We start from the raw sequence: 57,124 nt of genomic DNA, 5'->3' as shown, positions 1-57,124 counted from the left end.
TGAAGGAGAACCGCTCGCCGTCCGCCGGCGCGAGGGCCATCGCCCGCTGGAGGTCGGTCGTGTCGCGGCCGGTCCACCAGCGCCAGCCGGCGACCGCGCCGAGCGTCAGGACCGCCACGATGAGGAGCGCCACGACGGGGCCCAGGACCTTCCTCCGCGCCGGCACGGTGTGAGACTAACCGGCATGGACGTCGAATCGGCGGGAGCGGTCGTGCTGGGGCGCGACGCCGAGGGGACGCGCGCGGTGCTGCTCGTGCACCGGCCGAAGTACGACGACTGGTCCTTCCCCAAGGGCAAGCTCGACCCGGGGGAGCACCGGACCACCGCCGCCGTGCGCGAGGTGGCCGAGGAGACCGGGCTCGCGGTGCGGCTCGGCCCGCCGCTGGCCCCGCAGCGCTACCCGGTCGCGGGCGGGCGGATGAAGACCGTGCACTACTGGGTGGGGCGGGTGCTGGACTCCTCTTCCGCTTCCTTGGTCGAGGGTTACACCTACGGCACCGAGATCGACCGGGTCGCCTGGGTGCCGCTCGCCGAGGCCCCCGCCCGGTTGTCCTACCCCCACGACGCCGAGACCCTCGCCGAGGCGCGGGCCCTCCCGCGCGGGACGGCGCCCCTCGTCGTGCTCCGCCACGGCCAGGCCCACCCGCGCAAGCAGTGGCGCGAGGACGACCGCCTCCGCCCGCTCGCCCCCGCCGGCCGCGCCGAGGCGCTCGCCCTCGTGCCGGTCCTCGCGGCGTACGGCGTCTCCGCGGTCGTCACCTCCCCCTCCACCCGCTGCGTCGAGACCGTCCTGCCCTTCGCCGGCGCCGCAGGGCTGACGCTGCGCGAGGAGCCGGCCCTCTCCGAGGAGGACGCCACCCCGCGCGCCGTCCGCCGCGTCGTCGCCGACCTGCTCGACCGCCGCGCCCCGACGCTCCTGTGCACCCACCGGCCGGTCCTGCCCCACGTGCTCGCCGCCCTCGGCCTCCCCGACCCCTCGCTCGACCCCGCCGCCTTCCTCGTCGCCCACCACCGTCGTGGGGTCCTCGTCGCCTCCGAGGTGCTCGCTCCGCCGTCCTGAGGGTCGCGGGGCTGGCGGGGCGCGGGGTAGTCCGCCACGTACGCGCCCTTTCCGGCCGCTTTGGCGATAGTCCGGCACACCTGCGCCCTTTCGGCGACCCGAAAGGGCGCAGGTGTGCCGGACTATCCCCCCGGTCGGCAGGGCAGCCCGGCCAGCGCCCACACCGGGCTCTTCGGCACGTGCGTCCACAGGGCCCGCCCAGGCGGATCCGATCGCGGGAGGACTGCTCAGAAGGTGGGGAGGTGCCCCGATCCCGCCCCCAGCCGCTGCGCCTGCACCCGGCACACCCGGCAGCCGTGACGCCGGTCCGCGTCGACCCGGCCGGCCGCACCGGGCCGACGCCGAAGCAGGCACGGGGACCGGCGTGGCGCTCCACTGCGGCGGGCCTCTACGTGCCGACGTCGGTCGATCCGGACCTCCCCGTGCAGCGGATCGCCGAGGCGGCGGCGGTCCTCCCGGCGTACGGCGGAGTCACCGGCTGGGCGGCCCTGCACTGGCTCGGCGCACGATGGTTCGACGGCCTGTCGTCCGACGGGAGGATCCGGCGCAGGGTGGCGCTGGCCATCGGCCCCGGCAACCTGCGGCCTGACCGGTTGCGGAAGCCGACCAAGGAACGCCTGGCACCCGGCGACCTCACCGTCAGCGACGGACTTCCGATGACGACCGTCCTCCGCTCGGTGTGCTTCGAGGCCCGCCACGCCGGTGACGAACGACGGGCGGTCGTCGCCTTGGACATGGCGTGCCACGCCGACCTGGTCTCGCTCGCCGAGATGCGGGCCTACGCGGAGGAGTGGCTCGCGAGCTGGACCGGCGTACCGCAGCTCCGGGCGGCGCTGGACCTGGCCGACGAGAACGCGTGGTCGCCGCAGGAGGTGCTCACGCGACTGCAGTGGACCCTGGACGCCGGCCTGGCCCGTCCGCTGACGAACAGGCCGGTGTTCGATCTGGAGGGCAACCACCTCGCCACCCCTGACCTGATCGATCCCGGACGAGGAATCGTGGGCGAGTACGACGGCGCGGACCACCTGGACGCGCGCAGACGCCATCGAGACCTCGGACGCGAGGAACGACTGCGCGCCGCGGGGCTCGAGCTCGTGGTCCAGGTCGCGGGTGATCGGCGCGACCCGGCCGCCTACTTCTGGCGACTGCGCTCGGCGTGCATGCGGGCCGCCCGGCGCCCGGCGAGCGAGCGCCGGTACACCCTCGAGCTGCCGGCGGACTGGGTCCCCACCCACACCGTCGAGCAGCGCAGGTCGCTTCGGCGTGTGCGCGCGGCCTGATCCGGCCCTTCGGCGGGGTAGTCCGCCACGTACGCGCCCTTTCACCGGCTGGAAAGGGCGCGTGTGTGGCGGACTATCCCCCCAGGCCCCCGCCGCCGACGCGGAACGCACTCCCCGCCCGACGACGAACGAGAGGAACGAGACGAACGAGACGAACGAGGGGGTGGCCACGGACCGGCGGGTCCGCGGCCACCCCCTCGGGCAGCCCGCGCGAGCGGGAGAAGACGACCTACGGCAGCTGGAAGACGTACCGGCAGACGAGGTAGACGAACGCGGCGACGGCGCCGGCGGCGGGGAAGGTGGAGACCCAGGCGACGACGATCGAGCGGGCGACGCCCCAGCGGACGGCGGAGAAGCGCTTGGTGGCGCCGACGCCCATGACCGCGGAGGTGATGGTGTGGGTGGTGGAGATGGGGGCCTCGAAGGCGTAGGCGGTGGTGTAGAGCACCGACGCGGCGACCGACTCGGCGGCGAAGCCGCGGGCCGGGTCGAGGTGGATGATCCGGCGGCCGAGGGTGCGCATGATGCGCCAGCCGCCGGCCCAGGTGCCGGCCGAGATCGCGGCGGCGGCGGCGAAGATGACCCACAGCGGCAGGTCGTCACCGGCGCCGACGTACCCACCGGCGAGCAGCGCCAGGAAGATGACGCCCATCGTCTTCTGCGCGTCCTGGAGGCCGTGGCCGAGCGCCATGGCGGCGGCCGAGGCGGTCTGGGCGAGCTTGAAGCCGCGGTTGGCCTTGTGCGGGTTGACCCGGCGGAAGATCCACATGATCGCGAGCATCACCGCGAAGCCGACGCCGAAGGCGAAGACGGGCGAGACCAGCATGGGGAGGATGACCTTCTCCATGACCGTGTCCCACTCGACGGTGACCCCGGCGGCGAGCGCCGCGCCGACCAGGCCGCCGATGAGGGCGTGCGAGGAGGAGGACGGCAGGCCGTAGTACCAGGTGATCATGTTCCAGGTGATCGCGCCGATCAGACCGGCCATCACGACCACCAGCGCATGGCTGGCGTTCGTGGTGAGCATGTCGTCGGGGAACGAGATCACCTCGGAGACGGTCTTGGCGACCTTCTGCCCGAGGAACGCGCCGATGAAGTTCATGACCGCCGCGAGCCCCAGGGCGACCCGCGGCGTGAGCGCGCGGGTCGAGACCGAGGTCGCGATGGCGTTGGCGGCGTCGTGGAACCCGTTCGTGTAGTCGAACACGAGGGCGACCACGACCACCGAGATGATGATCGCGAGCTCCACGGGTCAGGACTCCTTGACGGCGATCTGCTCCACCGTGTTCGCGACCCGCTCGAACGCGTCGATGGCGTCCTCGAGAGCCTCGACGATGTCCTTGAGCTTGAGGACCTCGATGGTCTTGAAGTCGCCGCTGAAGATGTTGGCGAGGATCCGGCGGTGGTTCTTGTCGCCGGCGTTCTCGAGGCGGTTGATCTCGATCCAGTACTCCTCGAGCGACTGCATCGACCGCAGGTTCGGCATCGCGGCCGAGGTCAGGTCGGCGCAGCGCTGGAGCAGCTCGACCTGGCCGGAGATCTCCGCGGGCATGTGCCGCACCTCGTAGAGCAGGATCATGTCGACGACCTCGTCCATCATGTCCATGACGTCGTCGAGGCCGGAGGCCAGCGAGTAGATGTCCTCGCGGTCGAACGGCGTGATGAACGTGGAGTTCACCCTCCGGATGATCGCGTGGGTGGTCTCGTCAGCGGCGTGCTCGGCGTCGCGCATGCGCTGGGCCACGGCTTCGTGGTCGGCGCCGTCGGCGAGCATCTCGGCGAGGATCCGGGCTCCGGTGGCGAGGTGGTTCGCCAGCTCGGTGAACTGGTCGTAGAACGATGCCTCGACCGGACGGAAACGCATACCCACGAAAGTGGCTCCTGAACGACGGGTGAAACGGCGTGAAAACGACGTGAAACAGAGTAGGGGCACGCTTGCGAGATCACGCAAGTGAGGCGGCGTGGTCCGCCCCGCCCGTGAGCCACTGCGCAGAGGCGGGTACGCCGCCGGGCCGGCCTCAGCCCGTCGTACGCCGCCGGCGCTGCCGCTCGATGAGCCACTCCTGCAGGTGGACCGGGCCGCGCGAGCGCTCCCACGCCCCGTCGGGGCCGAGCAGCCACGCGTCGGTGTCGGGGTCGAAGGCGCGGGTCAGCAGCTCGTCGACCACGGCGCGGCTGGCCTCGCCGGGCAGCCGCACCAGCACCTCGACGCGGCGGTCGAGGTTGCGGTGCATCATGTCGGCCGAGCCGATCCACGCCTCGGGCTCGCCGCCGCCCTCGAACCAGAAGATCCGGCTGTGCTCGAGGAACCGGCCGAGCACCGAGCGCACCTCGATGGTCTCGGAGAGCCCCGGCACGCCGGGCCGCAGCGCGCAGATGCCGCGGACGAGCAGCTGCACCGGCACGCCGGCCTGCGAGGCCAGGTAGAGCGCGTCGACGACGGCCTCGTCGACGATGGAGTTGGCCTTCATCCGGATCCGCGCGGGCCGGCCCTCGCGGTGGTGGGCGATCTCACGGTGGATCCGCTCGATGAGCCCGGAGCGCACCGAGTCCGGCGCCACGAGCAGCTGCTCGTACGACGCGTTGCGCGACCACCCCGACAGGTTGTTGAACAGGTGCGCGACGTCCTCGCCGATCGCGACGTCGGTCGTGATCAGCCCGAGGTCCTCGTAGGTGCGCGAGGTCTTCGGGTTGTAGTTGCCGGTGCCGATGTGGGTGTAGCGGCGGATCCCGCCGCCGGTGCCGGTCTCCTCGCGGACGACCATCGAGAGCTTGCAGTGGGTCTTGAGCCCGACCAGGCCGTAGACGACGTGGCAGCCGGCCTGCTCGAGCTTGCGGGCCCAGCGGATGTTGGCCTCCTCGTCGAAGCGGGCCTTGATCTCGACGATGACGAGCACCTGCTTGCCGGCCTCGGCGGCGTCGACGAGCGCGTCGATGATCGGGGAGTCGCCGGAGGTCCGGTAGAGCGTCTGCTTGATCGCCAGCACGTGCGGGTCCGCGGCGGCCTGCTCGAGGAAGCGCTGCACGGAGGTGGCGAAGGAGTCGTAGGGGTGGTGCAGCAGCACGTCCTGGCGGCGCGCGGCCTTGAACACGTCGACCGGCGCGGCGGACTCCACCTCGGCCAGGCGCGGGTGGGTGGTCGGGACGAACGCGGGGTACTTCAGCTCCTCGCGGTCGAGGTCGGCGATGCCGTGCAGCCCGCGCAGGTCCAGCGGGCCGGGCAGCCGGACGACCTCCTCCTCGGCCACGTCGAGCTCGGAGACCAGCAGGTCCAGCACGGCCGGGGTGATCGACTCCTCGACCTCCAGGCGCACCGGCGGGCCGAACCGGCGCCGCAGCAGCTCCTTCTCCAGCGCCGCGAGGATGTTCTCGGCGTCGTCCTCCTCGACCTCGAGGTCCTCGTTGCGGGTGACCCGGAAGGAGTGCGCCTCGAGAACCTCCATGCCGGGGAAGAGCTTCTTGAGCCGCTCGCGCATGACGTCCTCGAGCGGCACGAACCGCTGGTTCCCCAGCGGCACGAACCGGGTGAAGATCGGCGGCACCTTGACCCGCGCGAAGTGCTCCTTGCCCGTCTCGGGGTCGCGGAGCACCACGGCGAGGTTGAGCGAGAGCCCGGAGATGTAGGGGAATGGGTGGGCGGGGTCGACCGCCAGCGGGGTGAGGACGGGGAAGACCCGCTCCTTGAACAGCTTCCTGCAGTGCTTCTGCTCGGCCTCGTCGAGCTCGTGCCACCGGACGATCTCGATGCCGGCCTCGCGCAGCGCGGGGTGGATCTCGTCGCGGAACAGGCGGACCTGCCGCTCGCTGAGCTCGCGGCTGGTGCGCCAGATCTGCTCGAGCACCTCGCGGGGCATCAGGCCGGAGGCGGCCCGGACGGCCAGTCCGGCGGCGATCCGGCGCTTGAGGCCGGCCACCCGCACCATGAAGAACTCATCGAGGTTGCTGGTGAAGATCGCCAGGAACCGCACCCGCTCGAGCAGCGGCAGCGTGGGGTCCTCGGCGAGCTCGAGCACCCGCTGGTTGAACCGCAGCCAGGACAGCTCGCGGTCGAGGAACCGGTCGGCGTACTCCTCGACGGCGGCGACCGCCTCGTGGTCCGGGGCGTAGGGCGGCTCCACGTCGAAGGAGTCGTGGGGCGCCCGCTCGCGGGGCAGGAGGTCCTCGGCCGGTCCGGTCTCCAGGGTCACCTGGTCAGTGTGGCACCGGTCGGTGAACAGTGGGTGTCGTTGCGGGGCGGGCCCGCTACTGTCCCGGCCGTGAGCGCGAAGACCGTCGTCGAGGTGGCTGCCCTGCGGGCCCTGATGGGCCTGCCGGCCCCGGTCCAGCGGGTGCTCGCCGGGCCCCCGCTGCGCCGCGACGGGCAGACCCTCGCCGCCGACCTGCAGCTGATGCTGCGCATCCAGCGGCTGGTCCGCGAGCCGGCCATCGAGGCCCTGGAGATCGAGCTGGGACGCGAGGCGGCCCTGCGGCAGACCGGGCTCACCGCCGGTCGCCAGCCGGTCGGGTCGGTGCGCGACCTGGACGCCGGCGGGCTGCTCGCCCGCCTCTACACCCCCTCCGCGGCGCGCGGCGCGGTGCAGACGCCGGGCCCGCTGCTGGTGTTCTTCCACGGCGGCGGGTTCTTCTTCGGCGATCTGGAGACCCACGACGCGACCTGCCGGGTCCTCGCCGAGCGTGGCCGCGTGCGGGTGCTCGCCGTCGACTACCGGCTCGGCCCCGAGCACCCCTTCCCGGCCGCGCACGACGACGCGGTCGCGGCGTACCGCTGGGTCCTCGACCACGCCGCCGAGCTCGGCGCCGACCGCGACCGGATCGCCGTCGGCGGGGACTCCGCGGGCGGGAACCTCAGCGCGTGGGTGGCCCTCGAGGCGGCGCGGGCCGGGCTGCCGCTGGCCTGGCAGCTGCTGGTCTACCCGGCCACCGACGTGACAGGGGAGGCCGCGAGCAAGCAGATGTTCGGCTCCGGGCTGTTCCTCACCCAGGAGTTCATGGACCTCGCGGTCGCCTCCTACACCCCCGAGGAGAGCACGCGCACCGACCCGCGGGTCGCCCCGCTGCGCGCCGACCTGCCGGCCGGGCTCGCGCCGGCGTACGTCGTCACCGCCGGCTTCGACCCGCTGCGCGACGAGGGCGAGGCGTACGCCGCGAAGCTCGCGGCCGCGGGCGTCGAGGTGGAGCTGCGCCGGTTCCCCGACCAGATCCACGGCTTCCTCAACATCGTCGGCGCCGGCCGCACCTCGCGCGCGGCCGTCGACGAGATCGCCGACCAGGTGCGCGCCCGGCTCGGTTGAGGACCGCCCTGCGGGTCAGACCTCCGGGTCAGACCTCGGGGTCAGACCTCGGGGCGCCAGCGGCGCAGCGCCTCGGTGAACGCGACCGGGTCGACCATCGAGGCGTCGACCTCGAACGGCGGCAGGCTGCGGCGGTGGAAGAGCACCGCCCACCCGCGTCGGCCCGGTTCGCCGCGGACCTCGACCTCGGTGCGGGGGTTGGTCAGGTCGAAGGTGTGGTGGGCGTCGGCGACGCGGACGTCGACCACGCCGTCGGTGATCGAGACCTCGGTCTGCGGGGAGGCGGTGGCCCACCGGACGAGGAACGCCACGGTCACCACCGCGCCGACCGCCAGCAGCACCGGGTCGTCGTACCCCTCGAACCACGCGAGCGCCGTCAGCCCCGCCGCCACGGCCGCCGCGACCAGCCACAGCAGGCGCGGCAGGCCGCCGCCTCGGGGCTCGAGCGCCACGGGGGGCGTGTGGGCGGCCGCGGGCGTCGGCACGGGCAGGGGGGTGTGGACCTCCTCGGTCGGCTGGGAGAGCGGCCGGTCGGCCGGCTCGCCGCCCCGCGCCTCGACCAGCTGCTCGGCGAGCTCGGCGGCCCGGCGCTCGGCGACCAGGCGGTCCTCGAGCGCGGCCTCGACCAGCTCGGCCTGGTGGCGCACCGACGCCTCGACCGCGCTGCGTTCCATGGCCCGCTGCTCGGCCTTCTCCTCGGCGACGAGCCGCAGCGCCGACTGCTCCTCGGCCGCGCGCTCCGCGGCCAGGCGGGCCTCCTGGGCGGTGGCGAGCTCGGCGGCCAGCGCGGCCACCCGCTGCTCGGCTTCGGCTCGGGCGGCGGAAGCCTCGGCGGCGACCCGCGCGTGCTCGGCGGCGTCGCGCTCGGCGGTCTCGCGGGCCTCGACCGCGGCCCGGGCGGACTCCTCCGCCGCGAGCCGTGCCTCCTGCGCCTCGATCGCGAGCCGGGTCTGCTCGGCCGCGGCTGACTCCGCGACCTCCCGGGCGGCCGCGGCGATCCGCGCGGCGCCGGCCTGCTCCTCCGCGGCGACGAGCGCCGCGTGCTCGGCCTGGGCGGCCGCCGCCGCGAGCATGGAGGCGTCGTACGCCGACTCCGACGCGGCCGCCGCCTCGGCGGCCCGCTCGCGGGCGGACTGCTCGGCGGCTGCGCGGGCCTGGTGGGCCTCGGTGGCGAGGCGGGCGTGCTCGGCGGCTGCTTCGTCGGCGGTACGGCGCCCGTCGAGGGCCTCGCTGGCTTCGCGGGCGCGGGTGGTGGCGATCTCGTCGGCTTCTTCGCGGCCCCGGAGGGCGGCGGCCGCCGCGGCTGCCTGCTCCTCGGCGGCGACCAGCGCGGTGTGCTCGGCGGCGGCTGCTGCGGCGGCGAGGGCTGCCTGGTCGCGGGCCTCGGTGGAGGCGTTTGCTGCTTGCTCGGCGAGGTCGCGGGCGGACTGCTCGGCGATCTCCCGGGCGGCGTGTGCCTCGGCGGCGAGGCGGGCGTGCTCGGCGGCTGCCTCGTCGGCGGTACGGCGCCCGTCGAGCGCTTCGCTGGCTTCGCGGGCGCGGGCGGTGGCGATCTCGTCGGCTTCTTCGCGGCCCCGGTGGGCGGCGGCGGCCGCGGCTGCCTGGTCCTCGGCGGCGACGAGCGCGGTGTGCTCGGCGGCGGCTGCTGCGGCGGCGAGGGCTGCCTGGTCGCGGGCCTCGGTGGAGGCGTTTGCTGCTTGCTCGGCGAGGTCGCGGGCGGACTGCTCGGCGATCTCCCGGGCCTGGTGGGCCTCGGTGGCGAGGCGGGCGTGCTCGGCGGCTGCCTCGTCGGCGGTACGGCGCCCGTCGAGCGCTTCGCTGGCTTCGCGGGCGCGGGCGGTGGCGATCTCGTCGGCTTCTTCGCGGCCCCGGTGGGCGGCGGCGGCCGCGGTCGCCTGTTCCTCGGCGGCGACGAGGGCGGTGTGCTCGGCGGCGGCTGCGGCGGCGGCGAGGGCGGCTTGGTCGCGGGCCTCGGTGGAGGCTGCGGCGGCCTGCTCGGCGAGGTCCCGAGCGGACTGCTCGGCGGCCTCGCGGGCCTGGTGGGCCTCGGTGGCGAGGCGGGCGTGCTCGGCCGCGGCCTGGTCGGCGGTGCGGCGGCCGTCGAGCGCTTCGCTGGCCTCCCGGGCGCGGGCGGTGGCGATCTCGTCCGCCTCTTGGCGGCCCCGGTGGGCGGCGGCGGCCGCGGTCGCCTGTTCCTCGGCTGCGACGAGCGCGGTGTGCTCGGCGGCCGCTGCGGCGGCGGCGAGAGCTGCCTGGTCGCGGGCCTCGGCCGACGCGGAGGCGGCCTGCTCGGCGAACTCGCGGGCGGACTGCTCGGCGATCTCCCGGGCGGCGTGGGCCTCGGTGGCGAGGCGGGCGTGCTCGGCGGCCACCTCGTCGGCGGCGGCCCGCGCGGTGGCCAGCTCGGTCGCCCGGGCCTCGGCCGCCTCGAGCGCGGTCGCGGCCTCGGCGGCCGCCTCCTCGGCGGCGCGACGGGCGTCGGTGGCCTCGCGGTTGGCCTCCGCCAGCTCGGCGGCGCGTGCCTCCGCGAGCGCGAGCTCCCGTGCGGCATCGGCCGCGGACTCCTCCGCCGCGAGCCGGGCCTCGTGGGCCTCGGCCGCGAGCCGGGCCTGCTCGGCGGCCGAGGCGTCCGCAGCGGTCCGCGCCGCGGCGGCCTCCGCGGCGTACGACGCCTGCTCGGCGGCGTACGTCGCCGCCTCCTCGTGCCTGCGGGACGCCTCGGCAGCGGCCTCCTCGGCGGCGGCCCGCGCGCTGACGGCCTCGTCGAGGCTGGCCTCGGCGGCCTCGCGCCCCTCGGCCGCGGCGAGCGCGGCCGCGGCCTGCTCGGACAGGGCGGCCGCGGCCGCCTGCGCCTCGGCTGCGGCGGAGGCGAGCTCGCCCGCGCGGCGGTGGGCGTCCTCGGCCTCGGTGGCGGCGGCGCGGGCGGCCTCCTCGGCGACGAGCCGCTCGGCGGCCTGCTCGGCGGCGGCCAGCTCGGCGGCACGACGCAGCGACGTGGCCTGGTCGGCGGCCGCGGTCTGCTCGGCGAGACGCGCGAGCGCCTCCTCGTGGGTCAGCGGCGGGACGGGGGCAGTCGCCTGACGCTGGCGGCGGCGCCATCCGCGTGCGGTCGGGCCTTCCTCGGGGGGTGGCGCGGCCGGGCTCATGGGGCGGAATCGTATCGGTCCGCGCTGGGTGCCCCGTCCCCGCGGGAGGGGCTGGCGAGGCCGGGTGGGTCCGGTCGTCCGGCCGGGCGACCGGCGCGGGTCAGTAGACCAGCGCCTGGACCTCCGGCTGCAGGACCTCCTCGGCGAACGACGCCGCCCCGCGGATCGCCACGCCCTCGACGAGCTGCTCGGGGGTGATCTCCCGCCGGGCGGCGCACTGGCTGCACACGGTGACGGTGCCGGCCGCGACCACCGCGGCCAGCAGGTCGGGCAGGGGGGTGGCCAGCGGCAGCGTGAACGCCTCCGCCCGCCCGGGCACGCCGAACCACGCGGCCTCGCCGGTCAGCCACAGCGACACCTCGGCGCCGGACGCGACGGCGGCGGCAGCCACGGTGAACGCCTGGTTGCAGCGCTCGGGGTCCTCCGGTCCGCAGGTGACCTTGACGACGAGGGGGCGTGTCATGCCCCGACCCTAGGCCGCGCGCCCGCGCGCCCGCGCGCCCGCCGCCCGCCGCCCGCCAGCCGCCGGAGCGGCCTTCTGCGGCCAGGCCCGCGATGCGACGTACGGCGCACTTCTCAGGGGAGTCCTGCACATATCAGGGGAGATCTGCCCCGATATGTGCAGGAGTCACCGGTTAACCGGTGACTCCGACACCGGGGCACCGGGGAACCCGACAGCCGCCACACATCCCCCGACCCACCCCCACCGCCTAGACTCGACAGGTGCCTTTCCAGATCCCGGAGAACCTTCACCCCGACTGCGGCCCGGTCGCCTGGATGCTCGGCACCTGGCAGGGCAACGGGCGCGGCGACTACCCGACGATCGAGCCGTTCCAGTACGGCCAGGAGCTGGTCTTCCAGCAGGACGGCCGACCCTTCCTCCACTACTTCTCCCGCTCGTGGATCATCGACGAGGAGGGGCAGACGGTGCGCCAGGCGGCGCAGGAGACCGGCTTCCTCCGCTGCCGCCCCGAGGGGCAGGTCGAGCTGGTGCTGACGCACAACACCGGCTTCGTCGAGATCTGGTACGGCGCCGCCGAGAACGGCAAGCTCGAGCTGACCACCGACGCGGTCGCGCGGACCGAGTCGGCCAAGGAGGTCACCGCGGGCCACCGGCTCTACGGCAACGTCGAGGGCGACCTGCTCTACGCCTACGACATGGCGGCCGTCGGCCAGCCCCTGCAGCCGCACCTGTGGGCCAGGCTGCAGCGGGCCTGATGAGCACTCCCGAGGCTCCCGGCGCCGTCGACTGGCGCGACCGGCTCCGCGCCCGCGGCTACCGGCTGACCCCGCAGCGCGAGATGGTGCTGCGCGCGGTCGACGAGCTCGACCACGCCACGCCCGACGAGGTGCTGGCCAAGGTCCGCGAGCAGTCCTCGGCGATCAACATCTCCACGATCTACCGCACGCTCGAGGTGCTCGAGGAGCTCGGCCTGGTCCGGCACGCCCACCTCAGCGACCGCGCGCCGACGTACCACTCGGTCACCGACCACGAGCACTTCCACCTGGTCTGCCGGAATTGCCAGAAGGTCGTCTCGGTTGATCCCGACGTGCTCCGGCCGCTGACCGAGCGGCTCGAGGCCGACGGCTTCGTGGCCGACGTGGGCCACCTGACGGTCTTCGGCCACTGCACCGACTGCGAGGAGACCCCCCGATGACCCGCCCCAGCCCCCTGCTCGACCTCCCCGGCGCGGTCGCCGGCAACGGCATCGACGCACCGGTCGCGGCGCACTACGGCTCCTTCAACGGCGAGCAGCGCACGCTGGAGTCCGGCGCGGGGTTCGTCGACCTCTCCCACCGCGACGTGCTCCGCGTCGAGGGCCCCGAGCGGCTCACCTGGCTGCACAACCTGACCACGCAGCACTTCCTCGATCTCGCCCCCGGCGCCTGGACCCAGGCGCTCGTCCTCAGCCCGCAGGGCCACGTCGAGCACGCCTTCGAGGGGTACGACGACGGCTCGGCGTTCACCGCCCACACCGAGCCGGGCGCCGGCCCGGCGCTCGCGGAGTGGCTGGAGCGGATGAAGTTCATGACCCGCGTCGAGGTCTCGCTGGTGCCCGACCTCGCCACGATGTGGCGCCCGGCCGGCGGCGACCCCCGCGGCAAGTTCGACCTCGTCCCGCGCGACCAGCTCACCGCCTACGCCGCGGCCGCCGGGCCGGCGTGCGGGTTGTGGGCCTTCGAGGCGCTGCGCATCGCCCGCGGCGAGCCGCGGCTCGGGCTGGACACCGACCACCGCACCATCCCCAACGAGGTCGGCTGGATCGGCCCGGCGGTGCACCTGGACAAGGGCTGCTACCGCGGGCAGGAGACCGTCGCGCGGGTGCACACGCTGGGGCGGCCGCCGCGCCGGCTGACGCTGCTGCACCTCGACGGCAGCGAGAACCGGCTGCCCGTCCGCGGCTCCGACGTGATGCTCGGCGAGAAGTCGATCGGCTTCGTCGGCACCTCCGCGCGCCACCACGAGCTCGGCCCGATCGCACTGGCGCTGCTCAAGCGCAACGTCGCCACCGACGCCGAGCTGCTCGTCGACGGCATCGCGGCCGCCCAGGAGGTCGTGGTCGACCCCGAGGTCGGCCTGCACGTCCGCCCGCTGCGCTGACCCGGGCGGCCGCTGCCCCGACCTGATCGAGCCCCGGGCGGACCTGCCGGGTTTGCGGCGACCACCTGCGGCAACCGGGCGCACATGGCGCGCCACGAGACGAGCACCGACCCCAAGGAACACCCGGCCAAGCCGGACTCACCGGACGACCTGACCAAGCGGTCGTGGCTGTACGTCGCCCGCAAGACGGCCCGGGAGTTCTCCAAGGACCAGTGCACCGACGTCGCGGCGGCGCTGACGTACTACTCCGTCCTCGCGCTCTTCCCCGCCCTCATCGCGCTGACCTCGATCGTGGGTCTGGTCTCGGACCCGCAGAAGACGATCGACCAGATCCTCCAGGTCATGCGCGACATCGGCGCCGGCTCTCAGGCCGACACCCTCGAGCCGACGATCACCGAGCTGGCGCAGTCCCAGGGCGCGGGGCTCGCGCTGATCATCGGTCTGCTGACGGCGCTGTGGTCGGCGAGCGGGTACGTCGGCGCGTTCGGCCGGGCGATGAACCGGATCTATGAGATCCGCGAGGGCCGGCCGTTCTGGAAGCTCCGCCCGGTCATGCTGCTGCTCACCCTCGTCCTGGTGGCGCTGGTCGCCCTCGTCCTGGTCGGCCTGGTCGTCTCGGGCCCGGTCGCGGACGCCGTCGGCAGCCAGATCGGCCTCGGCAGCACGTTCGTGACCGTCTTCAACATCGCCAAGTGGCCGGTGCTGCTGCTGATGGTCGTCATCATCGTGGCGCTGCTCTACTACGTCACCCCGAACATCAAGCAGCCCAAGTTCCGCTGGATCTCGGTCGGCGCCCTGCTCGCGATCGTCGTGTGGGTCCTCGCCTCGGCCCTGTTCGGCTTCTACGTCGCGAACTTCTCCTCCTACTCCAAGACCTACGGCTCCCTCGCCGGTGTGATCGTCTTCCTGCTGTGGCTGTGGATCACCAACCTCGCGCTGCTCTTCGGTGCCGAGCTGGACTCCGAGCTCGAGCGCGGCCGCGAGCTCCAGGCGGGCATGCCGGCCGAGGAGAAGGTGCAGCTCCCGCCGCGCGACACCCGCAACATCGAGAAGCAGGACGAGAAGCACGCCGAGGACGTCGCGAAGGCCCGGGAGATCCGCGAGACCCACGGCAAGCCCGACAGCGACACGAGCGGTCGCTAACGTACGCCGCGTGCCGCTCCGCCTCCTCGCCGTCGTCCTGGCGGAGGTGGTCTCGATCCTGTGCGTGATCCTCATCGCCGGTCACGGCCCGCTGGCGGGTCCGGTGCTGATCGAGCTGAGCGCGGACCACGGGCTCAACCTCGGCGACATCCCGGTGCTCGGCCTGTGGTTGCTCGGCCTCGCGGCCTGCGGGGAGCTCTGGAGGAGAGGAGCGCCTTGAGACGGGGCAATCCCACCGAGCGCTCGCGGAAACCGCCCGGCAACACGACGCCTGTTGGCTGACGCGGCCCGCCCCGCCCGGGGCGGGCCACGTCGCATGAAGTCGCAGGAAAGAAGTCCCCCCTTGCCCACACGTTCGCGTCTCGCCGCCCTCGGGGTGGCGACCCTGGCCACGGCCTCGCTGGCCGCGACCACCGCGGTGCTCCCCCTGGGCGCCGCTCACGCCTTCACCTACGTCACCGACGCCCGGGGCACCTCCTGGGGCATCCAGGACTCCGCCTCGCCCGGCGCCGACACCGGCTCGATCCGGGCCACCCAGGAGGGCACGGGCGTCCAGGCGCCGTACTCCACGATGCTCAACGGGTACGGCGGCCTCCGGGTCACCGTCGACGGCCCGGCGCGGCACCGCTTCGACGGCGCGCTGCTGCGCGGCTTCGGCCTCGTCGAGGACGGCCCCGGCCGCTTCGAGTCGACCCGCTCGGTGGCGCTCGGCGGCGTCCACGTGACGCGCACGGTCGACGTGGTCGAGGAGGAGGGCCACGGCCGCTGGCTCGACACCCTCACCAACACCACCGATGAGCCGCTGAGCGTGGAGGTCGCCTTCGGCGGGCAGACCGGGTTCGGCACGACCGGCACCAACGCCAGCCGCGTGGTCGCGACATCCTCCGGCGACGACGTCCTCGACCCGGCCGACACGTGGACCGCCTCGGCGTCCGGGGCGGGCGCGGCCGGCGCCACCTGGCAGGGCCCGACCGCCACGGTGGTCGGCGACTTCCACCGCACGGGCGACTGGCTGCGCGACACCTTCACCGCGCCGTACTCCGCCGAGGGCCACGCGGCCAACTACCCGGCGTACGTCAACACCCTCACCCTCGAGCCCGGCGCCAGCGCCTCCCTGGTCCGCTTCGTCGCCGTCGGGGAGCGGGTCACCGCCGCCACCGCCGACGCCGAGCTGGCCGCGGTCACCGAGCGGGCCGCCGAGCTCGCCGCCGAGCCGGACCTCGACGGCCTCAGCGCGGACGAGGTCGCCTCGATCGTCAACCTCGACGGCGTCGGCGATGACGCCCCGGTGACGGTCGCCCAGCCGCCGGCGGCGGTCGAGCCGGCGCCGACCACCTCGGTCGGGTACGACGTCGTCGACAAGACCATCGCCGAGCTCCAGGCCGACATGGAGGCCGGCGTGACCACGTCGGTCGAGATCACCCAGGCCTACCTCGACCGGATCGCGGCGTACGACGTGGGCCCGTTCGCCTTCAATGCCTTCACCACCGTCGCCGCCGACGCCCTGGAGAAGGCCGCAGCCGCCGACGCCGCCCGCGCCCAGGGCCGCACCGGCGCGCTGCTCGGCATCCCGATCGCGGTCAAGGACCTCTACGACACCGCCGACATGCCGACCACCAACGGCTCGCTCACGTTCGAGGACTTCGTCCCGGCGCAGGACGCCTACCAGGTCGCGAAGCTCCGCGAGGCCGGGGCGATCATCATCGGCAAGGCGAGCATGGAGGAGTACGCCACCTCCGGGTCGTACTCCGACAACGCGTTCGGCACCGTCTGGAACGCCTTCGACCCGTCCCGCTCGGCGCTCGCGTCCTCCGGCGGCTCGGCCGTCGCGACCGCGACCAGCATGACGGCGGCCGCGCTCGGCTCGCAGACCGGCGACTCGCTCTACGCGCCGGCCGCCGCGGCCAGCCTGGTCACCCTGCGCGGCACCGACGGCATGCAGTCCGACCGCGGGGTCATGCCGCTGTCGTGGCTCCAGGACTACGCCGGCGCGATGACCCGCAGCGTCTCCGACCTCGCCGACATCCTCAACGTCGTCTCCGGCACCGACCCGCAGAACCCGGAGACCGCCGAGGCCGACGCCCACCGCCCCGAGGACTGGCGCGCCGTGCTCGACGCCGACGCGCTCGAGGGCAAGCGGATCGGCTACGTCCCCTCCACGTGGGTCGACCCGTACGGCACCTCGACCGTCATCGACGCCTCCGTGGCCGCCCGCGAGCAGCTGGCCGTCGCCGGCGCCGAGCTGGTCTCCGTCGCCGACGGACCGGTCGCCCCGGCTCGGCCGAACGTGGACGTCAACTGGGAGGGCTGGGCCCGCTACCTGGAGTCCCACCCCGAGCTCGACATGGACTCCCCGGCCGACGTGGTCTGCTCGCAGCTGAAGATGCCCTACACGACCTACGACCCGTCCTTCTGCGAGGGCAAGCGCCGGATGACCGACGCCGAGATCGAGGCGTGGCGCGGCTACCGCGTGCAGTACCAGGAGAACATCAACGCCTGGATGGACGCGAACGACCTCGACGCCGTCGTCTACCCGGGCCTGCTCTCGGAGATCTCGCTGAACGACGGCGGCGGCAACCGCTCGAGCTTCGGTCGCCGCGACACCCCCTCGGGCGGCTCCGGCGTCCCGACGCTGATGTTCCCGGCCGGCACCGACGCCCACGGCGCCCCCGTCGGCATCCAGCTCATGGGCCGCGCCTGGTCCGACGCCGAGCTGGTCGGCTACGCCTACGCCTTCGAGCAGACCGCCGCGAAGGCCGGCATCGGCCACGTCACCCCCGACACCGCCCCGGCCCTGACCGAGCGGTCCGCGCCCACCCTGGCCGTCCCGGGCGCCACCAAGGTCGCCTTCGGCCGCGCCACCACCGTCGCGGTCCGGCTCGGCTCCGCCGACGCCACCGGCACGGTCGCGCTCCGCAAGGGCGGCCGGCTCCTCGCCGAGGCGCCGGTGAAGGCCGGTGTCGCGAAGGTCCGGCTGCCCGCGAAGGCGCTCCGCCCCGGCAAGCACGCCCTGACCGCAGCGTACTCCGGCGACAGCCGGTACGCCGCCGCCTCGGCCGCCGCCACGGTCCGGGTCGCCAAGGCGGCCAGCCGCACCACCGCGACCCTCGCCCCGAAGGTCGTCCAGCGAGGCGACCGCCCGAAGGTCACGGTCACGGTCGTCGGCGCGAACGGCATCACCGCCACCGGCACGGTCCGCGTCAAGGCCGCCGGCAAGGTCCGCACCGCGACCCTCCGCAACGGGAAGGCCACCCTCCGCCTCGCCCCGCTCGCCAAGGCCGGTCGGATCCCCGTCAAGGTCGTGTACGTCGGCAGCGGCACCGTCGTCCGCAGCACCACCCAGGTGGTCGTCCGCGTCACGCGCTGACGTCCGCCTGACCAGCGGCCCCCGGCGTTTGCCGGGGGCCGCGCGCCGGTGGGTGACAGGCCCGATGCCGGATGAGGCGGAGTGCCCTCGGCTCCGGCCCAACTAGTAGGCGACGCCTGTCGCCGCATGCTCGATCTGATTGGGTGGACCCCGTGCCAGCACACGAAGTCGCGATTGCCCACGACTATCTGACTCAGCGCGGCGGTGCTGAGCGGGTGGTCCTGACGCTTGCACGCGCGTTCCCCGAGGCGCCCATCTACACCACCCTCTTCGATCCCGAAGGTACGTATCCGGAGTTCAAGAACCTGGATGTGAGGCCGTCACGCCTGAACGCCGTCGGCATCCTGCGTCGACAGCACCGCGCCGCGTTGCCCCTGCTACCGGCTGCGAGCAGGTCGATCAAGGTGGACGCTGAGGTGGTCATCGCCAGTAGTAGCGGCTGGGCACATGGGTTCGAGTCGAGCGGGAAGAAGCTTGTCTACTGCTACGCCCCGGCGAGGTGGGTCTACGAGCCCGATCGGTATCTAGGTGCCGACCCGTCGAAGGTCGTGGCGGCCGCGTTGAAGGTCCTGACTCCGTCCCTCCGGCGATGGGATCAGCGAGCAGCCTCTACAGCAGACCGCTATCTGGCGATCTCAACGGTCACCCAGGAGCGGATCCGGCGTGTCTATGGGCTCGAAGCACCTATCGTGCCCGCCCCGCACAGCGTGAACACTGGCGACGTCCCCCCTCGCGCGCCGGGGACTCGGCTCCCCGATCCCGGTTATTTCCTGGTGGTCTCCCGTCTGCTGCCTTACAAGAACGTGATGCCGATCGTCCAGGCGTTCGCATCATTGCCCGAGCACACCCTGCTGGTCGTCGGGGCGGGTCCGCAGAAGGCAGAGCTCCGGGACGCAGCTACGGACAACGTCACGTTCCTCGAAGGTCTCTCCGACGGAGAGATGGCGCAGGCCTACCATGGCTGTACTGCGCTCGTTGCAGCCAGTCACGAGGACTTCGGGCTCACGCCGCTCGAGGCGGCGGCCTACAGCAAACCGTCTGCCGTTCTCCGGTGGGGTGGGTTCCTCGATACGGTCGTCGAGGACGAGACGGGCGTCTTCTTCGACGTTCCCGAGTCGGCCTCGATCGTGGAAGCCTTGCAGAGATTGATGAGCCTCGAATGGCGAACGGAGATACTCCGTGCCCGCGCCGAGGAGTTCAGTGAGACCCGGTTCATCGATCGGGTGAAGTCGCACGTCGCAGATCTGCGAAGTGGAGAGAGGGAGAAGTGCCAGTGACCGAGACGCGTAGGGCCCTGATTACGGGAATCACCGGGCAGGATGGTGGGCACCTGACTGAACTGCTCCACAGCAAGGGCTACGAGATCTTCGGTCTCATCCGCGGCCAGCGCAACGCGAGGCGCGAGGCGCTTGTGCGTGAGTATCCCTATGTACGCATTATCGAGGCAGATCTGACCGATCAAACCTCGCTCATCAATGCGGTCCTGACATCGCAACCTCACGAGGTGTACAACCTCGGGGCCATCAGTCATGTCGGATACTCCTTCCGTAACCCGCAACTGACGAGCGACATCACGGCGAAGGGCGTGCTCAACCTGCTCGAGGCCATCCGGATCACCGGACAGCAAGAAACTGCGCGTTTTTATCAGGCATCCACCTCTGAGATGTTCGGGGGCTTGGATTACAACCGACCGGGCACGGGCTACAGCGAGGACTCGCTGTTCCATCCTCGCAGCCCGTACGGTGTAGCGAAGCTCTACGCCCACTGGATTGCGAGGAACTACCGGGAGAGCTACGGCATGTTCGTATCGACCGGTATCCTTTTCAATCACGAGGGTGAGCGGCGTGGTCTGGAATTTGTGACGCGGAAGATCACGAACGCCGTCGCCGGAATTCATCTGGGCCTGCAGAAGGAGATCGTCCTCGGCGACCTCTGGCCGAAGCGCGACTGGGGCTACGCCGGCGACTACGTCCGCGGGATGTGGCAGATGCTGCAGCACTCCGAGCCGGACGACTTCGTGCTCGCCACCGGGGAGACTCACTCGATCGAAGAGTTCCTCACGCTTGCTTTCGCTGAGATCGGCATTGACGACTGGCGGCCGTACGTCCGGCAGGATCCGGAGTTCATGAGGCCGGCTGAAGTCGACATTCTGCTCGGCGACCCGAGCAAGGCCGAACGTGTGCTCGGCTGGAAGAGAGAAGTGGACTTTCCCGGGCTGGTGCGGTTGATGGTCGAGCACGACATCGCGCTCCGGTCGGGCGAGCTCACGCCGAGCACCGCGGAGCGGTGACTACATGGGACAGCCCATGAGGATCCTCGTCACAGGAGCAAGCGGATTCGTCGGGTCTCACCTCATCCGCGAGCTTCGCGCGGCCGGTCACCTCGTGGTCGGGCTTGGCAGCACTGTGCCGGAACCAGCGACCTCGGCCCTGCTGGAGGACTTCGTCTCCGTGGACCTCGCAGATCACTGGCCGACCCTCCCGGACGCCGACGGCATCGTCCACTTGGCTGCACTGTCCGCGGTCGGTCCGTCGTTCGACGACCCTCAGCGCTATCTGTCGACGAACACCGCGATGGTTACGCATCTCGGCGAGTACCTTCTGGCGGCTTCCAGCCCCGCCCGGGTGTTGCTGGTGAGCAGTGGGGCCGTCTACGACCCACGTCAACCCCTCCCCATCGGTGAGTCTGGAAAACTGGCATTCACCTCGCCCTATGCGCTGAGCAAGGTCGCAACGGAGCATCAGGCCGCTTACTACACGTCCAGGGGATTGCCGTTCGTCGTTGTACGGCCGTTCAACCACATCGGACCGGGCCAGCGGCCAGGGTTTCTCGTTCCGGACCTCTACGGACAGGTGCGAGCCTCCCAGGCGTCGGGGGAGCCAATGACGGTGGGCGATCTGGAAACCGAGCGCGACTACACCGATGTACGCGACGTCGTCCACGCCTATCGCCTGCTCCTGGAAAGTGACGATGCCACGGGCGGGACGTTCAATATCTGCTCCGGCCAGGCGTTGTCGGGACGGGTCCTGCTCCGAGAACTGACAAAGGCCATGGGCGTCGGCGACGTCGCGGTGGAGGTGGATCCGCGACGGCTGCGGCCCGGTGACCCGCGACGCATCGTGGGTGACGCATCCGCGGTGGAACGGGCAGTTGGCTGGCGTCCGAAGTTCAGCGTTGGGCAGACCGTGAGGGACTTCGTCGCGACAGAGGCGGCGCATACGTCATCGGGGTGACGAACGCCGGTACTGCACGTGCGTGTCCGAGGCAGCGTGCTCGAACCCCAGCCCGCCGTAGACGGCGATGGCGGGCGCGTTGCCGGACTCGACATAGAGCAGCACCTCGTCGACGCCCTTGCCGACGAGGTGGTGCAGGCCGGCGAGCGTGAGCAGCTTGCCGAGGCCACGACCCTGGGCAGCCGGGGAGATGCCGACGACGTACACCTCGCCGAGGGTGGGGGAGTGCTGCTTGGTCCAGTGGAAGCCGAGCAGCTCGCCGGAGGTCGAGTCGACGGCGACCAGCAGGCCGGCGGGGTCGAACCAGGGCTCGGCCATCCGCTCGTGCAGGTTCGCCAGGTCCATCGCCCCCTGCTCGGGGTGCGCGGCGAAGGCGGCCGCGTTGACAGCGACGACGGCCTCCGCGTCGGACGGCTCGTAGCCGCGCACGGTCACGCCCTCCCGGACGGGAAGGTCCGGCAGCGGCACCGAGGACGGCCGCCGCATCACCCACAGCTCGCGCGCCCGGGCCAGCCCGTGGCGCTCCGCGAGCCGCGCTGCGGCCGGGTGGTCGCCGTGCGACCACGCCTCGACCGGGCCGGTCGGGGGCACGGCGGCGGCCGCGAGCTCGGTCCCGAGGCCGCGTCCCCGGGCGGAGGGGTGGACGACGAGTGTCAGGTCCTCGCCGACGAGCAGCGCGACGCCCTCGTCGCGGACCCAGGACCGCACCGAGTCCGGCCGGTTGCGGAGCGCCAACCAGGTCGCCTCGTCGAGCGGCGCGGCGCCGTCGGCCTCCTCGGCCGCGTCGGCGATGCGTCGTACGAGCTCGAGATCGACAGCCACGGCCCGAGTCTGTCAGGCGCCGGGCAACCGAGGTTCAGGCGTCCTGCTCGGCGCGATCGTCCGCGACTGCACGCGCGTCGTCGGAGGCCGCCTTCTCCTTGGCAGGCACCACGAAGCGGTAGCCGACGTTGCGGACGGTGCCGATCAGCGTCTCGTTCTCGGGGCCGAGCTTGGCGCGCAGCCGCCGCACGTGGACGTCGACGGTGCGGGTGCCGCCGAAGTAGTCGTAGCCCCACACCTCCTGCAGCAGCTGCTGGCGGCTGAAGACCCGACCCGGGTGCTGGGCGAGGAACTTGAGGAGCTCGAACTCCTTGAACGTCAGGTCGAGCGTCCGCCCGCCGATCTTCGCGGTGTACGTCGCGTCGTCGACGACCACCTCGCCCGACCGGATCACGTGCGCGTCGGGGTCGGCGGCGTCGCGCTGCGCGGTGAGCCGGCCGATCGCCAGCTTGATCCGCGCCTCGAGCTCGGCCGGGCCGCACGTGTGCAGCACGACGTCGTCCATGCCCCAGTCGTGGTTCACGACCGCGAGGCCACCCTCGGTGGCGATCAGCAGGACGGGCACGTCCGCGCCGGTCGTGCGGATTAGCCGGCACAGATCGCGGGCCTGGGCGAGCTCCTGGCGCCCGTCGACCAGCAGCAGGTCGGCGTCGGGCGCCTCGAGCAGGGCGCTGCCCTCGGCGGGCAGGATGCGAACCTGGTGTCCCAGCAGCGCGAGACCCGGCAGGACTTCGGCCGAGGGCTGCAGGGCGCTGGTCAGCAGCAACAAGGTGCTCACAATGGTCTCCTCCCGTAGGCGGGCAGGGGACCGGGACGCAACATTGGGCCTCGGTCGTGAAGTTCCGGGAAGGATAGCGAAACATGGCGGACACAGTGGATCGATCCAAGACAAATGAGACCGACACCATCCGGGTCCGCTACTGGGCGGCTGCGAAGGCTGCCGCCGGCACGTCGGAGGACCACCTCGAGGTCGACGGCCCGCTCACCCTCGCCGAGGTCCGTGACCGGGCGATCGCCCTGCACCCCGACGCCGACCGTCTCCCGGACATCCTGCGCACCTGCTCGACCCTCGTCGGCGACCGGCCGACCGCCTCCGAGGACCCCGACACCGTCGTGGTCGCGCCGGGGTCGCACGTCGAGTTCCTCCCGCCGTTCGCCGGAGGCTAGGCGGAGGATTCATTTGTTGCCGGTCACCCAATCTGGGGATGCCTCGGAGAGACTTGCCTTCCATCCTGAGGGAATGCAGTTGATCTCGCGCGCCGTGCCTCGGAGGCAGTGTCCCGAGTGTGGGCATCGCTGCGCGTTACTCACCCGGTTCTCGCCCGCTCCGGGGTCCTGCCGCGCGTGGGTCCGTGACGGTTTCATCGACGAGGACCGATGCGGATGCGCCTCGCGCGCGCACCGTGCCTGCTCAATCGCGCGTTGGCGCGAGGGTCGCGCGTCTCGAAAGATGGACATCCTGCCCATAGCGTGAGACCGCGATCCGAGTCTTCGGCAGAAAGTCCCCTACATTGGCTCCGTGCCCACGACCTTGCTGACCCGCCGACGCGCAGTCGACCACTGCCGCGTCCGCTCGTCGCTCTGTCGTACCTCCTGACGTTCCCGCCTGCACGGCTCCGCCGACCCCGGGAACGCTCCGACCGTCCCCCTCGGCTCGCAGGAGAAGCATGTTCGTCAGCACCGCCCCCAGCGTGGCTACGCCGTCCGGCGTCGACCCACGCGGCCCGCAGCTCACTGCGGCGGTCACGGCCGTCGTCCTGGCCACCGTGCTCCTCGTCCCGGCGTCGGCCGCGACGCTGCTCGTCGGCGTCCAGGCCGTCCTGTTCGCCATCGGCGCCCTCGGGGGCGTCCAGCGCACGCCGCACGCCTGGGTCTTCCGCCGGCTCGTCCGCCCGCGGCTGAGCCCGTCGGCCGAGCTCGAGGACCCGCGTCCGCCGCAGTTCGCCCAGGCCGTCGGCCTCGCTTTCACCGTCGTCGCCTTCGTCGGCTTCCTGGCCGGCGCCACGGTCGTCGGCCAAATCGCGACCGGCTTCGCGCTCGCCGCCGCACTGCTGAACGCGGTCTTCCGCTTCTGCCTCGGCTGCGAGTTGTACCTGCTGGTCCAGCGACCCCGCCCAGCCGCCTCCGCTGGTTGAGCAGCGAGGCGCCCCAGCGCCGCACCGCTGGTTGAGCAGCGAGGCGCCCCAGCGCCGAGCGGGTCGAAACCCCCGCAAGCCAAGCACCAACCCAACCACCGCCCTGACCCGAGAAGAACCAAGCAAGGAGCAGCCATGAGCCGCGAGAACTCCCTCGTCTCGACCCAGTGGGTCGAGGACCACCTCGACGACCCGAAGGTCGTCATCATCGAGGTCGACGAGGACACCACGTCCTACGACAAGGGCCACATCCGTGGCGCCATCAAGCTCGACTGGACGACCGATCTGCAGGACCAGGTCCGTCGCGACTTCGTCAACCGCGACCGCTTCTCCGAGCTGCTCTCCGAGCGCGGTGTCGCCAACGACGACACCGTCGTGCTCTACGGCGGCAACAACAACTGGTTCGCGGCCTACGCCTACTGGTACTTCAAGCTCTACGGTCACCAGGACGTCAAGCTCATGGACGGCGGCCGCAAGAAGTGGGAGCTCGACTCCCGCGAGCTCGTCGACGAGGTCCCCACCCGGGAGGCGACCACCTACACCGCGCAGGACCCCGACCTCTCGATCCGCGCCTTCCGCGACGAGACCGTCGAGGCGATCGGGGTCAAGAACCTCATCGACGTCCGCAGCCCCGACGAGTACGCCGGCCGCCTCCTCGCCCCGGCCCACCTCCCGCAGGAGCAGGCCCAGCGCGCCGGCCACATCCCCACCTCGCTGAACGTGCCGTGGAGCAAGAACTGCAACGACGACGGCACCTTCAAGTCCGATGAGGACCTCAAGGCGCTCTACGCCGAGGTCGGCATCGACGACTCCAAGGACACCATCGCCCTGTGCCGGATCGGCGAGCGCTCCTCGCTGACCTGGTTCGTCCTCAAGGAGCTCCTGGGCCACCAGAACGTCAAGAACTACGACGGCTCCTGGACCGAGTACGGCTCCCTCGTCGGCGTCCCCGTCGCCCTCGGCGACGAGCCCGGCGAGGCCTGACCAACCGCACCACCCCGTCCCGCCAGCGAGCGTGTCGAAACCCCGCAACCGAAGGCAGGGCCCGGTTCCGCTGACCGGGCCCTGCCACCCCGCTGGTTGAGCAGCGAGCGCCAGCGATTCCCGCTGGTTGAGCAGTGAGCGTGTCGAAGCCCCTTAACCGAAGGCAGGGCCCGGTCCCACCGACGGGGCCCTGCCTGCAGGAACAACAAAGCAAAGGAAGTAAGAACATGTGCGGTGCCACCGAAGGCGGTCTCCCGCTCGACGGCGTGAACGTCGCCAAGGAAGCCATCGTCCAGGGGCAGGTCCTGCGGGCCGGCGAGCCGGTCGGCAACGCCTACGTCCGCCTCCTCGACCGGACCGGCGAGTTCACCGCCGAGGTCCCCACCTCGGCCAGCGGCCACTTCCGCTTCTTCGCCGGCGACGGCGAGTGGACGCTGCGCACGCTCGCCCCGAAGGCTGACCCGGTGGACAAGCAGGTCGTGGCATCCGTGGGCACGGTCGCCGAGGTCGTCGTCGCCATCTAACAGGTAAAGCCCACCAGCGATTGGTTGGCGACGCCCCAAGGTGCCCTCACGTGCCCGCTCCAGCGATCCTCCCGACAGCAGCAGAGGGGGACGTCCGGTCCTTCGCCAGAAGCGGGGCGGGGGAACCAGTGGCGCCAAGGCCCTCGAAGTCACTTCGCCGACAGGACGGTCGGCTTCCGCTCACCAGCGCGACCTCGCCATCGACCGAGGCGAGACCCAGGACTCCTGGTTCCCCGACGGACTCCTCTCAAAGTGGCCTGCGTGGAAGTCCCGGATACCTGTCTGAGTAAGAAGTGCTGTCAATCTGAGCAGCCTCCTAGCGGCAGGGAGTCTGCCAGTCAACGATGTGTCTTAGGTCAAGGCGTGGTCCGAGGGTTGCGCCTGGCAGCACCGGTCGGAGGGCTCCGCCATGGTGTTGCACCTCGCCAGGTCTGCGTCAGGCGCCGCTACCCTTCTCGGGTGAACCGCAGTTCGATGCACCTTCCCTCAGTCCTGTTCGCCTGGGGACCCGGCGAGTGAAGTGCGCCTGTGTTCGGAGCCAGCGCAGGGAGGGGCGGGAGCGTTCCAAGCAAGCCGGTCCGTCGGGCGCACGTGACGGTTGCATCTGAGCCCGCTGCTCCGAAGTTATGAGCGTATCGCGCTTTGCCCGCGGAAAAGTGCGCGACTGTCACTGCGCGATTCGTTTCTTCTGGTGGGCTCAGCTAACTCGGCGAGAGAGGTGAGAGATGATTGGGCGCGAACTGCTGAGAAGCTCGGCCGCGCAGGTTGGCGGTGAGGTTCGGGAGCAAAGGCAGTCCTGGAAACTAATTCTGCTCTGCCTCGTCCTGCCCATCTCCTTTGTGCCGCTTGAAATTACTTCGGGCCGCGTAGTCAGTGTCGGGCCGTTCATTCTTGGGGCCTTCGTTCTATGTGCGGTGGTAAATGGCCTCTTCTTCTCGCGCCGTAGGCTACTTGGTCTCGAGGTTGCCCTAATTGCCTTAATCTGTTGGACCGTGGGTCGGTTACTGGTGATCGCGCCGCTTTCCGGTGAGTCGGTCGACCCGGCCCTGCTCCTGCGCGAGGTGGGCCTATTGCTCGGGTGTTTGGCTGCCCTGCGGATTGGTCAGTCGTTTGAGTTGAGGGAGTCAATCATGCGAGGCGTGACGCTCGCACTGATTGCAAGCGTCGCATTGGAAGCCTACCAATTATGGGCGGGTCTCCCGAGGCTCGAGGCGGCGGGTTATGTTCCCGGTGAGGACTACTACTACGCAACCGAGGAGGGTGGCTATCGGCCGTTCGGGGCATTTAGTGGGCCAACTACCTTTGCTACGCACTTAGCCATGTTGGGCGGCTTTGTGACGATGAGTGCGTCAACCAAGCTTGGTAAGTGGTCCGCTGGGTTTGTGACGCTATCCGGCGTGGCTGTCGCTGAAACGCGGGCCGCCGTAATTGGGCTCATGATTGCTGCATTGGTCCTCGCTTTGAGGTCGCCAGAGGTCCGGCGCTCCTTGAGCCTGATAGTGGTCCCAGTTGGATTGATCACGGCGGCGGTCGGCCTAGCGGTTCCTGGAGTGTTCTCGCCCCTGACCGACCGCATGCTGTCTGCAGTTGAGCAGACCGACACGTCACGCCTCTCTCGGGTTGCGCTGTGGCGGGGTGTCTTCGACGCGACGGCGGAGCGTGGCCATCTACTCGATGGTCTTGGCGCCACGCCTTGGAACGAAGTCATGCCATCGCAGGTTGGGCTCGCTGTCGCTGCATACGGGCACCCACACAGCAATTTCTTCCAGGAGTGGTATCGATATGGAATGGTCGGTGCGCTCCTCTTTGTGGCGGTCGTTCTGGCGCTGACCGCCCGACCGCTTCGGAATATTCGCGAGAGTGGTCGATACGCGGCTGGCGGCGTAGTGGTGGCGGTCGTATTCCTGGTCGATTCCGTCTTCAACAACAGTTTGTCGAGTGCGAACTTTGTTCTGACTGTGTTCCTACTGATTGGCATGGCTGGCCCCGAGGTTCGGCTGGCGCAGTCCCGGGACCACAAACCGCGTTGGTTGCGTCGCCGACTGTGTCCTCAACGCCGACCCAGACCGCACCCGGTTGACCGTCCCCTTTCGATATAAGCACGCGTGTTAGGTGGTCGCGGCGTCGGGTCACAACGCTCAGGCCGCCAGAGGCCAATCGAATTGGACAAAGGTTCTGGGCTGCCAGTCGATGCCCAGTCAAGACAAACGGGTGATATGTCCTTAGTTGAACGGTCCTCAAGCAATCGGAGACCCGCCATGGAATATCCGGTCTGATTCCGAGCATGGAACGTCCGCGCGTGCTTGGCCAGTGCGTGGTCTCCGACATAGCCGTGGAACTCGCTGGGGTGCTGCACGAACTGGCTAGAGGGTGAATCGCACTCGGTTTCATTCCGCTTGATCAGTCAGGATGGAACGATGGCTAGGTATACGAACGAGATGCGTGAGCGGGCGGTCTGGATGGTGGCCGAGGTCCGCTCCGAGCATCCGCACGAGACGGGCGCTCTGCGGCACGTCGCGGGGTTGTTGGGGATGAACGTCGAGACCCTGCGGCTTGTGGGTTCACCGCGCTCAGGTGGACGCCGGAGTTCGTCCGGGGACGACCTCGGAGGACGCCGAGGAGATCAAGCGCCTTAAGCGTGAGGTTGCCGAGCTCCGCAGGGCGAATGAGATCTTGAGGTCCGCTTCAGTGTTTTTCGCCAAGGAGTTCGACCGTCCCACGACGAAGTGATCCGCTACGTCGACGAGCACAAGGATCAGTTCGGGGTCGAGGCCATCTGCCGGGTGTTTGCGCCCGGCAGTTCGTGGGTTCATCACCTCCCGCGGCTACCGCGCGGCGAAGGCCAGGCCACCTTCGGCCCGGGCGTTGAAGGACGAGCTGCTCGTGCGGGAGATCGTCCGGCTGCACGCGGAGAACTACGGCGTCTACGGGGTGCGGAAGATGCACGCCCTGATGCGTCGGCAGGGCTGGGAGATCGGCCGCGACCAGACCTCGAGGCTGATGAAGGTAGTGGGCGTGCGGGGCGTGAAGCGCTCGAAGAAGGTGTTCACCACCAAGCCGGATCCGGCGGCGGTGAAGCCGGCAGACCTGGTCCAGCGCCGCTTCCACGCGCCCGCGCCGCGGCGCCTGTGGGTCGCTGACATCGCCTACGGCGCGAGCTGATCGGGGTTCGCCTACGTGGCGTTCGTGACCGACGTCTACTCACGTCGGATCGTCGGGTGGAACGTCGCTGCGACGTTGAAGGCCGACATCCTCCCGTTGCAGGCACTCGACATGGCTGCCTGGGGCGCCAAGCGCGAGCGAGGCGCCGATCTGACCGGGCTGGTCCATCACGCCGACCATGGGTCGAATCACCTCTCGATCGTCTACACCGACCGCATCGGCGAGCTTGGTGCGAAGCCGTCGACCGGGACCGTCGGTGACACCTTCGATAACGCGCTCGCCGAGGTCGTCAACGGGCTCTACAAGACCGAGCTGATCCGGCGTCGCGGGCCGTGGCGGACGATCGAGCAGGTCGAGCTCGCGACCTTGGAGTACGTGTGGTGGTGGAACAACCAGCGCCTGCACGGGGAGCTCGACATGCGCACCCCGCTCGAGGTCGAGGCGGCGTACTACGCTGCCCAAGAATCACCCCGGCCGGCACTCGCTGGCCAAGGGAACGCATAGGAACGAAACCCAGTGCGATTCAGGGTTTGGCGGCTCTTCCCAGATGAGGGTGTAGCGGGCGCTGGCGTGGCGGTCCCGGGATAGACGTCGAGGTCTCCCGAGGATGGAAGTTCTCACGCTGACCATCTGGAAGACGAAGACGTGCCCGCCCGCTACCCTCGGCGAGCGCCCTGACGCGTTCGCCCACCCCGATTGTGTCCACCTTCTGCCGCCTCGACGAGCTCGGGCTCGTCGTCACCGCCAGCGCCTCGATCCCGGGCCGGGCGTTCCTCGCCTGCCGCGTTGTCGAGCTCGGCCAGTGGTGCCGCCGCTGCGGCTGCGAAGGCACTGCCCGCGACACCGTCACCCGGCAGTTAGCGGCGCTTCTTACTTGAGGTGGGCTGGCGAGTCCGCCCCCGATCAGGGGCGATCTTCTTGGCCTCGGCCGGGTTGGGGTGGCGGTAAGCGGTGCGGAGCTGTTGGCGCAGGTCCAGGCGAGCCAGACCTGCAGGTGCGCCTCGTTGGCGGCGATGGCGGTCTCGAACCGGGTCCACTGGCGGTCGGTGAGCTTCTCGACGCCGGCGCGGAGCATGGTGCGGAAGCCGTAGAGCGGGTCGCCCTTGCAGCCCCGGTGACCCAGGGTGTCTTGCTGGACCTGGCGGCGGCACTCATCGACGCGGCGATGCCGAGCTTGACGACAGACATGGAAGGAATCGAGGACCGGGACGCCGTCCTCGAGCTGGGCGTCGATGGCGTTCTTGTAGCCGTGGAACGGGTCGAGCGTGGCGACCTCGACACCGTCAGGAAGTCTTGGCTGCGGGTCTTGACCTAGTCGCCGTAGGCCGCACCCGATCGGCCGGGCACGAGGTCGAGGAGCCGGGCGCGGACGCGTCCTTGCTGGTCGCGGGTGAGGTCGACCATCCCGGTCAGTTCCTTCGGGCCACGTCCACCGTCTTCGATGGGCCTGGTCGTGACGCGGTGCCAGATGTGCTGATCAACCACCAGGGCTCGCACGCGTGCGAACCTCGTCGGCGGCCATCGCCGCGACCAGCGGCTCGATCGAGCGCCACACCGTGCGCCACGTGGTGCCGAGCTGCCGCGCGATGCCGGCGATCGAGGCGTGCTCGCGGCGCAACTGACCGGTGGCCCACCAACACGGGCGGGTGGTCAACAACGCCCGCGGCCGGGCCAGGTCGTCGTGCTGTTCGGTGAACGCCTTGGTCGCGCACTTGGCCTCTTCACAGCGCCAGGTCCGCTTGCGTTGCACCAGCTGGACCGGTCGCCCGAAGCACGGCGCGTCGACCAGGATCACGCCGCGACGGCCGCGGCTGAAGGCGATGACCCCGCAGGCCGGGCAGCCCATCGGCCCCGGCGTCGACTCCCCGACCACCCGCAACCGGCCGCGGTGTTCGGCGACCTCGGTGATGTGAAACCTCCGAGGCCCACGAGGAGGTCGCAGGGCTCGCAGTAGGAGGGATCTGTGCAAGAGCGCGCGCGAGCACACGCCGTAGGCTCGGACACTATCGAGTCCTTCCGGTCGGTCAGCTTGGTCGCTAGCGATCTTCGGGAGGCCTCGGCGCGTTCCCCAGTCAGCTCACCGCCGCGAGTCGTTCACACCCACCGCAGGTAGGAAGAGCCGGTTAGAGCCGTCCTTCCTGCAAGCCCATCCCTGTGTTGGCCTCGAGCGGCACGCCGAAGCTGGCCCAACTCGGCGATAACAGATCAGTGCGGATCGGTTAACGCAAATTCCGATAAGAGAATAAAAGGAGCGAGAAACTGCGCAGGATCGACGCAACGGTCAGGCCCGCGGCCGCAATCACTGCCCCGCCCAGAACGCTTCCCCCGAACACAAACGCCAGCGTCAAGGCAGTATAGAATGCACTATTTAGGCTTACGAACCGTGCAAAATTCTGGCCTTGCAGGAGGGCGCCGAGAGGTGCTGTGAGCGAGATGAACGGAACTGCGAGAAAAAGGCACCGAAGGGCATCTGACGATGATTCGTAATCGCTTCCTAGCGTAAGCTGGACTAGTGTCGGCGCGGCTAGCGCTAGGGGGATAGACGCGACCAGTATGACCGCCCCGGCTAGGGCCAATCGGAGAGCATCACTGCGCGCTGCTGATGCCGATGACCGGGTCGAGCGGGGCAGGAGGAGCGTGGTCAGGGTTTGCGGGATCAGTAGCAACGGCCTGATCGTCTTGTCGGCGGCAGAATACATCCCAGCTTGGACCGCGCCTGCTGCGAAACCTACTAGGGCGCTATCCAGGTACCTCAACTGGCCGGATAGAGTGTTGACGAAGTACGCTGTCGATTCCTTGGCGACGGTCGTAATCGGTGTTGTCGACGCGCACCGGCTCGGACGGACGATCGCAATACTGGTATATGCGACAGCTGAAGCCTGGCCGATCATCAGGGAGGAAGCGAAAGCCAGGGTCGGGTCTGAAAAGGGCGCGAGCAGGTACACGAACAGCGCGACTCCGCGTCGGAGGGCCAACGAGATGGTTACGGGACCAATTCGTCCGTAAGCCACTGGGATGCTGAGCGGCACCTCGTTGTACTTGTCGAGAATGAAGGCTATAGCTAGAAGTCCGAGTGCTGGTATTTGCTTGTCTAGCGATCCCGACACGAAGCATCCGATGCCGATGCACGTAGTAGCGGCAAGAGTTGTTCGCCGATTGAGTCGAAGGATAGCCCATGCCCGACTGCGATCGCCCGTGCCCGAGACTTTTGATAGGTAAGTTGCAGTTCCCAGTTCGGTAATGGACCCCGCGACGATGGCAATGGCCATGACCACGCTGGCTAGCCCGAAAGATTCAGGTCCTGCATCGCGAGCAAACAAGAAGAGCCCGACGGCCTGGAGTACACTCGCCCCGCCGCGCGTGGTGAAAAGTGCTATGAATCGCCTCACTTCTTCTGGGCAAGGACCTGTGAATAGACTTCCTGGGTACTTTCGGCGACTTCTGCCCAAGTGAAATTGTGGAGACAGGCAGGGTCGGGGTACTCCAACGCGTGCGTCATTACGCGGTTCCAAGAGGCTATGTCACCAGGGGTGGCTGCGTATTGGCCGGTGACTTCCAAAATCTCAGCGAGGCCGCCGGTTTGAGACCCGATCGCCGACGTCCCGCAGGCGAGCGCCTCGAGCACGACTAGGCCAAGCAGTTCCGGCCTCGTGAATTTCTGCTCTCCGTAGGATTCGACTGATGGCAGGACGCAGAAGCGTGCTGAAGCGTAAAGGTTCGGGAGTTCGGTATCCTCTGGAGAGCCCACAAAGTCGACCTTTTTGCCGGAGGCCAATGTGCGCAGTTCGTGATAGTACTCCGGATCTCGGACTTCTCCAGCGATAGTCATAGTTGCGCCATCGGGTAGCGCTTGAATGGCTACGTGTGCGCCCTTGTGAGGAAGTAGCCGTCCGACAAAAACGAAGTCGACTTCGTTTTTGTCGGCGAGTGTTCCCAAACTTCCGTTTCGCAGGACATGGTCCCCAGCGCCGTAGATCACCCTCGACACTGGTATGACGTTGTCGGGATCAACGTCATATACGCTCCAGTTACTGATCGCTGCGAGTCCGTTAATGAGACGGTTGCGCCTCCGGCCGAGGGCCCGGCCTGGCGTAACTCGGCCGCCCCCGTAGTCCGACAGAACGATGGGCGTGCGACCCCGCAGGCGCTGGATTAGCGCATGATCAAACCCTGGTGTGTTCAGCTGGTGGATATGGACGATGTCGGCTGCGCGCATGGCCTCGTGGAGGCTCCGGATCGTACTAGGACGCGCGTCGAAACTGCCGGGGTCCACTTCGAAAGCCTGATGGAGCTTCGGAACGGAGAACAGCCGCTGATCCGAATTAATCGCATGAAGTGCCCGAGCGAACTCATTGAAGTAGCGCTCGCCTCCGCCGCGTTGGCCGACCCTGAATACGGCCGGAGTGATGTGCAAGATTTTCATGGGCTACCTGCCTCTGAGTCGGGGAGGTCCGGAACCAAAGTTTCGAAGAAGTGCTTGTACTGATTGAGTACCTGTTGGTCGGTCGGCACTAGTCGCTCGGATGCGAGAGTGCGGCTGATGCCTTGGCGAACGCCCTGGTCGGTCGCGAGGCGAATCAAGTTCTCGGCGAGTGAGAGTTCGTCACCGGGTTCAAAAAGTAAGCCGTTCACCCCATCGGTAATCCATTCGAGAGGCCCGCCAGCAGCGGCGGCGATTGTCGGCTTGCAGGCCGCGAGATACTGTAAGACAGTCTGACCCAAGGGCTCGGGGCGCACAGAAGCGTGGATGCAGATGTCCCACTGATCAATTAGGCCCCAGATGTCATCGACTTGGCCCAGGAAGCGAACTCGATCTTCAATGCGGAGTTCGCGACAAAGGGATCGAAGTTCCTGTGCGTAGATTGATTCGGAGAATGCGGCAGAACCGGCAATTTCGAGGACCACCTGGCTGTCGGAAAAGGCCGCCGCAAAGGCGCGGATTGCGATGTCCTGCCCTTTCCAAGGGGTCAGTCGTCCCAGGATTCCGACGCGCTCGACCGTGGGAGGCACAAGTGTTTCGTTGTGCGGACTCTTGAGTCCGATCGGCGAAGAAACTACAACTCGCTTGGCGCTGCCCTTCAGAATTGGGGATGCGCTGTCGAGCGTGAACCTTGAGTTTGCAATGACGCCATCTGCGCGACTGAGCGCTAGTCGAAGTGCGCGATAACCCCACGGCCCAAGGGCCTCCGCGTCGACATTATCTCGGAGGTGGATTACAAGAAGGCGGTCTGATCCTACGACCGAGGCCCAGGCAATCAGTGCGGCGCGACTAGTATTTGCATGGACGATGTCTACGGCCCGAAAACGCTTGGCCAGCCGCAACTGACTGGCATGAAATAAAATCCGTGTCAGCGCCCCAACTGTTCCCAGCGCACCAGCTCTGGAGGTGCCAGCGGGATGCGTTACCCAGGCGCGATGCTTGCAGCGGTCGTCAATAGATGAGAAGACGTCCTCGGGGCTCCCTGGAGCGCGATGCGGCAGGCACAACAGGTACTTCCAAGGAACCCCTTCTTGCAGCATGCGAACCAGCGCGAGCTCGGCGCCGCCGACCTCGAGCGAGTGATCTAGGTGAGCGACTGCAGTGGTGGGATTGCGGCCTTGAGGCTGGTCGCGCTGGGCATGAGAGGGACGGAAGGCTTTGGTCCCGCCGATTGCTCGTGAGAACGCGGGTAAATGCCAGCGTTGATTGCTAATGGGGCGCCGCCTTAGCAAGGGTTTCGCATGAGCGGAACCAGCCAACTTTCTCGAGTATCACCACGCACCAAACCTACGCTTAGCTGGCGCTGTTGATCATTCCTGCGCCCACCGTCACCCCGGTCGCTTCATCAATGAGGATGAAAGAACCGGTGGTGCGGTTCTGTGAGTAGGGGTCGCAGAGCAGCGGCACGGTCGTCCGCAGCTGGACGCGGCCGATCTCGTTGACGCCGAGCTCCTTGGTCTCCTGATCGCGGTGCAGCGTGTTGACGTCCAGGCGGTACTGGATGTCCTTCACCAGGGCCCGCGCGGTGCGGGTGGTGTGCTTGATGGCCAGTTTCTGTCGCGGCTTGAGCGGGGTGGTGGTCATCCAGCAGACCATCGCGTCGATGTCCTGGGAGGGCTGCGGGGCGTTCTTGACGCGGGCGATCATGTCGCCGCGTGAGACGTCGACATCGTCCTCGAGGTGGATGGTCACCGACATCGGCGGGAACGCCTCGGTGATCTCCTTGTCGAAGAGGTCGATCTTCGAGATCTTCGAGGTCATGCCGCTGGGCAGCACGACGACCTCGTCGCCGGGCTTGAACACACCGCCGGCGACCATGCCGCCGTACCCGCGGTAGTCGTGGAACTCGTCGGACTTCGGCCGGATGACGTACTGCACCGGGAAGCGCGCGTCGATCAGGTCGCGGTCGGAGGCGACGTGGACGTTCTCGAGGTGGTGCATGAGCGTGGGACCGGAGTACCACGGCATGTTCTCGGAGCGGTTAACGACGTTGTCCCCGGCGAGCGCCGAGATCGGGATGACCTCGAGGTCCGGGATGTTGAGCTTCGTGGCGAACTGGGTGAACTCGTTGTGGATCTTGTCGTAGACCTCCTGGGAGAAGTCCACGAGGTCCATCTTGTTCACGGCGAGCACCAGGTGCGGGACCCGGAGCAGCGACAGGATCACCGCGTGCCGGCGGGACTGCTCGGTGAGGCCCTGGCGGGCGTCGACGAGCACCAGTCCGAGATCGGCGGTGGAGGCGCCGGTGACCATGTTCCGGGTGTACTGCACGTGGCCCGGGGTGTCGGCGATGATGAACTTGCGGTTCGGCGTCGCGAAGTAGCGGTACGCCACGTCGATCGTGATGCCCTGCTCGCGCTCGGAGCGCAGCCCGTCGGTCAGGAGGGCGAGGTCGGTGTAGTCGTACCCCTTGGACCTCGAGGTCGACTCGACGGCCTCGAGCTGGTCGGCGAAGATCGACTTCGAGTCGAGCAGGAGCCGTCCGATGAGGGTGGACTTGCCGTCGTCGACGGAGCCCGCGGTGGCGAACCGGAGCAGGTCCATCTGGTTGCTCTTGACGGTGCTCATCAGAAGTAGCCTTCCTTCTTCCGGTCCTCCATGGCTGCCTCGGAGAACCGGTCGTCGCCACGGGTGGCGCCTCGTTCGGTGAGCGTCGCGATCGAGATCTCGTCGATGATCTCGTCGACGGTCGACGCGGTGGACTCCACGCACCCGGTCAGGGTGATGTCGCCGCAGGTGCGGAACCGCACGGTGCGCTCCTCGACGACCTCGCCGGGGCGCAGGGGGTTGAGCGGGGTCTCGCTCATCAGCATGCCGTCGCGCTCGAAGACGCGGCGCTGGTGGGAGAAGTAGATCTGCGGGATCTCGATGCCCTCGCGGCCGATGTAGTCCCAGATGTCCAGCTCGGTCCAGTTGGAGATCGGGAAGATCCGCATGTGCTCGCCGGCGTGCAGGCGGCCGTTGTAGAGGCTCCAGAGCTCGGGGCGCTGGTTCTTCGGGTCCCACTGGCCGAACTCGTCGCGGTGGGAGTAGACGCGCTCCTTGGCGCGGGCCTTCTCCTCGTCGCGGCGGCCGCCACCGAAGGCGGCGGTGAAGCCGTTCTCCTCGATGGCGTTGAGCAGGGTGCCGATCTGGAGCCGGTTCCGGCTGGTCTTGCCGTCGTCGACGACGACGCCGTTGGCGATCGCGTCGTCGATGCTCGCGACGACGAGGTTCACGCCGAGGCGGTTGACCCAGTTGTCGCGGGTGGCGAGCACCTCGGGGAAGTCCAGGCCCGTGTCCACCTGGAGCACGGGGAAGGGGATCTTCGCCGGGTAGAACGCCTTCTCGGCCAGGCGGAGCATGACGATGGAGTCCTTGCCGCCCGAGAACATCAGGACGGGCTTCTCGAACTCCGCAGCGACCTCGCGGAAGATGTGGATCGACTCGGCCTCCAGCTGGTCGAGCTGGCTCAGCCGGTAGTCGGCGTGGGTGTCGGTCATGACGTGCAGGGGACCTCTCGTCGGGACAGCAGCCGTCATCGTAGCCACGGCGAGCCGTGGGGGGCGAAGCCGTGCCGCATGGCGGTGACGCGCATCATGCAGGGCGCGTGACCGGTCGCGCTTCCGTGACCGTCGGGTGAACACGGTCCGTCGGGGTCCGGCTCCGGCTTAGGCTGCTGCGGTGAAGATCGCCATCGCCGGACTCGGCTACGTCGGCCTCTCCAACGCCGTCGTCCTTGCTCAGCACCACGAGGTGCGCGCACTCGACCTCGACCCAGAACGGGTGGCGATGGTCAATCGGCGCGAGTCGCCGTTGGAGGATCCCGAGCTCGAGGACTACCTCGCCAACCGGGAGCTTGACCTCGTGGCGACGGTCGACAAGCGCGCGGCGTACGACGGGGTCGATCTCGTCGTCATCGCCACCCCGACCGACTACGACGACCGGACGAACTACTTCAACACCCGCTCGGTGGAGTCAGTCGTCGCCGACGTGCTTGAGCTCGCGCCGACCGCGACGATGGTGATCAAGTCGACGGTCCCCGTCGGGTTCACCGCCTTGCTCCGCGAGCAGCACCCAGGCGCGTCCATCGTCTTCAGCCCGGAGTTCCTGCGCGAGGGCCGGGCGCTCTGGGACAACCTGCATCCCTCACGGATCGTGGTGGGGGACCGCGGGGAGGCAGGTCGGCTCTTCGCCGACCTCCTGGTCGAGGGAGCGGAGGACGAGGACGTGCCCGTGCTGCTCACCGACTCGACCGAGGCCGAGGCGATCAAGCTCTTCGCCAACACCTACCTGGCGCTGCGCGTCGCGTACTTCAACGAGCTGGACACCTACGCGCTGACGCACGGTCTCGACAGCGCCCAGATCATCGAGGGCGTGGGGCTCGACCCGCGGATCGGGAGCCACTACAACAACCCAAGCTTCGGGTACGGCGGCTATTGCCTGCCGAAGGACACCAAGCAGCTCCAGGCGAACTACCAGGACGTCCCGCAGAACATCATCGGCGCCATCGTCGAGGCGAACACGACCCGCAAGGACTTCATCGCCGCCGACATCCTCAAGCGGGGCCCGCAGACGGTCGGCATCTATCGCCTGATCATGAAGGCGGGCTCGGACAACTTCCGGATGTCCTCGATCCAGGGCGTGATGAAGCGGCTCAAGGCCAAGGGCGTCGAGGTCGTCGTCTACGAGCCCGCGCTCGAGGATGAGCTGTTCTTCAACTCCGAGGTCGTGCGTGACCTCGACGAGTTCAAGAAGCGGTCCGACGTGATCGTGGCGAACCGGCGGACCGACGTGCTCGCCGATGTCGCGGACCGGGTGTACACGCGGGACATCTACGGGCGCGACTGAGGCCGGTCGGCGCCGGCCCTCGGGGATTGGCCGTGGTGAGGCCCTGCGCGGGTGCGGGGGTCTCGACGTTCGGCTCGCTGGCGCTCGCCTGCTCGACCAGCGGTGGGGCTCGCTGGCTGGGGGATCGGCGGTGGTGGGGTCCTGCGCGGGTGCGGGGGGTCTCGACGTTCGGCTCGCTGGCGCTCGCCTGCTCGACCAGCGGTGGGGCTCGCTGGCTGGGGGATCGGCGGTGGTGGGGTCCTGCGCGGGTGCGGGGGGTCTCGACGTTCGGCTCGCTGGCGCTCGCCTGCTCGACCAGCGGTGGGGCTGCTGGGCCTGATCGACCGGTTGTGGTGGGGCCCTGCACGGGTGCGGGGGTCTCGACGTTCGGCTCGCTGGCGCTCGCCTGCTCGACCAGCAGTGGGCGCCTGGCGCTCGCCTGCTCGACCAGCGGCGGCTACTGGTCCTGCGTCTGCTTCTGGTCCTGGCGGTCGTGGTACCAGGCGGCGGCGTTGTTGTCGAAGGCCGGCAGGCCGCGGGTCTGGCGGATGAAGCCCCAGGCCAGGGGGCCGAGGAGGAGCAGGCCGGCGCCGATGATGCCCACGACCTCGGGGGAGACGCCGAGCATCTTCAGGCCGGTGAGGCTCAGCACGATGACGATGCCGCGGCGGATGACCGACTGGCTGACCCAGCTGGCCATCCGGGCGCCGAGGAACGTGCCGGGGGTGCCGCCGAGGATCAGCGGGATCAGCACGGCCCAGTCGACGCCGTTGACGACGACGTGGCCGATGGCGGCGGCGAGGACCAGCGGGACGGCCTGGACCAGGTCGGTGCCGACCAGCTTCAGCGCCGAGAGCGTCGGGTAGAGCAGCAGCAGCGCGACCATGATCAGCGAGCCGGAGCCGACCGAGGTGATGCCGACCAGCAGGCCGCCGACCGCGCCGACGAGCAGCGTGGGGATCGGGCGGATCGCGGGCTCGCCGGCCGGGGCCTGGTTGCCGGAGGTCACGAGGCGCAACTGGAGGTACATCCGCAGGGCGTAGCTCGCGGCCGCGAACAGCAGCGCGATGCCGATCGCGGTGACCAGGAAGTCCTCGGCGTCCTCGCCGCCGATCTCCTGGACGATGAAGCCCCCGGCCAGGGCGAACGGCACCGACCCGACGATGAGGTACGTCGCGAGCTTGATGTTCGGCGACCCGGTGCGCCAGTGGACCGAGGCGCCCACGGTCTTGTTCACCGCTGCCGCGACCAGGTCGTTGGCGACCGCGGCGCTCGGCGGGATGCCGAGGAAGATCAGGGCGGGTGTCATCAGGGCGCCGCCGCCCATGCCGGTGAGGCCGACGACGATGCCGACACCGAAGCTGACGGCCAGGACGGCCAGGGCGGAGGTCGTGAGGAGATCGGCCACGGGGTGGGAGCCTAGGCCTGTCATCGTGAAAGGCAGGATTTGGCACCGGGCGCGCCGCATAGGGTGTGGGTTTCGACAAGCTCAACCAGCGGAGGACCCATGACGAAGCGGGCGCTGATCACCGGGGTGACCGGGCAGGACGGCTCCTACCTCGCCGAGCTGCTGCTCGCCAAGGGGTACGAGGTCCACGGGCTCGCGCGGCGTACCTCCTCGGTCAACACCTCCCGGGTCGAGCACCTGGTCGAGGACACCCACGACCCCGACTGCCGCTTCTTCCTCCACCGCGGCGACCTCTCCGACGGCGGCCGGCTGCTGGCGCTGCTCCAGCAGGTGCGGCCCGACGAGGTCTACAACCTCGCGGCGGAGTCCTACGTCGGCGCGAGCTTCGAGGAGCCCGAGCACGCCGGCGAGGCGGCTGGCATCGGCGCGGTGCGGCTGCTGGAGGCGCTGCGGATGTCCGGGGTCGGCGCGCGGTTCTACCAGGCCGGGAGCTCGGAGATGTACGGCGCGGAGCCGCCCCCGCAGAGCGAGGGCACGCCGCTGCGGCCGCGGTCGCCGTACGGCGCCGCGAAGGCCTACGCGCACTGGCTGACCACGACCTACCGGGAGAGCTACGGCCTGCACGCGGTCAACGGGATCCTCTTCAACCACGAGTCGCCGCGCCGCGGCGAGGTGTTCGTGACCCGCAAGATCACCCGGGCGGTCGCGCGGATCCAGGCGGGCCTCGACGACTTCGTCTACCTCGGCAACCTCGACGCGGTCCGCGACTGGGGCTACGCCCCGGAGTACGTCGAGGGCATGTGGCGCATGCTCCAGGCCGACGAGCCGGAGGACCTCGTGCTCGCGACCGGCGACAGTGCGACCGTCCGCGAGTTCGTGGCGGCGGCCTTCGACCACGCGGGGCTGGACTGGGAGAAGCATGTGCGCTTCGACCGCCGCTACGTGCGTCCGGTCGAGGTCGACGCGCTCGTCGGGGACGCCAGCCGCGCCGAGGCGCGGCTGGGCTGGAAGCCGCAGGTGCGGTTCGCCGAGCTCGTGCGGATCATGGTCGACGCCGACATCGAGCTGCTCAAGCACGAGGGCCGGCACTGGATCGACCGGCCCGACCTGCCCGCCTGGCAGGGCTGAGCGGCCCAGGGCTGATCGGCCCAGGGCTGATCGGCGCGGGGCTGATCGGCGCGGGGCTGACCCGCTAGAGCTGGACCCCGCCGATCGCGACCCGGCCGGCGCCGACGATGCGGACCGGGCCCTCGGCGTCGCCGACGAACACGCTCTGGCCGCGGCTCGCGGCGAGGGTCTCGTGGCCGGTCAGCAGCTCGACCTCGCCGTCGAGCACCACGATCGTCCGCGGGCCCGAGGCCGGGGCGGTCACCCCGGGGACGTCGCCGACCGTGAGGGCGAAGTCCGGCACCGGCGGCTCGAGGTGGCAGTGGTGAGGGGCGTTGACCGCCGGCAGCCACTGCGGCCCGGGCATCGGGGTGAAGTTCGTGACCGACAACAGCTCGGGGACGTCCTTGTGCTTGGGGGTCAGGCCCGCGCGCAGCACGTTGTCGGAGGACGCCATGATCTCGACGCCCAGCCCGGAGACGTAGGCGTGGATGACGCCTGCGTCGAGGAACATCGCCTCGCCCGGCGCCAGCACCACGTGGTTGAGCAGCAGCGTGACCAGCACGCCGGGGTCGGCGGGGTAGGCGTCGATGAGCTTGCCGACCATCGCGAAGACCCGGGTGGCCTCGCGGTTGATCCGCGCGGGGTCGACGCGGACCGGGTTGGCCCGCATCTCCTCGCGGTGGCCGCGCTCCTCGGCGTGCCGGGCGGCGCGCTGGACGTCGGCGAGCAGCCGCTCGAGGTCCGGGCCCGACCGCGCGAGCACGTCGGTCACGATCGCCCGCAGGGTCTGGAACGCCGGGCCGGACTCCAATCGGTGGGCCACGTCGTCGGCCCAGGGCAGGTCGAGCAGGCGCAGGATCTGCGCGGACTTCTCGGTGTCGCGGAAGCCGGCCATCCCCTCGAAGCGGGTGAGGGCGTAGATCAGCTCCGGCTTGTGCGAGGTGTCCTGGTAGCTGCGGTGCGGCGCGTCCAGCGGCACGCCGGCGGCGTCCTCACGGGCGAAGCCGATCCGCGCCCGCGAGGTGCTCGGGTGCACCTGGAGAGAGAGTGGCTCGGCCACCGCGAGCACCTTCATCAGGTACGGCAGGCGCGGGCCGAACGTGTCCAGCACCGCCTGCCCGAGCAGCTCGCGGGGCGCGGCGGCGATGACGTCGTTGAGCGCCCGGCCGTCGGGGAGGTACGACGGGTCGCCGTCGTGCGCCCCGATCCAGAGCTCCGCCTGCGGGTCACCGGTCGGCTCGGTCCCGAGGAAGCGCGGCAGGTGCGTGCTCGAGCCCCAGGCGTACTCCCGGATCGCGTTCCGCAGGACGAACATCAGCTCCGCGCCTCTGCGCGCTCGGGCGCGGCGAGCCGCGGGACGACCACCTCGAGCAGCTCCTCGATGCCGGCGGCGGCCCGCTCGGCGGCCTCGGGCCCGAGCCGGTAGGGGTCGGCGACGTCGAGCTCCGGGCTCGCGGCGCCGCGGCGCCCGCTGATCGTGGTGATCAGCGCGCGGCCGGTCAGCGTCGGGTCGGCGGCGCGGGCGGCCTCGGCGAACTGCCCCAGGGTGAAGACCTTCCGGAACGCCGCGGGCTGCTCGTCGAGGATGAAGCTGCGGTGGGCCGCCTCCGCGGTGAGCACCAGGTCGGCCTCGTCGACCATCTGCCGCGTGATCGCGCGGCTGCGGAAGCCCGCGGCCTCGGCTCCGCGGGCGGCCAGCGTGGCGCTCATGACTTCGTCCATCGGGTGGTCGCGGAAGCCGTGGGTGCCGGCGCTGGCGAACGTCACCGACGCGTCGGTCCCCGCCAGCCGGCGGGCGAGGAGCTCCATGAACGGGGAGCGGCAGATGTTGGCGGTGCAGACGAAGAGCACCCGCAGGGGGCGGTCGGCCACGGTGGGCGCCGGGGTCGGGGCGGGCGCGGCCGCCGTGGTGGCCGCCGGGTCGGCGAGGTCGAGGTAGCCGGCCTCGCGCAGCGCCTCGACGACGTCGCCGAGGGCGTCGTCGATGGTGCGGCCGGTGGTATCGACCCGGACGTCGGCGTCGGCGGGCTCCTCGTAGGGCGAGGAGATGCCGGTGAACTCGGGGATCTCCCCGCGCCGGGCCTTGGCGTAGAGGCCCTTGCGGTCGCGGCGCTCGCACTCCTCCAGCGGCGTGGCGACGTGGACGAGGAAGAACGCGCCACCGGCGTCCTCGACCATCGCGCGGACCTGCTGGCGGGTCTCGTCGAACGGCGCGATCGGGCTGCACACCGCGACGCCGCCGTGGCGGGAGATCTCGGCGGCCACCCAGCCGATCCGGCGGATGTTGGTCTCCCGGTCGGCCTTGGAGAAGGTCAGCCCGGCCGAGAGGTTCCGCCGCACCACGTCGCCGTCGAGGCTGGTGACGGTGCGGGTGCCCTGCTCGAGCAGCCGGTCCATCAGCGCGCGGGCCAGGGTCGACTTGCCGCTGCCGGAGAGGCCGGTGAAGAACAGCACCAGGCCCTGGTCGGCCGGCTCCGGGCGGTCGAAGTCGACGACCACGGCGATCGAGGGCGGGTACGCGTCGTCGTCCGCGGGCTCGGCGAGCGCGTGGACCGGGTCGCCGGCGGCGTACGTGCGGGCGACCTGGACCCCGAGCCGGTGGTCGAGCTCGGCGTCCCCGTGGGCGGCGAGCGGCACCGCGACGACCGCGGCGTCCGGCAGCAGCGCGGCGGCGGCGAGGCTGGCGCGGAGGAGGCCGACGGGGGACAGCGCGGGCGTGCCGGCGCCGACGTAGGCGAGGAGGACGACTGGCCCGAGGGCGCGGACCTCCTCGACCTGGGCCTCGGTGAGCGCGTCCGTGACCGGCACGAACGTGCGACCGGCGTACGCCCCGCGGACCTGGGCGGGGGAGAGGTAGTGACGGCGGAACGGGCCGTACTGCACGTGGGTCAGCGCCTCGACCGCCCCGCCCGGGACGGAGACCCGGGCCAGCGGCAGGCCCTCGGGGTCGACCAGCTCGACCGCACCGGCCTCCGCGGCCGCGGACGCGACCTCCGGGGGGAGCGTGAGGGTCACGGGGCTGCCCGGCTCGTCGAAGCGGGTCAGCGGCGCGAGCGCCCCGGTGACCAGCAGCTCGAGGTCGTCGAGCTCGCGCGGGGTGGGGCAGTACTGCGGCGGGGTCGGCACCCGCTCATCCTTGCAAACCGGCGTGCTTGGGTGGGTCGCATGCCCGCTCCTGCTGCTCCCGCCCCTGTCGTCGCCGAGGTCGTCCGGTCCGGTTTCGTCGAGGGCCGCCACCACGGCTCCGTCGTCGCGCTCGCCGCCGACGGGACGGTGGAGTGGTCGGTCGGCGACGCCGCCGCGCCCGTGCTGCCGCGCTCGTGCAACAAGCCGGTCCAGGCGCTGGCGATGGTGCGTCACGGCCTGGACCTGCCGCCGGACCTGCTGGCGCTGGGCTGCGGGTCGCACTCCGGCGAGCCGCTGCACCTCGAGGGCGTACGCCGGATCCTGGCGGCCGTCGGGCTCGACGAGTCCGCCCTGCGGACGCCGGCGGACTGGCCGATGGACGAGGAGACCCGGCTGGCCTACGTCCGCGCCGGCGGGGAGAAGGCCCCGCTCGCGATGAACTGCTCGGGCAAGCATGCGGCGATGCTCGCGACCTGCGTGGTCAACGGCTGGGACACCGCCACCTACCTCGACCCCGAGCACCCGCTCCAGCGCGCGATCCTGGCGACCTTCGTCGAGCTGACCGGTGAGCCGGTCGCCGTGGCCGCGACCGACGGCTGCGGCGCGCCGCTGCTGTCGACCTCGCTCACCGGTCTGGCGCGGGCGTTCCGGACGCTGGCGGTCGCCGGGGAGGGGCCCGAGCGCCGCGTCGCCGACGCGATCCGCCGGCACCCCGAGATGGTCTCCGGCACGACCCGGGACGAGCGGGACGTGCTGCTCGCCCTCCCCGGCGCGATCGGCAAGATGGGCGCGGAGGGCTGCCACGCGCTGGCGCTGCCCGACGGGCGCGCGTTCGCGCTCAAGATCGAGGACGGCGCCGACCGGGCCCGCCGCGTGGTGCTGGCGGCCGCACTCGACCGCGCCGGCGTCGCCGACGACGCCGTGCGCCGCACCGGACGGGTCGAGCTGCACGGCGGCGGACGCGTCGTGGGCGAGGTCCGCGCGACCCTGTGACCCGCTCCCGATCTGCGGCCTGACCTGGGCGGAAGTCGTCTAGACCCGTCTCGAAGGTCCGTGTGCTCGGTGCGCCGAACGGTAACCATGCCCGCATGTGGATCGTGGTGCTCCTGGCGACGGCGTGGTGCCTGCTGGCCCTCCCGCTCGCCGTGGCGGTCGGCCGAGCCTTCGCTGCCGGCGAGACGGCTGAGGAGACGGCCGAGGAGACGGCTGAGGAGACGGCAAGCGTCGACCTGCTCTGCTAGCGCTGCAAGCGGCCGTCCTGGCTCGTTGTGAACGGCCTCACCGTGCTTGCAACTTGCAAGCGCTAGCAAGAGCAAGCACACTGGGGGCATGGCGAAGGGAAAGGTTGGGACCGCAGTCGGGTCCCTCGGGGACTACCTGCGGGAGCAGCGCACCGCCGCGTCGCTCTCGCTCCGTCAGCTCGCCGAGCAGGCGGGCGTCTCCAATCCCTACCTGAGCCAGATCGAGCGGGGGCTCCGCAAGCCGTCCGCCGAGGTGCTGCAACAGATCGCCAAGGCGCTGCGGATCTCCGCGGAGCAGCTCTACGTCCGCGCCGGGATCGTCAGCCCCGAGGACGGGGTCGGCGGCTCCGTCGAGCTCGCGGTGCTCAACGACAGCGCGCTGACCGAGCGGCAGAAGCAGTCCCTGCTCGACATCTATGCCTCGTTCCTGGCTCTCAACGCCGGGCAGCCCGAGGCCGAACCCCAGGACTGACCCACCGAGAAGAGGAGCTGGACATGGCACGGACCACGTTCGACATCAAGACCCTGGCCGACATCGAGATCCCCGCGGTCGCCAAGCGGCCGCTGTACGCCGGCGTCGGCGCCACCGACCTCGTCGTCGGCTACGTGCGCGACTACGCCACCACCGTCCAGAAGGCTGTCGCCGACCTGGACCTGGAGCCCAAGGCCCTGCGCGACCAGGCGCTCGTCGCCGTCAGCGCGCGGGTCGAGGCGCTGTCGAAGGACGCCAAGGCCCGCCGCGCCGCCGTCGAGTCCCGCGTCGCCGAGCTCCAGGGCGAGGCCCGCGCGCTCCCGACCCGCGTGCAGACGACTGTCAACGACAACGTCGAGGTCGTCTCCGGCACCTACGCCGACCTCGCCCAGCGCGGTGAGCAGCTGATCACCCGCATCCGCCGCCAGGAGGAGACCAAGGCGACGACGACCGCGGCGAAGACCACGGTCAGCAAGGCCAAGGCCACGCGGACCCAGACCGCCAAGGCCACCAAGGCGACCGCCCGCAAGGCCACGACCACCGCCAAGCGGACGGCGAAGAAGGCCAGCACCGCCCCGAAGAGCAGCGCCAAGGGCACCGCCACCGCAGCCAAGAAGACCGCCGCGTCGGCCACCAAGGCCACCACCGCCGCGGCCAAGAAGGTCGGCGACTGAAGAGCAGACGAGCAGCTCAGCCTGTTCTGAACGGGACCCCCGGACCTGATGGTCCGGGGGTCTCGTCGCGTGTACGCACGGGTGCGGCAAGGTGGCCCCGTGCGTGCCGTTGTCCAACGAGTCCTGCAGGCCACGGTCACCGTCGACGGCGAGGTCGTCGGCGCGATCGACCGGCCCGGCCTGCTCGTCTACCTTGGCGTGACCCACGGCGACGGGCCGGCCGAGGTGGCCTGGACGGCCCGGAAGATCTGGGACGTCCGGCTGCTGCGCGAGGAGCGGTCCGCGAGCGACGTCGGGGCGCCGGTGCTGGTGGTCAGCCAGTTCACGCTGTACGGCGACGCCCGGAAGGGGCGGCGCCCCACCTGGCAGGCCGCGGCGCCCGGGCCGGTCAGCGAGCCGACGTACGAGGCGGTCTGTGCGGAGCTCGTGCGGCTCGGCGCGCGCGTCGAGCGCGGGCGGTTCGGGGCGGACATGCGGGTCGCGTCGGTCAACGACGGGCCGATCACGCTGATCCTGGACACCGCCGAGCGTTGAGGGCCCGGCGGCCGGCACCGATAGGCTGAGGGCGTGACCGACGTCTTCGCCATCGAGGGCAGCATCCTGCTGCTCGTCGAGTTCGTGCTGCTCGCGGTGAAGATCTTCGCCTTCGTCAACAGCCTGCTCTTCAGCGCGGAGGCCTACGACGCCGCCGGCAAGCTGACCAAGCCCGCCTGGTGCCTCATCCTCGGCCTCGGCCTGGTCCTCCAGCTGCTGCTCATCGGCTCCCCGATCAGCCTGCTCAACCTCGCCTTCACCATCGCGGCGTTCGTCTACCTCGCCGACGTCCGGCCCGCGCTGACCGGCCTGCGACGCCGCTGAGGCCCGCGCCCACCGGTCAAGACCACCGGGCGGCCTTGAGGGTTGCTTGATCTGGCGTGGCTAGCGTCGGCCGGACCGCGGGGCGGGGGGCTCGGCGGAGTGGGGAGAGCCATGATCGGCGAGCGCGTGACCCGGCCCTGGGGCTGCTGGCAGGTCCTGGACGTGGGCGAGGGGTTCAAGGTCAAGCGGATCACCGTCCGCCCGCAGTCCCGGCTGGCCTACGAGACCCACGAGCACCGCGCCGAGCACTGGGCGGTCGTCTCGGGCACGGCGACCTGCGTGGTCGACGGTCAGGTGCGTCTTGCCGGCCCGGGGGAGTCGGTGGACGTCGCGGTCGGCCAGCCGCACCGGATCACCAACCTCGAGGACGAGGAGCTGGTGCTGATCGAGGTGCAGACCGGCCGCTACACCGGCGAGGACGACGTCTGCGCGGTCGAGGACGGCTACGGCCGGTCGGCCTGAGCGGCGACGTACCGCTCGAGGGCGACCATCGCGTCCTCCGGCTCGAACCCGGTCGCCCGGAGCTTCGCCAGGTCCAGCACGCTGCCGAGCGGGCGCGGGGCGAGCTGCTTGCCGGCGCCGTACGCCGCGGTGCTGGTCGGCGACACGTCGGACTCCGCGCGGCCGGAGAGCCGGAAGACGGCCCGCGCGACGTCGTACCAGGAGGTCGGCTCGCCGGCGTTGGTGACGTGGTAGGTGCCGTACGGCGCGCCCGTGTCCAGCAGGTGGCGCGTCGCCCGCGCGAGCTCGTCGGCGAAGGTCAGCCGCCCGACCTGGTCGTCGACGACGCCGGGGGAGACCCCGCCGGCCGCGAGGCGCTGCATGGTGCGCACGAAGTTGGCGCCCTCGCCGATCACCCAGGACGTGCGCAGGACGTAGTGCCGCGGCGCGGTGCCGACCGCGAGGTCACCGGCGGCCTTGGACTGGCCGTAGACGCCCAGCGGCGAGAGCGGCTCGTCCTCGGTGTGGCCGTCCGGGCCGCCCGCCGTGCCGTCGAAGACGTAGTCCGTGGAGTAGTGCACGAGCGTGGAGCGGTGCTCGGTCGCCAGGCGGGCGAGCGTGGCGGGGAGGGTCGCGTTCAGCGCCCAGGCGGCCCGGCGGCCCTCCGGGGTCTCCGCGGCATCGACGGCGGTGTAGGCGGCGGCGTTGAGCACGACGTCGTGGTCGCGCCAGGGCAGGGCCGCCGCGGCGTCGGGGTCCATCAGGTCGACGTCGTCCCGGGTCACCAGCGTGGCGTCAGGGAAGGCGGCGGCGAGGGCGCGGCCGACCTGGCCGGCCGCGCCCAGGACGAGCGGGCGACGCACGGGCATCGGCGCGACCTCGGCCAGCAGCGGGTTCGCGCGGTCCTTCTCCGAGAGGATCGACTCAGCGGGCGGCACTGGCCACGGGATCGCCAGCGCCGGGTCGGCGGGGTCGACCGCCAGGTAGGTCGCGTCCGGGCGCCAGTGGTCGTTGACCAGGTAGGAGTAGGACGTGCCGTCCTCGAGGGTCTGGTAGGCGTTGCCGACCCCGCGGGGGACGAGCACCGCCAGCGAGGGGTCGGCCTCGACCGTCACCACGCGGCCGAAGCCGTCGCCCGCGCGGAGGTCGACGTAGGCGCCGAAGACCCGGCCGGTCACGACCGAGATCAGCTTGTCCCACGGCTCGGCGTGCACGCCGCGGAGCGTGCCGCGCCGGTGGTTGAAGGCCAGGTTGTGCTGGACCGGGCCGAGGTCGGGGAACCCGAGGTCGGCCAGCTTGCGGCGCCGCCAGTTCTCCTTGAACCAGCCGCGCGCGTCCTCGTGGACGTCGAGGTGCACGAGCAGCAGGCCGGGGATCGCGGTGGGCTCGACGTGCACGCTCACTGGCCCTTCGCGGCGTACGACGCCTCGGTCGCCGCCTTCTGCGGTCGCCACCAGGCCTCGTGGGCGACGTACCAGTCGATCGTGTCGGCCAGGCCGGACTCCACGTCGGTGAACCGGGGCGTCCAGCCCAGCTCGGCCCGGAGCTTGCCGGACTCGATCGCGTACCGCCGGTCGTGGCCGGCCCGGTCGGTCACGAAGTCGATGTCGTCCTCGTCGCGGCCGAGGTGCCGCAGGATCGTTCGCACGACCTGCAGGTTGTTCCGCTCGCCGTCGGCCCCGACGAGGTAGGTCTCGCCGATCCGGCCGCGCTCGAGGATCGCCAGCACGGCCGAGGAGTGGTCGTCGGTGTGGATCCAGTCGCGCACGTTCAGCCCGTCGCCGTAGATCTTCGGCCGGCCGCCGTCGAGGACGTTGGTGACCTGGCGGGGGATGAACTTCTCGACGTGCTGCCAGGGCCCGTGGTTGTTCGAGCAGTTCGAGATGGTCGCCCGGACCCCGAAGCTGCGCACCCACGCGCGGACCAGGTGGTCCGAGCCCGCCTTCGTGGCGGAGTAGGGGCTGCTGGGGCGGTACGGGGTGTCCTCGGTGAACCGCTTCGGGTCGTCGAGGTCCAGGTCGCCGTAGACCTCGTCGGTCGACACGTGGTGCAGCCGCGCGTCGTGGCGGCGGACCGCCTCGAGGAGCGTGAACGTCCCGACCAGGTTGGTGTGCACGAAGGGGGCCGGGTCGTCGAGGGAGTTGTCGTTGTGCGACTCGGCGGCGAAGTGGACGACGGTGTCGTGCGCCGCGACGAGCGGCTCGACCACGGCCGCGTCGGCGACGTCGCCGACCACGAGCCGGACCCGGTCGGCCGGCAGGCCGTCGAGGGCGGCCCGGCTGGCGGCGTACGTCAGCTTGTCGAGGACGGTCACCTCGGCGTCGGTGTGGGCGAGGACGTGGTGGACGAAGTTGGCGCCGATGAACCCGGCACCGCCGGTCACGAGTAGTCGTCGCACGGTGCGAATCCTAGGGGCCGGACCTCTAGGGTCGGCGCATGCGCGGCATCATCCTGGCGGGCGGCACGGGCTCGCGGCTGCACCCCATCACGCGGGCGGTCAGCAAGCAGCTCATGCCGGTGTACGACAAGCCGATGGTCTGCTACCCCCTGTCGACCCTGATGCTGGCCGGGATCCGCGAGGTCTTGGTGATCACCACGCCCCACGAGCAGGAGCAGTTCGTCCGCCTCCTCGGCGACGGGTCGGCGCTCGGCATCTCGATCACCTACGCCGCGCAGCCCTCGCCCGACGGGCTCGCCCAGGCGTTCCTCATCGGCGCCGACTTCGTCGCCGGCGACACGGTCGGGCTGATCCTCGGCGACAACATCTTCTACGGCACGGGGCTCGGCACCCACCTGCGGCGCTTCCACGACATTGACGGCGCGGCCGTCTTCGGCTACCAGGTCTCCGAGCCCTCGGCGTACGGCGTCGTCGAGTTCGACGCCTCCGGGCGCGCCGTCTCGCTCGAGGAGAAGCCGGCCCGCCCCCGCAGCCGGTACGCCGTCCCAGGTCTCTACTTCTACGGCCGCGACGTCGTCGACCACGCCCGCGAGCTGCGGCCCTCGCCCCGTGGCGAGCTGGAGATCACCGACCTCAACCGCCGCTACCTCGAGCGGGGGCGGCTCCATGTCGAGGTGCTGCCACGGGGATCGGCCTGGCTGGACACCGGCACCTTCGACGCCATGAACGACGCCGCCAACTACGTCCGCGCCATCGAGCACCGGCAGGGCACCAAGATCGGCGCGCCGGAGGAGGTGGCCTGGCGGATGGGCTACATCGACGACGACCAGCTCCGTGCGCTCGGCGAGGGCCTGCGCGCCAGCGGGTACGGCGACTACCTGCTCGGGCTGCTGGACTGACATACCCCGGGCGTGCGAGCGGGACGCTCCTTGCCCCCTAGGATGCGGTGACGCTGCACCCCGACCAGGAGGAACACGTGGAGCTGCGGGACTACGCACGGATCCTGCGACGGAGATGGGCGCTCATCGTCGTCGTGACCGCCTTGGTCCTCGGGGGCGCGGCGCTGCTGACGTTCACCGCGACGCCGCAGTACGCCTCCTCGACGAGCCTCTACGTCAGCACCTCCGACAGCGAGTCCACCTCGGAGTCCTACCAGGGCGGCCTCCTCTCCCAGCAGAAGGTCACCTCCTTCGCCGAGCTCGCGACGAGCCGGCGCCTCGCCGACGCGGTGGCCGCCGAGCTCGGCGACGTCGACGCCGACACGCTCCCGGAGAAGGTCTCGGCCGAGGTCAGCCCGGAGACGGTCATCCTCAAGCTGACCGCGACCGACGCCGACCCCGACGAGGCGCGGCGGATCGCCCAGACCTACGCCGAGGCGATGACCGACCTCGTGCGCGAGGTCGAAACCGGGGACGGGCAGAAGACCGCCGCGGTCAAGGCCACCATCGTCGACTCCGCCTCCGAGCCGGGTGGCCCCGTGTCCCCGCAGCCGGTCCGCAACCTCGGGCTCGGTCTGGTGCTCGGCCTGCTGCTGGGCGTCGGCCTCGCGGTGCTGCGCGAGGTGCTCGACACCAGCATCTCGAGCCTGGACGACCTGAGCGCGACGACCGAGGCGCCGCTCCTGGGGACCATCGCCTACGACGCCTCGACCCGCACCAGCCCGCTCATCACCACCCTGGACTCCCACGCCCCGCGCGTCGAGGCGTTCCGCGTGCTGCGGACCAACCTCCAGTTCGTCGACGTCGACGTCGCCAGCAAGGTCTTCGTCGTCACCTCCGCCGTCCCGGCGGAGGGCAAGACCACGACCGCGGTCAACCTCGCCGTGACGCTCGCCCAGGCCGGCACGAAGACGCTGCTCGTCGAGGCGGACCTCCGCCGGCCCAAGGCCACGGGGATGCTCGGTGTCGACCACGCCGTGGGCGTCACCACGCTGCTGCTCGGGAAGGTCGCGCTCGACGACGTCATCGTGCGCCACGACGAGACCGGCCTCGACATCCTGCCCAGCGGGGCGATCCCGCCGAACCCGGCCGAGCTGCTCCAGTCCCGCGCGATGGCCGACCTGCTGGCCGAGCTGCGCAACCGGTACGACGTCGTGATCATCGACGCCCCGCCGCTGCTGCCGGTCACCGACGCCGCGCTGCTCGCGGCCCAGGCCGACGGCGCCCTGCTCGTCGTCCGCCACGGCAAGACGACCCGGGACCAGGTGGGCCAGGCCGTCGAGCGGCTCGCCTCCGTCGACGCCGAGCCGATCGGCACGGTGCTGAACATGACGCCGACCAAGGGGCGCGGCGGCTACGGGTACGGCTACGGGTACGGCTACGGGTACGGCTACGCGCCCGAGACCCCGGCGGCCCCCACGTCCAGGCGCGGCAAGCGGTCGGAGACCGCCGGCGCCTGAGCGCCGGGTGGTGTCTCGGGGCGGGCGGGCGCCCGCAGCCTTCGGTTGACCCTGTTGGGGCGACCGCACCGCGACGCTCGAGCGCCCACCCGAGACCGGGAGAGCGGCTGGACGGACCGCGCACGCGGACCGTGTGGATGTCGTCCCAGAGCGGGGAGGCAGAGGCGTCCTCGTGGTGCCGTTGACGGTCCGCCAGGCTGCGGACCGATGTAGCGGCTAGTAAGCGCCGCGCGAGCCGAAGACGGCGCCGAAGGTCTTCGCGAGGATCGAGAGGTCCTGCATCATCGACCAGTTGTCGACGTAGTAGAGGTCGAGGCGGACCGCCTCGGACCAGGAGAGGTCCGAGCGGCCGGAGACCTGCCAGAGACCGGTCATCCCGGGCCGGACGCGGAGCCGCCGGACGGTGTCGCCCTCGTACAGCGCGACCTCGAGGGGCAACGGGGGACGGGGGCCGACGAGGCTCATCTCGCCGCGCAGGACGTTGAACAGCTGGGGCAGCTCGTCGAGGGAGAGCCGGCGCAGCCACCGGCCGGGCCGGGTGACGCGCGGGTCGTCCTTCATCTTGAACAGGCCGCCCTCGTAGCCCTGCTGGGCGTGGAGGTCCTTGAGCCGCTGCTCGGCGTCGACCACCATCGTGCGGAACTTCAGGCAGGGGAACTCCCGGCCGTCGTGTCCCACGCGGACCTGCCGGAAGAGCACCGGGCCGCGGTCGTGGAGCTTGATCTGGAGGGCAGCGAGCAGGAACAGCGGGCTGAAGGCGACGATCAGGCCGGCCGAGCCGACCATGTCGAAGAGTCGCTTGCCCCAGCGGGAGGCGTCGGTCGCCCGCGGCGGGTCGATGTGCATGAGGGGCAGGCCGCCGACCGGGCGAACGCGGATCCGCTCCCCCGAGACGTCCGTGACGCTAGGTGCGACGACGAGCTGGACCCGCTCGTGCTCGAGGTCCCAGGCGAGGCGACGCATCTGGCTGGCCGACGCCAGCGCGCCACCGGCGATGAAGACGATGTCGGCGCCGGACTCCAGGACCACCGAGGTGATGTCGTCGGAGTTGCCCAGGACCGGGATGCCCGAGCGGGTCTCCTCCTCCAGGTAGTGGGCCGGGGTCAGCGCGCCGACCACGCGGTAGCCCAGCCAGCGCTCGCGGCGGAACACCGCGGCAATCTCGTCGATGTGGGCGGGTGACCCGGCGATGAGCACCCGGTGCAGCAGCGTTCCACGCCGTCGGGCCTGGTGGAGGGCGGTGCGCACGGCGTACCGCCCGACCAGCAGGGCGGGGACGCCGATCGCGAAGGCGAGGAAGTAGAAGCCCCGGGACAGCGGGTAGTCGGCGAAGAAGCACCCGACGCCCACCAGGGCAGCGGCGACCATGGAGCCGTTGAAGACGCGCTTGTACTCGTCCGTGCCCGCCCCGAAGAGGTTCGGGCTGTAGCACCCGGCGACGAGCAGGGTCAGGATCCAGCCGAGGACGACGAGCGGACCGGCCGTGCCCAGGCTGTCCGCGACGTTCGCCGGGCTCGGGAAGATCCCGAAGGTCTCGCGGCCCTCGGCGGCCACCAGCACCGCGCCGACCACGATGCCGAGATCCAGGACGAAGGAGGTCGGTGGGAGGAACCGCAGGGACCGGGAGGGCCCGCTCAGCCGCAGCCGCAGCCGCAGCCGCCGGTCGGCGAGAACGGTCACGCGTCCTCCATCAGGGCGTCGACAGATCGGTCAGGGGTCGTGGCCGGCGGCGCGGCTCGCAGAGGACAATCTAGGGGCTCGAGCCCGTCGGTCGCGCCAGGCCCGTGACCGCGGACACGTCCGGCTTTGTCCGGAGAGCCCGCCCTCGGCGGTCGGTCCGGGGAACCGAGCGCCGCGGGACGGCCTCAGGTGGGCGTCGCGCCGATCGTCGAGACGTCCTGGTCGAACGCTCCCGGCACCTCGGGGTGCAGCCCCCGTCGCTCGCACCAGGACTCGTACGGCTTGCTGAGCCGCTCGTCCCTCAGGTCGCTGATCCCCATCTCCGGCCTCCTGCTGGTCGCTGGCTGCCCGTGCCCGCTGCGGCCGGGGGCCAAACGCCGCGTGCAGATGCTCCCAAGGCGTCGGCCAGCCCAGCCGGGTCGGCTGCGCGGGGCGATAGCCTGCCGGGCATGAAGGTCCTCGTCACCGGCGGCGCCGGCTACATCGGTTCGACCACGTGCAAGGCGCTCGAGGAGGCCGGTCACGTGCCGGTCGTGCTCGACTCGCTGCTGTCCGGTCCGCGGGTCTTCGTCGGGGACCGCGCCTTCTACGAGGGCGACATCGCCGACCGGGCGCTCGTGCGCCGGATCGCCGAGGAGCACCCCGACCTCGACGCCACCATCCACATGGCGGCCCGGATCGTGGTGCCGGAATCGGTGGAGAAGCCGTATGAGTACTACCGCGACAACGTCGCCAAGTCGCTCGAGCTCTTCGACGAGCTGGCCGGGCTGGGGCTCGGTCGGGTGCTGTTCTCGAGCTCGGCCAGCCTGTACGCCACGAAGGACTCCTTCGAGGTCACCGAGGAGGACGCGCTCGCGCCGCAGTCGCCGTACGCCCGGACCAAGCTGATGATGGAGCAGGTCCTCCAGGACATGGCGGCGGCGACCGGCCTGCGCGCGATCATCCTGCGCTACTTCAACCCGATCGGGTCCGACCCGGACCTGGAGACGGGCATCTACGCCAAGGAGCCCTCGCACGTCCTCGGCCAGCTCGTGATGGCCGCCCGCGGCCAGAAGGACAGCTTCACCATCACCGGCGTCGACCACCCGACCCGCGACGGCACGGGCATCCGGGACTACATCCACGTGTGGGACCTCGCTCGCGCGCACGTGCGCGCGGTGGAGAAGTTCGACGAGGTGATCGAGGCCGCGGGCGCACCCAGCACCGTGATCAACGTCGGCACCGGCTCGGGCGTGACCGTGCGCGAGCTGATCGCGTCGTTCGAGAACGTCTTCGGCTCCCCGGTCCCGACGACCGAGGCGCCGCCGCGGCCCGGCGACGCCGTCGGCGCGTTCGCCAACGTCGACAAGGCCCACCGCCTGCTCGACTGGTCCACCGAGTTCTCGCTCGACGACGCGATCGCCTCGGCGCTCGCGTGGGGTGAGAAGCGCCGGGAGGTCCTCGGCTACGAGTGACCGCGTCCCGAGCGACCGGCGGCTCAGCCGCAGGCGCTCGGGTACGTCGCGCGCGACGCGGTCGGCTCGATGGACGGCGTCGTCCGCACGTCGACCGCGCCGGTCTGGCCCTCGGGGGTCGTCATCCGCCACTCAACGTTGGTGACCTCGCCGGGTTGCAGATCGGCGATCACCCTGGCGACCGGGCGTCCCTCGTGCGTCAGCTTCTCGACCTTGACGGGCCGGCCGTTGAACGCCACCTCGTCGATCGCACCCTCGACCGGCCCGTAGAGGTAGGCCACGACGAGCTGCGAGCCGACCTCGGCGCCGTAACCGCCGCCGCCGGTGACGTAGTTGGGCAGTGAAGCCATCGTCGCGGGGTCCGCGACCGACTCCAGGCGGAGCATGCCGTCGATGCGCTGGCGTCCCGCGCTGCACGAGGTCGCCTTCGCGCGGACGTCGTGTCGCAGGAAGTACGACATCTTCCCGACGCTGGTGTCGTCGAGGTAGACCCCGACCTGGGGCCGCTCGGTCTCCTCGGTCGGGAGGTCGCCGCTGACGGCGGTCCCGCGGAGGGAGCCCTGCTCCTCCTCGTCGAAGGAGTGCACCAGCAGGCGACCCTCGCGCGCGCCGCGGGTGAGGGCCTCGAGCATGTCCTGCGGGGCGGACCCGCCGGCCGACACCCGGTCGAAGACGGCGCGCGCTGCGGCGCGGAAGAACTCGTCCTGCGCGGTGGGGTCGGGGAGCCGGACGTAGACCTCGTGGAGCAGCTGGTCCACGGCGTTCTCGGCGCGCAGCTCGACGCCGTCGACCTGGACCGGCCCGGTGACCTCGAGCAGGTAGGAGAGGGCCACCGGGTCGACGGACAGCACGCCGGCCGGGTCCTCCGGCTGGGTCTCGACCCACCGGGCGCCGATCAGCTCGGCGGCGCGCGCCCAGTCCGGGGTGAGGTTGGCGTCGAGGACGTAGAGTCCGAGATTCGAGCTGAACAGGGACCGCTCCTCGGCCGTGAGGGGGAGGACCGGCCTGTCTCGGCGCCCCAGCTCGTTGCCCGCGACCTGCCGCGTCAGCTCGATCCGCCCCTGCTCGGTGTGCAGGACCGAGATCGCGCCGGGGAGGCCACCGGTCGCGCGGATCTCGGCGTTGTTCTGGAGCACCAGCAGGTAGTCGCGCTCGCCCTCGGCGCCGAGCATGGCCGGCATGACCCCCAGCGCGGTGGCCGCGGCGTTCATCGCCCCGCTGGCGTCGCCGACCTTCTCACGCAGCTCACGGAACCTGGTCGCCAGCCGCTCGACGTACCCGTCGGGGTCGGCGTCCGAGAGCCGGCCGTCGGCGTCGGCGAAGGCCGCGTCCGCTGCCGCGACCGGGGCCTGGAGCCGCTGGAGGGCGTCGAGGTCGACCCGCGCGTCCCTCGGGACGATCGAGTCGAGGTCGTCGGAGACGTCGATGAGCGGGTCGATGCCCTCCCGGCTGAGGTCGGCCAGCACATCGCTGACCAGCGCGATGCCGTCGGCGTCGTCGCCGACGACCGGTGCAAGGCCGAGGGCCCGCCAGGTGATCCCGGAGGTGCGGTCCGATGCGTCCTGGCTGTGCTGGCGAAGGTCGGCCAGTGCGGTCCGCGCGCGGTCCGCGTCGTTGTCCTGCACGGCGGCCTGGACCACCTCCGCATCGTCCACGACCGCGTTGAGCGAGCTGTTGACCTGGTAGGCCGTCCACCCGGTCCACGCAGCTGCGGCCACGACGACGAGGAGGAGTGCCAGGACAGTGCCGAGACGGCGGGGGCGAGGCATGCCGGGACCCTATCGATCCGGTCGGCTGGCCGGGCCAGCCCCGCGGGTTCGACCAAA

General features: G+C 70.7%; 50 protein-coding genes and 3 pseudogenes (1 of these 53 cut by a window edge). 31 read left to right on the top strand and 22 right to left on the bottom strand.

Features of this window, described 5'->3' with window-relative positions; translation table 11 throughout:
* Positions 1–166, bottom strand: partial view of a hypothetical protein gene (locus tag HPC71_RS18545; protein ID WP_154615259.1) — the start only. 905 nt of this gene lie to the left of the window's left edge; only the first 166 of its 1,071 coding nucleotides appear in the window; the start codon lies at positions 164–166; the stop codon falls past the left edge of the window.
* A gap of 18 nt (positions 167–184) precedes the next feature.
* On the opposite strand from HPC71_RS18545, the gene HPC71_RS18540 reads away from it, so the two are divergent.
* Positions 185–1,060, top strand: coding sequence for an NUDIX hydrolase (locus tag HPC71_RS18540; RefSeq protein WP_154615260.1), 876 nt, complete (start codon positions 185–187; stop codon positions 1,058–1,060).
* 242 nt (positions 1,061–1,302) lie between these two features.
* A complete protein-coding gene (locus tag HPC71_RS18535; RefSeq protein WP_253943784.1) occupies positions 1,303–2,340 on the top strand; it encodes a hypothetical protein in 1,038 nt (345 codons plus the stop codon).
* A 229-nt stretch (positions 2,341–2,569) separates the two neighbouring features.
* Here the strand turns inward: HPC71_RS18535 and HPC71_RS18530 are convergent, their stop codons facing one another.
* The 3 genes from HPC71_RS18530 to HPC71_RS18520 all read right to left on the bottom strand — a co-directional run bounded on the left by HPC71_RS18530 (position 2,570) and on the right by HPC71_RS18520 (position 6,458).
* Positions 2,570–3,589 (bottom strand): inorganic phosphate transporter, encoded by a 1,020-nt coding sequence (locus HPC71_RS18530; RefSeq protein WP_171897035.1) that lies wholly within the window; start codon positions 3,587–3,589, stop codon positions 2,570–2,572.
* 3 nt (positions 3,590–3,592) lie between these two features.
* Positions 3,593–4,210: a DUF47 domain-containing protein gene (locus HPC71_RS18525; protein WP_216656459.1), complete on the bottom strand. Its 618-nt coding sequence runs from the start codon at positions 4,208–4,210 to the stop codon at positions 3,593–3,595.
* A 148-nt stretch (positions 4,211–4,358) separates the two neighbouring features.
* Positions 4,359–6,458 carry an RNA degradosome polyphosphate kinase gene (locus HPC71_RS18520; RefSeq protein ID WP_171897353.1) on the bottom strand — a complete coding sequence of 700 codons (2,100 nt, stop codon included), beginning with the start codon at positions 6,456–6,458 and terminating at the stop codon, positions 4,359–4,361.
* Positions 6,459–6,596: 138 nt separating this feature from the next.
* On the opposite strand from HPC71_RS18520, the gene HPC71_RS18515 reads away from it, so the two are divergent.
* Positions 6,597–7,631: an alpha/beta hydrolase gene (locus tag HPC71_RS18515; protein ID WP_253943783.1), complete on the top strand. Its 1,035-nt coding sequence runs from the start codon at positions 6,597–6,599 to the stop codon at positions 7,629–7,631.
* Positions 7,632–7,672: 41 nt separating this feature from the next.
* On the opposite strand, the gene HPC71_RS18510 is transcribed toward HPC71_RS18515, so the two are convergent.
* Positions 7,673–10,777: a coiled-coil domain-containing protein gene (locus tag HPC71_RS18510; RefSeq protein WP_154615262.1), complete on the bottom strand. Its 3,105-nt coding sequence runs from the start codon at positions 10,775–10,777 to the stop codon at positions 7,673–7,675.
* A gap of 100 nt (positions 10,778–10,877) precedes the next feature.
* On the bottom strand, positions 10,878–11,240 hold the full coding sequence (locus tag HPC71_RS18505) for a DsrE family protein (protein WP_154615263.1): 363 nt from the start codon (positions 11,238–11,240) through the stop codon (positions 10,878–10,880).
* Between the two features lie 260 nt (positions 11,241–11,500).
* Between HPC71_RS18505 and HPC71_RS18500 the strand changes: the two genes are divergently transcribed.
* The 9 genes from HPC71_RS18500 (at position 11,501) to HPC71_RS18460 (ending at position 21,122) form a co-directional block, all read left to right on the top strand.
* Entirely contained in the window at positions 11,501–11,995 is a 495-nt protein-coding gene (locus tag HPC71_RS18500) for a heme-binding beta-barrel domain-containing protein (RefSeq protein ID WP_171897034.1), read from the top strand.
* Complete coding sequence (locus tag HPC71_RS18495) at positions 11,995–12,435, top strand: Fur family transcriptional regulator (protein ID WP_154615264.1); 441 nt, start codon at positions 11,995–11,997, stop codon at positions 12,433–12,435. Before HPC71_RS18500 ends, HPC71_RS18495 begins: the two co-directional genes overlap by 1 nt.
* Positions 12,432–13,379 (top strand): CAF17-like 4Fe-4S cluster assembly/insertion protein YgfZ, encoded by a 948-nt coding sequence (gene ygfZ / locus HPC71_RS18490; protein ID WP_154615265.1) that lies wholly within the window; start codon positions 12,432–12,434, stop codon positions 13,377–13,379. Before HPC71_RS18495 ends, ygfZ begins: the two co-directional genes overlap by 4 nt.
* Before the next feature lie 84 nt (positions 13,380–13,463).
* Entirely contained in the window at positions 13,464–14,522 is a 1,059-nt protein-coding gene (locus HPC71_RS18485; RefSeq protein ID WP_154615266.1) for a YihY/virulence factor BrkB family protein, read from the top strand.
* A 10-nt stretch (positions 14,523–14,532) separates the two neighbouring features.
* The gene (locus tag HPC71_RS18480) at positions 14,533–14,742 is read left to right on the top strand and encodes a hypothetical protein (RefSeq protein WP_154615267.1); all 210 of its coding nucleotides are present in this window, start codon (positions 14,533–14,535) and stop codon (positions 14,740–14,742) included.
* Between the two features lie 123 nt (positions 14,743–14,865).
* Positions 14,866–17,889, top strand: a complete 3,024-nt coding sequence (locus HPC71_RS18475) for an amidase family protein (RefSeq protein WP_154615268.1) — start codon at positions 14,866–14,868, stop codon at positions 17,887–17,889.
* Between the two features lie 143 nt (positions 17,890–18,032).
* Positions 18,033–19,166 carry a glycosyltransferase gene (locus HPC71_RS18470; protein WP_216656458.1) on the top strand — a complete coding sequence of 378 codons (1,134 nt, stop codon included), beginning with the start codon at positions 18,033–18,035 and terminating at the stop codon, positions 19,164–19,166.
* Positions 19,163–20,179 carry a GDP-mannose 4,6-dehydratase gene (locus tag HPC71_RS18465; protein ID WP_171897033.1) on the top strand — a complete coding sequence of 339 codons (1,017 nt, stop codon included), beginning with the start codon at positions 19,163–19,165 and terminating at the stop codon, positions 20,177–20,179. The genes HPC71_RS18470 and HPC71_RS18465 overlap by 4 nt, the downstream gene beginning before the upstream one ends.
* A gap of 16 nt (positions 20,180–20,195) precedes the next feature.
* Positions 20,196–21,122 carry an NAD-dependent epimerase/dehydratase family protein gene (locus HPC71_RS18460; RefSeq protein WP_171897032.1) on the top strand — a complete coding sequence of 309 codons (927 nt, stop codon included), beginning with the start codon at positions 20,196–20,198 and terminating at the stop codon, positions 21,120–21,122.
* On the opposite strand, the gene mshD is transcribed toward HPC71_RS18460, so the two are convergent.
* Both mshD and HPC71_RS18450 read right to left on the bottom strand, forming a co-directional pair.
* Positions 21,111–21,944, bottom strand: coding sequence for a mycothiol synthase (mshD, locus tag HPC71_RS18455; RefSeq protein ID WP_171897031.1), 834 nt, complete (start codon positions 21,942–21,944; stop codon positions 21,111–21,113). The two genes, HPC71_RS18460 and mshD, sit on opposite strands and share 12 nt — an antisense overlap.
* Positions 21,945–21,978: 34 nt before the next feature.
* Positions 21,979–22,722 carry a winged helix-turn-helix transcriptional regulator gene (locus HPC71_RS18450; RefSeq protein ID WP_171897030.1) on the bottom strand — a complete coding sequence of 248 codons (744 nt, stop codon included), beginning with the start codon at positions 22,720–22,722 and terminating at the stop codon, positions 21,979–21,981.
* Between the two features lie 83 nt (positions 22,723–22,805).
* Between HPC71_RS18450 and HPC71_RS18445 the strand changes: the two genes are divergently transcribed.
* From HPC71_RS18445 to HPC71_RS21130, 7 genes and pseudogenes are all read left to right on the top strand, one after another.
* A complete protein-coding gene (locus HPC71_RS18445; RefSeq protein WP_154615271.1) occupies positions 22,806–23,111 on the top strand; it encodes a MoaD/ThiS family protein in 306 nt (101 codons plus the stop codon).
* Positions 23,112–23,611: 500 nt separating this feature from the next.
* Positions 23,612–24,079, top strand: coding sequence for a DUF4395 domain-containing protein (locus tag HPC71_RS18440; protein WP_154615272.1), 468 nt, complete (start codon positions 23,612–23,614; stop codon positions 24,077–24,079).
* Positions 24,080–24,214: 135 nt separating this feature from the next.
* A complete protein-coding gene (locus HPC71_RS18435; protein WP_154615273.1) occupies positions 24,215–25,063 on the top strand; it encodes a sulfurtransferase in 849 nt (282 codons plus the stop codon).
* 227 nt (positions 25,064–25,290) lie between these two features.
* A complete protein-coding gene (locus tag HPC71_RS18430; protein WP_154615274.1) occupies positions 25,291–25,587 on the top strand; it encodes a DUF1416 domain-containing protein in 297 nt (98 codons plus the stop codon).
* A gap of 725 nt (positions 25,588–26,312) precedes the next feature.
* Positions 26,313–27,686, top strand: coding sequence for an O-antigen ligase family protein (locus tag HPC71_RS18425; protein WP_154615275.1), 1,374 nt, complete (start codon positions 26,313–26,315; stop codon positions 27,684–27,686).
* A 318-nt stretch (positions 27,687–28,004) separates the two neighbouring features.
* Positions 28,005–29,253, top strand: a pseudogene (locus HPC71_RS18420) (IS3 family transposase).
* 170 nt (positions 29,254–29,423) lie between these two features.
* Positions 29,424–29,612: pseudogene (locus tag HPC71_RS21130) on the top strand (ISL3 family transposase); the annotation flags it as partial.
* Between the two features lie 173 nt (positions 29,613–29,785).
* Here HPC71_RS21130 and HPC71_RS21275 read toward each other — a convergent pair.
* The 6 genes and pseudogenes from HPC71_RS21275 to cysD form a co-directional block, all read right to left on the bottom strand.
* Positions 29,786–29,983, bottom strand: a pseudogene (locus HPC71_RS21275) (transposase); the annotation flags it as partial.
* Positions 29,984–30,226: 243 nt separating this feature from the next.
* Positions 30,227–30,628: a hypothetical protein gene (locus HPC71_RS18410; protein WP_154615276.1), complete on the bottom strand. Its 402-nt coding sequence runs from the start codon at positions 30,626–30,628 to the stop codon at positions 30,227–30,229.
* Positions 30,629–32,134: 1,506 nt separating this feature from the next.
* A complete protein-coding gene (locus tag HPC71_RS18405) occupies positions 32,135–33,172 on the bottom strand; it encodes a glycosyltransferase family 4 protein (protein ID WP_154615277.1) in 1,038 nt (345 codons plus the stop codon).
* A complete protein-coding gene (locus tag HPC71_RS18400; RefSeq protein ID WP_154615278.1) occupies positions 33,169–34,488 on the bottom strand; it encodes a glycosyltransferase in 1,320 nt (439 codons plus the stop codon). Before HPC71_RS18400 ends, HPC71_RS18405 begins: the two co-directional genes overlap by 4 nt.
* A 34-nt stretch (positions 34,489–34,522) precedes the next feature.
* Positions 34,523–35,797 carry a sulfate adenylyltransferase subunit CysN gene (cysN, locus tag HPC71_RS18395; protein WP_230084374.1) on the bottom strand — a complete coding sequence of 425 codons (1,275 nt, stop codon included), beginning with the start codon at positions 35,795–35,797 and terminating at the stop codon, positions 34,523–34,525.
* A complete protein-coding gene (gene cysD / locus HPC71_RS18390) occupies positions 35,797–36,711 on the bottom strand; it encodes a sulfate adenylyltransferase subunit CysD (RefSeq protein ID WP_154615279.1) in 915 nt (304 codons plus the stop codon). Before cysD ends, cysN begins: the two co-directional genes overlap by 1 nt.
* A gap of 181 nt (positions 36,712–36,892) precedes the next feature.
* Between cysD and HPC71_RS18385 the strand changes: the two genes are divergently transcribed.
* A complete protein-coding gene (locus HPC71_RS18385) occupies positions 36,893–38,059 on the top strand; it encodes a nucleotide sugar dehydrogenase (RefSeq protein ID WP_171897029.1) in 1,167 nt (388 codons plus the stop codon).
* 436 nt (positions 38,060–38,495) lie between these two features.
* Here the strand turns inward: HPC71_RS18385 and HPC71_RS18380 are convergent, their stop codons facing one another.
* Positions 38,496–39,446, bottom strand: coding sequence for a sulfite exporter TauE/SafE family protein (locus HPC71_RS18380; RefSeq protein WP_171897028.1), 951 nt, complete (start codon positions 39,444–39,446; stop codon positions 38,496–38,498).
* A 99-nt stretch (positions 39,447–39,545) separates the two neighbouring features.
* Here HPC71_RS18380 and gmd point away from each other — a divergent pair, with 99 nt between their 5' ends.
* A complete protein-coding gene (gmd, locus tag HPC71_RS18375) occupies positions 39,546–40,574 on the top strand; it encodes a GDP-mannose 4,6-dehydratase (protein ID WP_154615281.1) in 1,029 nt (342 codons plus the stop codon).
* Between the two features lie 64 nt (positions 40,575–40,638).
* Here the strand turns inward: gmd and manA are convergent, their stop codons facing one another.
* Together manA and cysC are read right to left on the bottom strand one after the other, a co-directional pair.
* A complete protein-coding gene (gene manA / locus HPC71_RS18370; protein WP_154615282.1) occupies positions 40,639–41,871 on the bottom strand; it encodes a mannose-6-phosphate isomerase, class I in 1,233 nt (410 codons plus the stop codon).
* Complete coding sequence (cysC, locus tag HPC71_RS18365; protein WP_171897027.1) at positions 41,871–43,682, bottom strand: adenylyl-sulfate kinase; 1,812 nt, start codon at positions 43,680–43,682, stop codon at positions 41,871–41,873. The genes manA and cysC overlap by 1 nt, the downstream gene beginning before the upstream one ends.
* 39 nt (positions 43,683–43,721) lie before the next feature.
* Between cysC and HPC71_RS18360 the strand changes: the two genes are divergently transcribed.
* The 7 genes from HPC71_RS18360 (at position 43,722) to HPC71_RS18330 (ending at position 47,389) form a co-directional block, all read left to right on the top strand.
* The gene (locus tag HPC71_RS18360) at positions 43,722–44,675 is read left to right on the top strand and encodes an asparaginase (RefSeq protein ID WP_154615283.1); all 954 of its coding nucleotides are present in this window, start codon (positions 43,722–43,724) and stop codon (positions 44,673–44,675) included.
* Positions 44,676–44,770: 95 nt separating this feature from the next.
* Positions 44,771–44,923: a hypothetical protein gene (locus HPC71_RS18355; protein ID WP_154615284.1), complete on the top strand. Its 153-nt coding sequence runs from the start codon at positions 44,771–44,773 to the stop codon at positions 44,921–44,923.
* Between the two features lie 88 nt (positions 44,924–45,011).
* A complete protein-coding gene (locus HPC71_RS18350) occupies positions 45,012–45,395 on the top strand; it encodes a helix-turn-helix domain-containing protein (RefSeq protein ID WP_154615285.1) in 384 nt (127 codons plus the stop codon).
* Positions 45,396–45,418: 23 nt separating this feature from the next.
* The gene (locus tag HPC71_RS18345; protein ID WP_154615286.1) at positions 45,419–46,069 is read left to right on the top strand and encodes a hypothetical protein; all 651 of its coding nucleotides are present in this window, start codon (positions 45,419–45,421) and stop codon (positions 46,067–46,069) included.
* Between the two features lie 99 nt (positions 46,070–46,168).
* Positions 46,169–46,603, top strand: coding sequence for a D-aminoacyl-tRNA deacylase (dtd, locus tag HPC71_RS18340; RefSeq protein ID WP_171897026.1), 435 nt, complete (start codon positions 46,169–46,171; stop codon positions 46,601–46,603).
* 33 nt (positions 46,604–46,636) lie between these two features.
* Positions 46,637–46,927, top strand: coding sequence for a DUF2516 family protein (locus HPC71_RS18335; RefSeq protein ID WP_154615288.1), 291 nt, complete (start codon positions 46,637–46,639; stop codon positions 46,925–46,927).
* 111 nt (positions 46,928–47,038) lie between these two features.
* Entirely contained in the window at positions 47,039–47,389 is a 351-nt protein-coding gene (locus HPC71_RS18330) for a phosphomannose isomerase type II C-terminal cupin domain (protein WP_154615289.1), read from the top strand.
* On the opposite strand, the gene HPC71_RS18325 is transcribed toward HPC71_RS18330, so the two are convergent.
* Together HPC71_RS18325 and rfbB are read right to left on the bottom strand one after the other, a co-directional pair.
* The gene (locus HPC71_RS18325) at positions 47,371–48,765 is read right to left on the bottom strand and encodes a sugar nucleotide-binding protein (RefSeq protein WP_253943782.1); all 1,395 of its coding nucleotides are present in this window, start codon (positions 48,763–48,765) and stop codon (positions 47,371–47,373) included. The two genes, HPC71_RS18330 and HPC71_RS18325, sit on opposite strands and share 19 nt — an antisense overlap.
* Positions 48,766–48,767: 2 nt before the next feature.
* Positions 48,768–49,766: a dTDP-glucose 4,6-dehydratase gene (gene rfbB / locus HPC71_RS18320; RefSeq protein ID WP_171897024.1), complete on the bottom strand. Its 999-nt coding sequence runs from the start codon at positions 49,764–49,766 to the stop codon at positions 48,768–48,770.
* A 38-nt stretch (positions 49,767–49,804) separates the two neighbouring features.
* On the opposite strand from rfbB, the gene rfbA reads away from it, so the two are divergent.
* Both rfbA and HPC71_RS18310 read left to right on the top strand, forming a co-directional pair.
* Positions 49,805–50,665, top strand: a complete 861-nt coding sequence (gene rfbA / locus HPC71_RS18315; RefSeq protein ID WP_154615290.1) for a glucose-1-phosphate thymidylyltransferase RfbA — start codon at positions 49,805–49,807, stop codon at positions 50,663–50,665.
* A 47-nt stretch (positions 50,666–50,712) separates the two neighbouring features.
* Entirely contained in the window at positions 50,713–52,164 is a 1,452-nt protein-coding gene (locus tag HPC71_RS18310) for a tyrosine-protein kinase domain-containing protein (RefSeq protein WP_253943780.1), read from the top strand.
* 216 nt (positions 52,165–52,380) lie between these two features.
* Here HPC71_RS18310 and HPC71_RS18305 read toward each other — a convergent pair whose 3' ends face one another.
* Positions 52,381–53,844: a sugar transferase gene (locus HPC71_RS18305; protein ID WP_154615291.1), complete on the bottom strand. Its 1,464-nt coding sequence runs from the start codon at positions 53,842–53,844 to the stop codon at positions 52,381–52,383.
* A gap of 185 nt (positions 53,845–54,029) precedes the next feature.
* Positions 54,030–54,164, bottom strand: coding sequence for a hypothetical protein (locus HPC71_RS21195; RefSeq protein WP_257866215.1), 135 nt, complete (start codon positions 54,162–54,164; stop codon positions 54,030–54,032).
* Between the two features lie 129 nt (positions 54,165–54,293).
* Between HPC71_RS21195 and galE the strand changes: the two genes are divergently transcribed.
* The gene (gene galE / locus HPC71_RS18300) at positions 54,294–55,298 is read left to right on the top strand and encodes a UDP-glucose 4-epimerase GalE (protein ID WP_154615292.1); all 1,005 of its coding nucleotides are present in this window, start codon (positions 54,294–54,296) and stop codon (positions 55,296–55,298) included.
* Between the two features lie 23 nt (positions 55,299–55,321).
* Here the strand turns inward: galE and HPC71_RS18295 are convergent, their stop codons facing one another.
* Positions 55,322–57,067: a DUF4012 domain-containing protein gene (locus HPC71_RS18295; RefSeq protein WP_154615293.1), complete on the bottom strand. Its 1,746-nt coding sequence runs from the start codon at positions 57,065–57,067 to the stop codon at positions 55,322–55,324.
* Between the last annotated feature and the right edge of the window lie 57 nt (positions 57,068–57,124).

Source organism: Nocardioides marmotae (assembly GCF_013177455.1).
Lineage (GTDB): Bacteria > Actinomycetota > Actinomycetes > Propionibacteriales > Nocardioidaceae > Nocardioides > Nocardioides marmotae.
This window is presented reverse-complemented; position numbering and strand designations above follow the sequence as displayed.

What these genes read in the sequence shown, in the direction of transcription:
- HPC71_RS18355 (WP_154615284.1), top strand. Translation starts at nt 44,771, where the DNA reads ATGTGGATCGTGGTGCTCCTGGCGACGGCGTGGTGCCTGCTGGCCCTC.
- HPC71_RS18495 (WP_154615264.1), top strand. Translation starts at nt 11,995, where the DNA reads ATGAGCACTCCCGAGGCTCCCGGCGCCGTCGACTGGCGCGACCGGCTC.
- HPC71_RS18505 (WP_154615263.1), bottom strand. Translation starts at nt 11,240, where the DNA reads ATGACACGCCCCCTCGTCGTCAAGGTCACCTGCGGACCGGAGGACCCC.
- HPC71_RS18330 (WP_154615289.1), top strand. Translation starts at nt 47,039, where the DNA reads ATGATCGGCGAGCGCGTGACCCGGCCCTGGGGCTGCTGGCAGGTCCTG.
- HPC71_RS18445 (WP_154615271.1), top strand. Translation starts at nt 22,806, where the DNA reads ATGGCGGACACAGTGGATCGATCCAAGACAAATGAGACCGACACCATC.
- galE (WP_154615292.1), top strand. Translation starts at nt 54,294, where the DNA reads ATGAAGGTCCTCGTCACCGGCGGCGCCGGCTACATCGGTTCGACCACG.
- HPC71_RS18440 (WP_154615272.1), top strand. Translation starts at nt 23,612, where the DNA reads ATGTTCGTCAGCACCGCCCCCAGCGTGGCTACGCCGTCCGGCGTCGAC.
- HPC71_RS18425 (WP_154615275.1), top strand. Translation starts at nt 26,313, where the DNA reads ATGATTGGGCGCGAACTGCTGAGAAGCTCGGCCGCGCAGGTTGGCGGT.
- HPC71_RS18430 (WP_154615274.1), top strand. Translation starts at nt 25,291, where the DNA reads ATGTGCGGTGCCACCGAAGGCGGTCTCCCGCTCGACGGCGTGAACGTC.
- HPC71_RS18460 (WP_171897032.1), top strand. Translation starts at nt 20,196, where the DNA reads ATGAGGATCCTCGTCACAGGAGCAAGCGGATTCGTCGGGTCTCACCTC.
- HPC71_RS18540 (WP_154615260.1), top strand. Translation starts at nt 185, where the DNA reads ATGGACGTCGAATCGGCGGGAGCGGTCGTGCTGGGGCGCGACGCCGAG.
- HPC71_RS18435 (WP_154615273.1), top strand. Translation starts at nt 24,215, where the DNA reads ATGAGCCGCGAGAACTCCCTCGTCTCGACCCAGTGGGTCGAGGACCAC.
- rfbA (WP_154615290.1), top strand. Translation starts at nt 49,805, where the DNA reads ATGCGCGGCATCATCCTGGCGGGCGGCACGGGCTCGCGGCTGCACCCC.
- HPC71_RS18510 (WP_154615262.1), bottom strand. Translation starts at nt 10,777, where the DNA reads ATGAGCCCGGCCGCGCCACCCCCCGAGGAAGGCCCGACCGCACGCGGA.
- HPC71_RS21195 (WP_257866215.1), bottom strand. Translation starts at nt 54,164, where the DNA reads ATGGGGATCAGCGACCTGAGGGACGAGCGGCTCAGCAAGCCGTACGAG.
- ygfZ (WP_154615265.1), top strand. Translation starts at nt 12,432, where the DNA reads ATGACCCGCCCCAGCCCCCTGCTCGACCTCCCCGGCGCGGTCGCCGGC.
- cysD (WP_154615279.1), bottom strand. Translation starts at nt 36,711, where the DNA reads ATGACCGACACCCACGCCGACTACCGGCTGAGCCAGCTCGACCAGCTG.
- gmd (WP_154615281.1), top strand. Translation starts at nt 39,546, where the DNA reads ATGACGAAGCGGGCGCTGATCACCGGGGTGACCGGGCAGGACGGCTCC.
- HPC71_RS18345 (WP_154615286.1), top strand. Translation starts at nt 45,419, where the DNA reads ATGGCACGGACCACGTTCGACATCAAGACCCTGGCCGACATCGAGATC.
- cysN (WP_230084374.1), bottom strand. Translation starts at nt 35,797, where the DNA reads ATGAGCACCGTCAAGAGCAACCAGATGGACCTGCTCCGGTTCGCCACC.
- HPC71_RS18350 (WP_154615285.1), top strand. Translation starts at nt 45,012, where the DNA reads ATGGCGAAGGGAAAGGTTGGGACCGCAGTCGGGTCCCTCGGGGACTAC.
- manA (WP_154615282.1), bottom strand. Translation starts at nt 41,871, where the DNA reads ATGTTCGTCCTGCGGAACGCGATCCGGGAGTACGCCTGGGGCTCGAGC.
- HPC71_RS18360 (WP_154615283.1), top strand. Translation starts at nt 43,722, where the DNA reads ATGCCCGCTCCTGCTGCTCCCGCCCCTGTCGTCGCCGAGGTCGTCCGG.
- HPC71_RS18485 (WP_154615266.1), top strand. Translation starts at nt 13,464, where the DNA reads ATGGCGCGCCACGAGACGAGCACCGACCCCAAGGAACACCCGGCCAAG.
- HPC71_RS18405 (WP_154615277.1), bottom strand. Translation starts at nt 33,172, where the DNA reads ATGAAAATCTTGCACATCACTCCGGCCGTATTCAGGGTCGGCCAACGC.
- HPC71_RS18295 (WP_154615293.1), bottom strand. Translation starts at nt 57,067, where the DNA reads ATGCCTCGCCCCCGCCGTCTCGGCACTGTCCTGGCACTCCTCCTCGTC.